This window comes from Streptomyces radiopugnans, from assembly GCF_900110735.1.
GTDB lineage: Bacteria > Actinomycetota > Actinomycetes > Streptomycetales > Streptomycetaceae > Streptomyces > Streptomyces radiopugnans.
In genome coordinates this window covers 390,708-440,945 of the sequence record NZ_FOET01000004.1, presented here as the reverse complement: position 1 = coordinate 440,945, position 50,238 = coordinate 390,708, and the positions used below count along the sequence as shown (strand labels likewise).

The window sequence follows — 50,238 nt, the reverse complement described above, 5'->3', positions numbered from 1 at the left end:
CGGGAGACGACCGGGTTGATAGGCCAGAGATGGAAGCCGGGTGACCGGTGGAGTTGACTGGTACTAATAGGCCGAGGGCTTGTCCGTAGATGTTCGCGTCCACTGTGTGGGTTCTGAGACCACGACCCGTCGTGCCGGCGGTTGCGTGTGTGTCATGGTGTTTCGGTGGTCACAGCGTAAGGGAAACGCCCGGTTACATTCCGAACCCGGAAGCTAAGCCTTTCAGCGCCGATGGTACTGCATGGGGGACCGTGTGGGAGAGTAGGACGCCGCCGAACGATTTGTGGAGAAAGCCCTGCCGGGTTTCCGGCAGGGCTTTCTCGCGTTCTGCCCCGCTCACGGGACCCTCTTCCCTCTCCGGCCTCGCGCTGCGGGTAAGGTCAGGAAGCATCGTTGGCACGGACTCACAGGAGGTCCCGGGTGGAGGCTCAGGAGACACGCGTCCAGACGGACCGTGTCCTCACCATCCCCAACATCCTCAGCATGGCGCGGCTCGTAGGAGTGCCGCTCTTCCTGTGGCTGATTCTCTGGCCGGAGTTCGGAGGTCCCAACGCCGACGGATGGGCGCTGCTCGTGCTCGCGTTCAGCGGCGTGAGCGACTACCTGGACGGCAAACTCGCCCGGCGCTGGAACCAGGTCAGCGGTCTCGGCCGCATCCTCGACCCGGCCGCCGACAGGCTGTACATCCTCTCCACCCTGGTCGGGCTGACGTGGCGTGGCATCCTCCCGCTCTGGCTCACAGGGTTGCTCCTGGCACGTGAGCTCATGCTGCTGGTCGCCGTCTGGGTCCTCGACCGCCACGGGTATGCGCCACCACAGGTCAACTTCCTGGGGAAAGCCGCCACCTTCAACCTGATGTACGCCTTCCCGCTGCTGCTGCTCAGTGACGGAAGCGGATGGCTTCCGTCACTGGCTGCTATTTTCGGATGGGCGTTCGCAGGCTGGGGTACAACCCTGTACTGGTGGGCAGGAATCCTCTATGTGGTTCAAGTCCGCCGGCTTGTCAAGGTGGACGCCGCAGCCGACTAGGCCCTGACTCTCGTCGGGGGCTGCGAGACCCGAGTGGCCCTTTTAACAGATTCATGGGTCTCTTCGGCCGGGCACAGTCGGCATGTATGTCGTCTCTTCAAGGAGGACGCTTCCGACATGAAGGCCGTCGTAATGGCCGGTGGCGAGGGCACCCGCCTTCGCCCGATGACCGCGAGTATGCCCAAGCCGCTGCTGCCAGTGGCCAACAGGCCCATCATGGAGCATGTGCTACGGCTGCTCAAGCGGCATGGTCTCACCGAGACCGTGGTGACCGTACAGTTCCTGGCCTCCCTGGTCAGGAACTATTTCGGTGACGGCGAGGAGCTCGGAATGGAGCTCACCTACGCCAACGAGGAAAAGCCTCTGGGTACCGCGGGCAGCGTGAAGAACGCAGAGGAAGCCCTCAAGGACGACTCCTTCCTCGTTATCTCCGGTGACGCTCTCACCGACTTCGACCTGACCGAACTCATCAATTTCCACCGAGAGCGCGGCGCGATGGTGACCGTGTGTCTCACGAGGGTGCCCAACCCGCTGGAGTTCGGCATCACCATCGTCGACGACGAAGGGAAGGTCGAGCGGTTCCTGGAGAAGCCCACCTGGGGCCAGGTCTTCTCCGACACCGTCAACACCGGCATTTACGTCATGGAGCCGGAGGTCTTCGACTACGTCGACCCCGACGTCCCCGTGGACTGGTCCGGTGATGTCTTCCCGCAGCTCATGAAGGAGGGCAAGCCGATCTACGGCTATGTCGCCGAGGGTTACTGGGAGGACGTCGGCACCCACGAGAGCTATGTGAAGGCGCAGGCCGACGTCCTCGAGGGGAAGGTCGACGTCGAGATCGACGGATTCGAGATCTCCCCGGGGGTCTGGATCGCGGAAGGCGCGGAGGTCCACCCCGACGCGGTACTGCGCGGACCGCTGTACGTGGGTGACTACGCGAAGGTGGAGGCCGGCGCCGAACTACGGGAGCACACGGTCATCGGCTCCAACGTTGTGGTCAAGAGCGGCGCGTTCCTGCACAAGGCCGTCGTTCACGACAATGTCTACATCGGTCCCCAGTCCAACCTCCGCGGCTGCGTCATCGGCAAGAACACCGACGTGATGAGAGCCGCCCGGATCGAGGACGGCGCGGTCATCGGTGACGAGTGTCTGGTGGGCGAGGAGTCCATCGTCCAGGGCAATGTCCGGGTCTATCCCTTCAAGACGGTCGAGGCCGGCGCCTTCGTCAACACGTCGGTGATCTGGGAGTCGCGAGGCCAGGCCCATCTGTTCGGCGCCCGCGGAGTCTCCGGCATCCTCAACGTGGAGATCACGCCCGAGCTGGCCGTGCGACTGGCGGGGGCGTACGCCACGACGCTGAAGAAGGGGTCGACGGTCACCACGGCCCGCGACCACTCCCGAGGCGCGCGCGCCCTGAAGCGCGCGGTGATCTCCGCCCTCCAGGCCAGCGCCATCGACGTGCGGGACCTGGAGAACGTCCCTCTGCCGGTGGCGCGGCAGCAGACCGCGAGAGGCAGCGCCGGCGGCATCATGATCCGCACGACGCCGGGCGTCCCCGACTCCGTCGACATCATGTTCTTCGACGAACGGGGCGCCGACCTCTCCCAGGCGGGGCAGCGCAAGCTGGACCGTGTCTACGCCCGCCAGGAGTACCGCAGGGCGTTCCCGGGAGAGATCGGAGACCTGAGCTTCCCGGCCAGCGTGTTCGACTCCTACACGGGGACGCTGTTGCGGGCGGTGGACACCAGCGGTGTCGCCGAGTCCGGTCTCAAGGTCGTCGTGGACGCCTCCAACGGAAGCGCCGGCCTGGTCCTGCCCAGCCTGCTCGGCCGCCTCGGCGTCGACTCGCTGACGATCAATCCGGGGCTGGACGAGTCGCGGCCGACGGAGACCGCGGACACCCGTCGTGCCGGGCTGGTGCGGCTGGGGGAGATCGTGGCGTCGGCCCGGGCGGCCTTCGGTATCCGCTTCGACCCCGTGGGCGAGAAGTTCTCCCTCGTGGACGAACGCGGCACGATCATCGAGGACCAGCGGGCGCTGCTGGTGATGCTCGACCTGATCGCCGCGGAGCGGCGCAGCGGGAAGGTCGCCCTGCCGGTGACCACGACCCGCATCGCCGAGCAGGTGGCCGCCTACCACGGCACCCAGGTGGAGTGGACCACGACCTCGCCGGACGATCTCACCAGGGTCGGGCGGGACGAGGCGACCGTCTTCGGCGGCGACGGCCGGGGCGGGTTCATCGTGCCCGAGTTCAGCAGTGTCTTCGACGGCACGGCGGCCTTCGTGCGCCTGCTCGGACTCGTGGCCCGTACCCAGCTCACCCTGAGCCAGATCGACGCCCGTATCCCGCAGGCCCACGTGTTGCGCCGCGACCTGGCCACCCCCTGGGCGGTCAAGGGCCTGGTCATGCGCCGGGTCGTCGAGGCCGCGGGGGAACGTTTCGTCGACACGACCGACGGCGTGCGCGTGGTGGAGTCCGACGGGCGCTGGGTCATGGTGCTGCCGGATCCGGCCGAGGCGGTCACCCATCTGTGGGCCGAGGGGCCTGACGACGCTTCCGCGCAGGCGCTGCTCGACGAGTGGTCGGCGGTGGTCGACAGCGCCGGACGCTGACGGCTCGACGGTTCCCCGGGGTGCCGAGGGCACCGGGGAACCGCGGTACCGTACCGCCGAACGGACGCGCTCCAGAGCTGTGGAGGCCCCGTTCGGCGGTACGGCCCTCGACGTGCGACGATGTGCGGCATGTCGCAGCAGCACCCCGTACGGAGCACCCCCTCACGGCCTGCGCGACCCGACGCCTCCATGTCGCTGCTCACCAATGTGATGGAGCACAGCCTCGACGACGGCTACGCGGAAGCGGCGGCCCGCCGCGGCGCCGAGGGCCGGTCCGGGCTGCCCCGCACACTGCGCGGGAAGCTCGTCCTGGCCGCCGGTCTCGTCCTGGCCGCGCTGGTGGTCACGCTGGGAGCCGCCCAGGCGCGTTTCGAGGCGCCCACGGAGGCGCGGGAGCGGCAGGAGCTGATCGACCGGATCGAGGACGGCAGCCGGGACGCCGACGGCCTGCAGGCCCGCGTGGACGGCCTCCGCGAGGAGGTCGCGGCTATGCAGCGCGAGGCGCTCCAGGAACACGGCGGCGACCGCGGTGAAGTGGTCGCGCTGCTGGCCGGTGCCGTGCCGGTCGAGGGGCCGGGGATCAGGCTCGTCGTCGACGACGCCGAGGACTCCGGGCCGGGCGAGGGCGGCGGACCGCGCCAGAGCACCGGCTTCGCCGACACCGGGCGGGTACGGGACAGGGACCTGCAGCGGGTCGTCAACGGGCTGTGGGAGTCGGGGGCGGAGGCGATCTCGGTCAACGGGCAGCGGCTGACGGCCCTGTCCGCCATCCGCGCCGCCGGCGACGCCATACTCGTCGACAACAAACCGCTGGTTCCGCCGTACACCCTGCTCGCGGTGGGCGACGGCGAGGAGCTGAGCGACGCCTTCCAGGACAGCAGCGACGGCCGGTACCTGGACGTGCTCCAGGACAACTACGGCATCCGCACCGGCATCTCCGTCCAGGACAGGGTGCGGCTGCCGGCCGCGCCCAGCCTCACCGTTCGTACGGCAGAGCCCGTGAAGACAGGAAAGGGCAGCACATCGTGATCGCCGTTCTGGGCCTCATCGTGGGAGTCGTGGCCGGACTCCTGGTCCGTCCCGTGGTGCCGACGGTCGTCGAGCCCTATCTGCCGATCGCCGTCGTGGCGGCGCTGGACGCGGTCTTCGGCGGACTGCGCGCGATGCTGGACGGCATCTTCGACGACAAGGTCTTCGTGGTGTCCTTCCTGTCGAACGTGGTGGTGGCGGCCCTGATCGTCTTCCTCGGTGACAAACTGGGCGTCGGCGCGCAGTTGTCGACGGGCGTCGTGGTGGTGCTGGGCATCCGTATCTTCTCCAATGCCGCCGCCATCCGGCGGCATGTGTTCCGGGCGTGAGTGAGCGATGAGCGACGACAGGACGACACCGCCGGGCAGGGGCCCGGAGGAGGAGCGGAACGGGGCCGCAGCGGTGCCGGAGGAGCCCGCCGGGCCCTCGGGGCCCGCTGCCCCGGCTGGCGAGAGGCCCTCTCCGGGCGGACGCGAACGGCTGATCCGCGGGCTGTGGCCACCGCGGGTGAACCGCAACCAACTCACCGTGGCACTGCTGCTGTTCGTCCTCGGGCTGGGACTCGCCATCCAGGTCCGCTCCACCAGCGAGAACAGCCCGCTGCGCGGTGCGCGGCAGGAGGACCTGGTGCGGATCCTCGACGAGCTCGACAGCCGCACCCAGCGGCTGGAGGAGGAGAGGGGGAAGCTGGAGAACCAGAAGTCCGAACTGGAGAACAGCTCGGACCAGGCGGAGGAGGCGCGCCGGCAGACCGAGGAGAGGGCACGGCAGTTGGGCGTGCTGGCGGGTACGGTCGCGGCCGAGGGGCCGGGTATCCGGATGACGGTGAACGACGCCGCGGGCACGGTCGAGGCGCACATGCTGCTGGACGCGATCCAGGAGCTGCGTGCCGCGGGTGCCGAGGCCATCGAGGTCAACGGAGTACGGGTGGTGACGAGCACCCACTTCACCGACAGCGGCGCCGGTATCAGGATCGACGGCCGCAAGGTGGCCTCGCCCTACCGTTTCGAGGTCATCGGCATGCCGCAGGATCTCGAGCCGGCGCTGAACATCCCGGGCGGTGTCGTCCAGTCCCTGGAGAAGGAGCAGGCCACCGTGTCCATAACCCGTTCAGAGAAGATCGTCGTGGATGCCTTGCGATCGGCGAAGCGGCCTGACTACGCTCAGTCGTCATCGCAGTGAGCCGACGCGTGAAGAAACCGGGGGTCGGCGCGCTTGCCGGCCTGCGGGTAAGGGAAACTGTCCGAAGGCCAGGGACGTTGTGAGGGCGTCCGGTTCGGCCACCGTGAGCATCGAGGGTCTGTCCTGCCCCACGGGCGGGTCTGTTTCGTGCGAGGGGAATCGCCCGTGAGTTTTCTTGGGAAGTTGTTCGGCAAGCGCCAGGACGCCGGTGACGGCGCCAGGCACCGTGCGCCGCGCGGCGGCGAGTCCGCCGCAGAGGGGGCGGAACGCCCGCTCTTCCGTGACGAGGTCGCACCCGGCGACAATTCGGGTGGTCACGGCCCTGTCTCTGTTGACCGGGGAGCGTCCGGCCGCATAGGTTCCGAGGCACCATCAGCCTCGAGTACGGGTGGAGGAGCTGACTTGCCGGTCTGTGCGAGGTGCGGGAACCGCGCCGCCGAGGCGAGCCGGTTCTGCTCCAACTGCGGAGCGCCGCTGCGTGGGGGCGCCGTACCCGAGCGTTCCTCGGAGACGACCTCCACCATCTCGATCTCGGGCATCGAGGCCTACGACGCCGAGATGACGGGGCAGACGGCCCTGCCGTCGCTGTCCCCCGAGGCACAGGCGGCCGTGGACGCGCTGCCGATGGGATCGGCGCTGCTGGTGGTGCGCCGGGGACCGAACTCCGGCAGCCGCTTCCTGCTGGACAGCGAGCTGACGACGGCGGGGCGCCACCCCGAGAGCGACATCTTCCTGGACGACGTGACCGTCTCCCGCCGCCATGTGGAGTTCCGGCGCGGCCCGGACGGCCGGTTCACCGTCGCCGACGTCGGCAGCCTCAACGGCACGTACGTCAACCGCGAGCGGATCGACTCGGTCGTGCTCAACAACGGTGACGAGGTCCAGATCGGGAAGTACCGGCTGGTCTTCTTCGCGAGCCAGCGCACCGTCTGACCCACCGCCCCGGGGGCGTCCATGCTGCAATCACGGTCCGGCGGTGCCCGCAGGGGCACCGCCGCCGCGAAGTCCGCTCCGATGAGCATCGGCGCCGTGCTCAACCTGCTGCGGGACGAGTTCCCCGAGGTGACCATCTCCAAGATCCGCTTCCTGGAGTCCGAGGGGCTGGTGGAGCCGCAGCGGACCCCGTCGGGGTACCGCAAGTTCACCGCGGCGGACGTGGAGCGCCTGAGCCGGGTGCTGCGTCTGCAGCGCGACCACTACCTGCCGCTGCGGGTCATCAAGGAGCAGCTCGACGCGCTCGACCGCGGCGAGGAGGTGGCTCTGCCCGGCCCGGCGAGGCCGCCCGAGGTCATCGACCCGTTCGACGCGCCGGAGGGAGACCGGGCTTCGGCCGCCCCGGCCCACCACGGCACGGACGGTCCCGCCGGCGCGGAGAGTCCCCGTGCGGCGCGGGTGGGGCGCGCGGAGCTCCTGGCCGCCGCGGAGGCGGAGGAGGAGCAGCTGGCGGAGTGGGAGTCGTACGGCCTGATCCGCCCCGGAGGGGACGGCGGGTACGACGCCGAGGCCGTCGCCATCGCCCGGATCGTCGCGGACCTGGGCCGGCACGGTCTGGAGCCGCGGCATCTGCGGGTGGTGAAGGCTTCCGCGGAGCGGGAGGCGGGGCTGGTCGAGCAGGTCGTGGCACCACTGCGGCGGCACCGCAATCCCCAGACCAGGGCGCACGCGGAGGCGACCGCACGGGAGCTGGCGACGCTGGCCGTACGGCTGCACGCGGCCCTGGTGCAGTCGGCGCTGAAGGCGCGGCTGCGCTGACTTCGCACCGGCGATGGGCAGGTCGCGGGGTGCCCGACTACCCAAAGGGGGCGCGCACGTCCTAGGGTTGCTGTGTGAACGAGCTCGACGTTGTGGGTGTCCGGGTCGAAATGCCCTCCAACCAGCCGATCGTTCTCCTGCGAGAGGTGGGAGGCGACCGGTACCTTCCCATCTGGATCGGTCCGGGGGAGGCGACAGCGATCGCCTTCGCCCAGCAGGGCATGACGCCTGCCCGCCCGCTGACCCATGACCTGTTCAAGGACGTTCTGGAGGCGGTCGGCCAGGAGCTCACCGCTGTGCGCATCACCGACCTCAGAGAGGGTGTCTTCTACGCCGAGCTGGTCTTCGCCAGCGGTGTGGAGGTGAGTGCCCGCCCGTCCGACGCCATAGCGCTGGCCCTGCGCACCGGGACGCCGATCTACGGCAGCGACGGTGTGCTGGACGACGCCGGGATCGCGATCCCGGACGAGCAGGAGGACGAGGTGGAGAAGTTCCGCGAGTTCCTCGACCAGATCTCCCCGGAGGACTTCGGCACCAGCAACCAGTGAGCGCCGTCGGCGCCAGGCCATTCCGGCACCCATTCCCGCGACGGGGACACGCGAAACCACTCCTTGGGTGATTATCACTCGGCGTGCCGAGTGTGGCGATCGTTGACGCACCCCGAGTGACTGCCTACCGTCGATTGGGCAGGTCCCGGGCATATCCGCGGGACGTGAAGGACGGAGGGTCGGCGTGAGCAGCACCGGCGACAGCAGGGCGGCGGGCGATCCGTATCCGTTGCGCGGATCCTCCATACGGCCTCCCGCCCGGTCCGCCCCCGCCGCGCAGGGCGCCGCCCCCGGGCTGATCGGCTACCGCGGCCCGACGGCGTGCGCGGCCGTGGGCATCACCTACCGGCAGCTGGACTACTGGGCCCGTACCGGTCTGGTCGAGCCCAGCGTCCGCCCGGCGTACGGCTCGGGCACCCAGCGGCTCTACAGCTTCCGCGACGTGGTCGTGCTGAAGATCGTCAAACGGCTCCTGGACGCCGGGGTGTCACTGCAGAACATCCGTGCCGCCGTGAAGCATCTGCGCTCGCGCGGGGTGGAGGACCTGGAGCGGATGACGCTCATGAGCGACGGCGCGACGGTCTACGAGTGCTCCTCGCCCGACGAGGTCGTCGATCTCCTCCAGGGCGGCCAGGGGGTCTTCGGGATCGCGGTCGGCGTGGTGTGGCGGGACGTCGAGGCCGCCCTGTCCCAGCTGCACGCCGAGCGGGTCGACACCGGGGAGACGATCGTCGGGGACAACCCGGCCGACGAGCTGGCACGCCGCCGCAACCGGGCGGGGTGACCCGGGCGCGGTGGCCGGGCCACCGCCGGCGCGGCCCGGCGGGGCACAGCCGGCGGGCGCCGCGGTCGCCCCTGTCAGTGGCGTAGGGCAGCATCACGGGTGTGAGAGGGACACCGACGGTCCTGCACCTGGACATGGACGCCTTCTACGCCGCCGTGGAGCAGGCGGCCAAGCCCAGTCTGCGCGGAAAGCCCGTGATCGTCGGTGGCCTCGGGCCGCGCGGTGTGGTCGCCACCGCCTCCTACGAGGCCCGCGTCTTCGGGGTGCACTCGGCGATGCCGATGGCCCAGGCCCGCCGGCTGTGCCCGAACGCCGCCTATCTCACCCCCCGTTTCGGGCTCTACCGCCGCGTCAGCGAAGTGGTGATGGGGCTGCTGCGCGAGCTGTCGCCGCTGGTGGAGCCGCTCAGCCTGGACGAGGCGTTCGTGGACCTCCAGGCGGGCGGGGCGGGAGGAGGGGCGGGGCGGTGGCCGGCCGGCGCCGCCCGTGCCGTCGGCGAACGGCTGCGCCGGGACATCCGTGCCGCCACCGGGCTCAGCGGCTCGGTGGGACTGGCCGGGTCCAAGATGCTCGCCAAGATCGCCTCGGAGCAGGCCAAGCCCGACGGGTTGGTGGTGATCCCGCCGGGCACCGAGCGGGCGCTGCTGGCGCCGATGCCGGTGCGCACGCTGCCCGGTGTCGGGCCCGCCACCGCCCAGACGCTGCGCAGGGCGGGGATAGCCACCGTCGGCGAGATCGCCGAGGCGGGGGAGGCGGAGCTGGTGCGGCTGCTGGGCCGGGCGCACGGCGGAGCGCTGTACGCGATGGCGCAGGGGATCGACGAGCGGCCGGTGGTCGCCGAGCGCGACGCCAAGTCGGTCTCGGTCGAGGACACCTTCGACACCGACCTCACCGACCGCGCCAGGATCCAGGCCGAGATCGCACGGCTGGCCGACCGCTGCGTCGCGCGGCTGCGGGCCGCGGGGCGCTCCGGGCGCACGGTGGTGGTCAAGGTCCGCAGCTACGACTTCTCCACGCTCACCCGCTCCGAGACGCTGCGCGGCCCGACCGACGACCCGGCGGTGGTGAGGGAGGCCGCGGCCCGGCTCGTCGAGGGCGTGGACACCACCGCCGGGGTGCGGTTGCTGGGGGTCGGGGTGAGCGGGCTGGCCGACTTCACCCAGGAGGACCTGTTCGCCCAGGCCGGCGCGGCCGGGCTGCCCGGCGCCCGGCCGCCGGAGCCCGCTCCGCCCCCGGCGGCGGGCAGAGCGGGCTCCGGGAGGGAAACGGAGGCGGTACGGCACTGGCTGCCCGGTCTGGACGTACGGCACACGCGGTACGGGCCGGGCTGGGTGCAGGGCAGTGGTCTGGGGCGGGTCACGGTGCGGTTCGAACGGCCCGGGTCGCCGCCGGGGCGGGTGCGCACCTTCGCGGTGGACGATCCGGAGCTCGAGCCCTCCGAGCCGCTCCCGCCGTGGGACGGTCAGGTCTCGGAACCCGCGATCCGTCCGAACGTCATGTCGTCGTCGGAGGCGGGCGCGCCGGCACCGGGCACGCCCAGCCCGTAGTGGCGGTAGAGCTGCAGTTCCTGCTCGGGGGAGAGGTGGCGGCCCACGCCGAAGTCCGGCGCCTCCTTCACCAGGGAGCGTTCGAAGGGCACCTTCAGCGTCCCCTCCACCACCTCGCTGGGCTCCAGCGGGACGAAGGCGTCGCGGCTGAAGAGCCCGGTGCGCACCGCCGCCCACTCGGGGACGCCGGTGGCGTCGTCGAGGTACACCTCGTCCACGGTCCCTATCTTCTGCCCGGCGCTGTCGAAAGCCTTGAGGCCTATCAGATTCCGCGGGTCGATGTCGGTCTGCACGGCGGTCCCTCCAACTCCTCGCACGAAGAGGCGCCTGCTCGCAAACAGTCGCCACAAACAACGAAACGGCACATTCGGCGCATCGGCCACCCGGGCAGGGCGGCGAGGGCCGGGGCCGGGCCGGTGCCGCCGGGCGCTGGTAGGCTCTGAAGTGGCTGTTGACCCCGAGCGGGAGAGTCCTCCGGTGACAGTGCCGGAGGCGCCGAAGGAGCAAATCCTCCCCGGAATCTCTCAGGCTCACGTACCGCGCGGGTGAGGTCACTCTGGAAAGCAGGGCGGGCCACGACGGACGAGGTGTACCTCGACGACGCAGCCCCTCCTCACCGACGGTGAAAACCGGGCCGCGAACGCGGGCCGGTGAAGCTCTCAGGTCGCGATGACAGAGGGGGAGGCCGTCCGGGCACCCGCGCCGCGGTGCCCCTCGCAGGTCGCGCAGACCAGGAGGCCTCCAGATGACAGCAGACCGCACTCCTCCCGCCACCTCCCTCGCGGAGCTGGAGCGGGGCACCCCCTTCGAGGAGCGGCACATCGGCCCCGACGCCGGTGAGCAGGCCAAGATGCTCGCGCAGGTCGGCTACGGATCGCTGGACGAGCTGGCCGCCGCCGCCGTACCCGAGGTGATCAAGAGCACCGAGGCGCTGGACCTGCCCGCCGCCCGCAGCGAGGCGGAGGTCCTGGCCGAGCTGCGCTCCCTGGCCGGGCGCAACCAGGCGCTGGACTCCATGATCGGCCTGGGTTACCACGGCACCTTCACTCCGCCGGTCATCCTGCGCAACGTCATGGAGAACCCCGCCTGGTACACGGCCTACACCCCGTACCAGCCGGAGATCTCGCAGGGGCGCCTGGAGGCGCTGCTGAACTTCCAGACCGTGGTCGCGGACCTGACCGGGCTGCCCACCTCCGGTGCCTCGCTGCTGGACGAGGGCACCGCGGCGGCAGAGGCCATGGCGCTGTCCCGGCGTGTCGGCAAGGTCAGGCAGGGCGTCTTCCTGGTCGACGCCGACTGCCTGCCGCAGACCATCGCCGTGATCGAGACCCGCGCCGAGCCCACCGGGGTGGAGGTCGTCGTCGCCGACCTGTCCGGCGGCATCCCCGCCGAGGTCGCCGAGCGCGGTGTCTTCGGCGTGCTGCTGCAGTACCCGGGCGCCTCCGGCGCCGTGCGCGACCTGCGCGGTGTGATCGAGGAGGCGCACGGGCTGGGCGCGGTCGTCACCGTCGCCGCCGATCTGCTAGCCCTCACCCTGCTGACCTCCCCCGGCGAGCTGGGCGCCGACATCGCGGTGGGGTCCAGCCAGCGCTTCGGCGTGCCGATGGGCTTCGGCGGGCCGCACGCCGGGTTCATGGCGGTGCGGGAGAAGTTCGCGCGCAGCCTGCCCGGCCGCCTGGTGGGTGTCTCGGTGGACGCCGACGGCGCCAGGGCCTACCGCCTGGCCCTGCAGACCCGGGAGCAGCACATCCGCCGGGAGAAGGCCACCAGCAACATCTGCACCGCCCAGGTGCTGCTCGCCGTGATGGCGGGGATGTACGCCGTCTACCACGGCCCCGACGGGCTGGCCGCCATCGCCCGCCGCACCCACCGCTACGCCGCCGTCCTCGCCCAGGGGCTGCGCGAGGGCGGGGTCGAGGTCGTCCACGACACGTTCTTCGACACCGTCACCGCACGGGTGCCCGGCCGGGCCGCCGAGGTCGTCGCCGCCGCCCGCGAGGCCGGGGTCAACCTGCGCCTGACCGACGCCGACCACGTCGGCATCGCCTGCGACGAGACCACCGGACGCGCGCAGCTCGCCGCCGTGTGGGGCGCCTTCGGCGTGGAGTCCGGGGCCGGGGACGCCGAGGCGCTGGACGAGGCCGCCGGAGAGGTGCTGCCCGCCTGCCTGCTGCGCACCGACGAGTACCTGACCCACCCGGTCTTCCACCGGCACCGCTCCGAGACGTCGATGCTGCGCTACCTGCGCCGCCTGGCCGACCGGGACTACGCGCTGGACCGCGGCATGATCCCGCTGGGCTCGTGCACCATGAAGCTCAACGCCACCACCGAGATGGAGCCGGTCACCTGGCCGGAGTTCGGCGGACTGCACCCCTTCGCGCCCGCCGAGCAGGCCGAGGGCTATCTGACGCTGATCAGCGAGCTGGAGGAGCGGCTGGCCGAGATCACCGGCTACGACAAGGTCTCCATCCAGCCCAACGCCGGCTCCCAGGGCGAGCTGGCGGGCCTGCTGGCGGTACGGGCGTACCACCGGGCGAACGGAGAGGCCGGCCGTACCGTCTGCCTGATCCCGTCCTCCGCGCACGGCACCAACGCCGCGAGCGCCGTGATGGCCGGGATGAGGGTCGTCGTCGTCAGGACCGGCGAGAACGGCGACGTGGACGTCGAGGACCTGCGGGCCAAGATCGACGAGCACCGCGAGGAGCTGGCGGTGCTGATGGTCACCTACCCCTCCACCCACGGTGTGTTCGAGGAGCACATCACCGACATCTGCGCGGCCGTGCACGAGGCCGGCGGCCAGGTCTACGTGGACGGGGCCAACCTCAACGCGCTGGTGGGCCTGGCCAAGCCGGGGAAGTTCGGCGCGGACGTCTCCCACCTGAACCTGCACAAGACCTTCTGCATCCCGCACGGCGGCGGCGGTCCGGGCGTCGGGCCGGTGGCCGTCCGCTCCCACCTCGCGCCGTACCTGCCCAACCACCCGCTCCAGCCCGCCGCCGGCCCCGAGACGGGTGTGGGGCCGATCTCGGCGGCGCCCTGGGGGTCGGCGGGCATCCTGCCGATCTCGTGGGCGTACGCGCGGCTGATGGGCGCCGAGGGGCTGCGCCGCGCCACCCAGGTGGCCGTGCTCGGCGCCAACTACGTCGCCAAGCGGCTGGAGCCGCACTACCCGGTGCTCTACACCGGCCCGGGCGGTCTGGTGGCCCACGAGTGCATCATCGACGTCCGCCCGCTGACCAAGGCCACCGGCGTCAGCATCGACGACGTGGCCAAGCGGCTGATCGACTACGGCTTCCACGCCCCGACGATGTCCTTCCCCGTGGCGGGGACGCTGATGATCGAGCCCACCGAGAGCGAGGACCTGGCGGAGCTGGACCGCTTCTGCGACGCGATGATCGCGATCCGGGCCGAGATCGAGAAGGTCGCCTCGGGGGAGTGGGACGCGCAGGACAACCCGCTGCGCAACGCCCCGCACACCGCCGCGCACCTCGCCGGTGCGTGGGAGCACCCGTACGGGCGCGAGGAGGCGGCGTTCCCGGCCGGCGTCGTGGCCGCCGACAAGTACTGGCCGCCGGTGCGGCGCATCGACGGCGCCTACGGCGACCGCAACCTGGTCTGCTCCTGCCCCCCGATGGACGAGTACGACGGCTGAGCCGCGCCCGGCCGGTGCCGGGCGCCGGCAAGGGACGGGTCCCCGCCCGCGCGGGCGGGGACCCGTCCCCCGTGCTGCGGCCGTGTTGCGGCGCGGCGCCCGCCCGCCGTCAGGCGGCGGTCGTGACGTGCTCGGCGCCGAGCGGCCGGTGCGGCGCGACGACCTGCCCGTCGGGCAGCAGTTCGCCGGTGTCCTCGAAGAGCAGGACGCCGTTGCACAGCAGGCTCCAGCCCTGCTCCGGGTGGTGCGCCACGAGATGGGCGGCCTCCCGGTCGGCGGAGTCGGCTGACGGGCAGGGGGGTTGGTGCTGACACATGGTGGAGTTCTTTCGCTGCGATGTGGTGGTGCTGCGGTTGGATGCGTGGTTCATGACCGCCCCCGTGTCTTCTCGGTCGATCCCCCCAGTGTTGTCCCGCGGCCGGGATTCCGCAGGGATTTCGCCGCGGCTCTCCTCAGGTTCTGATGACGCGCTCTCCCGGGAGGCGGTTGCCCGGCCCAGAATCATCCGTTCGGGTGATGTCGGAGTCATGGGCGGCCAGTCATTCGAGAGGGCGTAAGCGACGGTGGTGCCCCGAGACCGGACGGTCTCGGGGCACCACCGTCGCTTACGCCCGTCGCCGGGCCGCGCCGTCGCGGATCAGACGGGCGTGCCCAGCAGGGGCGGGGGCACCAGCCGCCGGGTCAGCAGCGGCAGCAGGCCGTCGACGCGGTGCGGCCGGTGCGCCGCGATCCCGGGCGGGGCCGGGGCGAGCGGCACCAGCAGATCGGCCGGGGCGGGCGAGCCGTCGGCGGCGTCGGCCTCCGTGTCGGCGTGCAGCCACAACGTCAGCATGTACAGCTCCGGCACCGACAGCAGACGGGGCTGGTACGCCACCGGCAGCGTCTCCGCGCGGCGCAGGGCGGTCTCGGCGGAGGCGACGAACGGCCCCTCGCAGAAGTGGGAGAACGTCCAGCCGTCCGCCGTGAGCATCGCGTCGGCTGCGCCCGCCACGCCGTGTACGTCCCGCAGCAGGAAGCGCCAGCCGGTCAGCCTGGTGCGGGGCGGCCCGGCGGATGCGGTGATCCCGTCCAGCACGTGGAGCGGCAGGGAGAGGTCCGGGCGCACCGAGCCCGCCCGGGCCCGGAGACCGGGAGGGGTGGCGTCGCCTCGGAGGCCGGCGGGAGAACCGAGGGCCGCGTGCACACTGCGCAGAGCGGGTGCCGGGGCCGGTTGGACACGCAGGGGCATGGTGGGTCGCCTCTCAATCGGAGACACGGTGGTGCTCAGCTGCTGGCGCGGACGGCGCTGTCGGCGTACGGAAGGGCCGCGAAGAAGGCCGGAAATGAGGGAGACGGCGGATGCGCGCCCGTCATCGGGTCGCGTCTCAGCCGCTTTCGTGGAGTTTATACGAAGGTTGTTCAGCCGGTGTTTCGGCTAGCTGTCCCGCATGTTACCGGCAAGAGGTCATCCGGACATTTCTCGGCGGCGTTTCATCTGCGATTCCTCGGATGGCCGGCCGCTGACCTGGAAAGCGGCTGACTATGCGGTCGTCCGTATCTTTTCGCTATTCCCTGCGGGCGGGGTCAGCAGGGGCCGATGTCAACAGGCGGATGCCGGCGAACCGGCGGCGGCGACGTATCCCCGAGGTATGACACGGGAATGTGCCCCGTGAAAGCCTGGGTCCAGCTTACCGGACCCTCACTGTCGCACGGGGCGTTATCTCTCGCATCCGCGGGGCATCATCCGGTCACGGCTCACTCGAGGAGGGACGCATCGATGGGCGAGAAGGTCGAGGCCAGCGGGTTCGCCCTGTCCGACCGCCAGCGGTACCGGGACAAGCTCCAGCGGTGCCTCCAGGGGCTGCGGCGGCTGCTGGACGAGCAGCGCTTCGACCGCCCCCGCGATCTCATGGGACTGGAGATCGAGCTGAACCTCGCGGACGCCGAGGGGATGCCCCGGATGATGAACACGCAGGTACTGGAACGCATTGCGAGCCGGGATTTCCAGACGGAATTGGGGCAGTTCAATCTCGAGGTGAACATCCTTCCGCACCGGCTGTCCGGACGGGTGCTGGACCAGCTCGCCGAGGAGCTGCGCACCGGTCTGGCCTATGCCGACCGCAAAGCCGCCGAGGTCGACGCGCGCATTGTGATGATCGGCATTCTGCCGACGCTCACGGGAGACGACCTGGTATCGGCGAACCTCACCGCCGCGGACCGCTACACCCTGCTGAACGACCAGATCATGGCCACCCGGGGCGAGGAGGTCGTCCTGGACATCGAGGGCGTGGAACACCTGAGGTACGCCTCGTCCTCCATCGCCCCGGAGGCCGCCTGCACCTCCGTGCAGCTCCATCTGCAGGTCACCCCCGGCCGCTTCGCCGACGTGTGGAACGCCGCCCAGGCCGTCTCGGCCGTGCAGGTCGCCGTGGGCGCCAACTCGCCCTTCCTCTTCGGCCGCGAGCTGTGGCGGGAGTCCCGCCCCCCGCTCTTCCTCCAGGCCACCGACACCAGGCAGCCGGAGCTGATCGCCCAGGGGGTGCGGCCGCGGACCTGGTTCGGCGAGCGGTGGATCTCCTCGGCCTACGAGCTGTTCGAGGAGAACAGCCGCTACTTCCCGCCGCTGCTGCCCATCTGCGAGGACGAGGAACCGCTGGAGGTGCTGGACGCCGGAGGCACCCCCTCGCTGGCCGAGATGACACTGCTCAACGGCACCGTCTACCGCTGGAACCGGCCCGTGTACGGCGTCGCCGACGGGGTGCCGCACCTGCGCGTGGAGAACCGGGTGCTGCCCGCCGGCCCCACCGTCACCGACGTACTGGCCAACACCGCCCTCTACTACGGCCTGGTGCGCGCACTGGCCGACGACCCGCGCCCGGTGTGGAACCGGATGCCGTTCTCCGCCGCCGCCGAGAACTTCGACGCCGCCTGCCGCCACGGCATGGACGCCCGGCTGTGGTGGCCCCGCCCCGGCCGCGGCGGGGAGCTGTCGGCCGTGCCGGTGGACCGGCTGGTGCTGGAGGAGCTGCTGCCGATGGCCGCCCGGGGCCTGGACGTCTGGGGCATCGAGCCCGGTGACCGGGACCGCTATCTGTCGGTCGTCGAGGAGCGCTGCCGCCGCCGGGTCAACGGGGCGTCCTGGCAGGCCGACGCCTACCACCGGGCCCTGGAGGGCGGACTGGACCGGGAGAAGGCGCTGGCGGCGACGGTGCGGCGCTACTGCGAGCTGGTGCGAACCGGGGAGCCGGTGCACGGCTGGCCGGCCGGCCCGTAGGCCGCGGCGGCCCGGAAGCGCTTCCGGGCCGCCGCGCCCCACGCCCCCGAGCCCCGCCTCTCCCGCCCTTCGCCGGGCCCGCCGCCGGAGGACGGGAGCGGTGGGGCAAGCTGTGTCGTTCCATGTCCGGGGACGGACGAACGGCACAGCGGGAGGCGGAGTGCGAGCGGGCGTGCGCGACGAGGAACACGGACCGGGGCGCGGACGGGGACCGGAACCGGGAGGCGGAGACGGTACGCCGGGCAGGCGGGTGCTGGGCCGCGAGACGCTGCTCGTGCTGGCGCTGTCGCTCGGCGCGAGCGCCCTGTCGGCGCTCATCAGCTTCATCGGGTCGCTGACCCGGCCCGGCGGCCTGAAGGACCAGGCGGCCCGGCTCAACGGCTCGTACGCCCCCGACCGGCCCTGGCTGGACCTGGCCTGGCAGCTGTTCGGCATCGCCACCGCCCTGGTACCGGTCCTGCTCGTCGCCCACCTCCTGACGCGCGAGGGGCCGGAGAAGCCGGGAAGCGGCGCCGGAAGCGGGCCGGGGCTGGGCAGGATCGGCTTCGACCTGCGCCGCCCCTGGTCCGACCTGGGCCGGGGCGCGGTGGTCGCGGCCGGGATCGGGGGCAGCGGTCTGCTGCTCTACCTGGGAGCGCGGGCGAGCGGTTTCAACCTCACGGTGGTGCCCGAATCGCTGCCGGACGTGTGGTGGAAGATCCCGGTGCTGATCGCCTCGGCGATCCAGAACTCCGTGGTGGAGGAGGTCATCGTCGTCGGCTACCTGCTGCGCAGGCTCGGCCAGTTGGGCTGGAGCCCGGTGGCGGCGCTGGCGGCCAGCTCGCTGCTGCGCGGGTCGTACCACCTCTACCAGGGGATCGGCGGGTTCGTCGGCAACGTGGTGATGGGGGTGATCTTCGTGTGGCTGTACCGGCGGTGGGGGCGGGTCGGCCCGCTGGTCGCCGCGCACGCCCTGATCGACATCGTGGCGTTCGTCGGGTACGCGCTGCTGGCGGGCCGGGTGGACTGGCTGCCCACGGGCTGACGGCCGCCCACGGCCCGCCCCGTCCGGTGGTACGGCGACGAGCGCGCCGGCTCACGGCCCGGCGAGCAGCTCCCCGTCGATGACGGTCACGGCCTCCCCCGTCAGCAGGGTGCGGTCGCCGCGCAGGGTGGTGCGCACCAGGCCGGTGCGGGCCGACGCCTGGAGACCGGTGAGGCGGTCGCGTCCCAGCCGGCCCGACCACAGGGGCGCGAGCGCGGTGTGGGCGCTGCCGGTGACCGGATCCTCGTCGACGCCGACGGCCGGGCCGAAGAAGCGCGACACGTAGTCGTACGCCCCGCCCTCGTCCGAGGCCCGCGCGGTGACGATGACGCCCCGGTGGCTCAGCCGCGCCACGGCGGCCAGGTCGGGGGCCAGGGTGCGCACGGTCTTCTCGTCGGCCACCTCGACCAGCAGGTCGCCGACGTTGGGCCCGGTGTCGTGGGCGGAGAGCACATCGGCGCCCAGGGCCGCGCGGACGTCCTCGCCCACGGGGATCTCGGTGAGCGGAGCGGTGGGGAAGTCCAGGGTGATCGAGCCGTCGGCGGACGCCTCGGCGGTGAGGATGCCGCTGCGGGTGGCGAACCGGACGGTGCCGGCCGCCGCGCCGGTGGAGCGCAGCACATGGGCGGTGGCGAGCGTGGCGTGGCCGCAGAGGTTGACCTCGGTGACGGGGGTGAACCAGCGCAGTGCCCAGTCGGCCTCGGGGCTCTCGGGCAGTGGGCGGGCGTAGGCGGTCTCGGAGAGATTGACCTCGGCGGCGAGCCGCTGGAGCCGGTCGTCACCGGGGAACGGCCCGGAGTCCAGGAGCACGACGGCGGCGGGGTTGCCCGCGAAGGGCCGGCCGGTGAAGGCGTCGACGATACGAATCCTCATGATCGGCAGCCTAGAAGGCCCGGACGGCACCGGCCACGGCCGACGGCGGTCGGGTGGTCCGCCGGTACCCGGTTGCCGGGCGGTCCGGGAGACCTCCGGAGACGGCTGCGAGGACTGACCGGGCGAGGGGCGGGCACGCGCCAGGACGCGGCGCGCGGCGGTGCGGCACCACGGTGCCGGGCGGCCGCGCGCCTATCCTGGCCGACGCCCCGCGCCACGCCGGAGACCGCCGCCGTCCGCCCGCAGCCGCGCCGCGCGTACGGACGGACGGCGCCGGACGGACGGCGGCCGGCCGGACCCGTACCCGTACCGCGTCCCACCAGGAGGCCACCGCATGGACCGCGACACCGCGACGGCGGACGCACAGGCCGCGGACACGCGCACCGGGAAGGCTCCCCCGGCCGACGTGCTGCGCCGGATCCCCCGTACGGACGTGGTGCTTTCCGACCCCCGGTTGACCGAGGCCGCCCGGCGCCTGGGGCGCGCCCTGGTGAAGTCCGCGGTCGTCCGGGCCCTGGAGCGAGCCCGGAGCGGTGAGATCCCCCCGGAGTCCGTCGCCGACGCCGCGGCCGGATCGCTGCCTCCGACGGCCGGGGGACTGCGCCCGGTGGTCAACGCCACCGGCGTGCTGCTCCACACCAACCTGGGCCGGGCCCCGCTGTCGCCGGCCGCCAGGGAGGCGGTGGACGCCGCCTGCGGCCCCACCGACGTGGAACTCGACCTGGCCACCGGCGCCCGCTCCCGGCGCGGCGCCTCCGCCCTGGACGCCCTGCGCGAGGCGGTGCCGCACGCCGAGGCCGCCCACGTGGTCAACAACGGCGCCGCCGCCCTCGTCCTGGCCGCGACCGCGCTCGCGGCGGGGAAGGAGATCGTCGTCAGCCGGGGCGAGATGGTCGAGATCGGCGACGGCTTCCGCCTGCCCGACCTGCTGGTGTCCACCGGCGCCCGGCTGCGCGAGGTCGGCACCACCAACCGCACCCGCGCCGAGGACTACGCGGCGGCGATCGGCCCCGACACCGGTTTCGTGCTGAAGGTGCACCCCTCCAACTTCCGCATCACCGGATTCACCCGATCGGCCTCCGTCGCCGAACTGGCCCGGCTCTGCCCTCCCGGCGTCCCCGTCGTCGCCGACATCGGCTCCGGGCTGCTGCGCCCCGAACCGGTGCTTCCGGACGAGCCGGACGCCTCCGGCTGGCTGCGCGCGGGCGCGTCCCTGGTCACCGCCAGCGGCGACAAACTGCTCGGCGGCCCGCAGTGCGGCCTGCTCCTGGGCCGGGCCGGCCTGGTGCGGCGCCTGGCCCGCCACCCGCTGGCCCGCGCGCTGCGGGTGGACAAGCTGACGCTGGCGGCGCTGGAGGCCACGGTGCGAGGCCCCGCCACCCCCGTCCGCACCATGCTCCACGCCGACCCCGGGGACCTGCGGGCACGCGCCGACCGCCTCGCCGCCGAACTGCGCGGCGCGGACGTCGACGCCCGAGCCGTGGACAGCGAGGCCGCCGTCGGCGGGGGAGGGGCGCCCGGCGTCACCCTGCCCAGCGCGGCGGTGGCGCTGCCCGAGGAGTACGCCGGGCCCCTGCGGCTGGGCGAGCCCGCCGTCCTGGGGCGGGTGGAGGGCGGGCGCTGCCTGGTCGACCTGCGCACCGTCCCGCCGGAGCGGGACGCGGATGTGGCGGAGGCCGTACGGCGGGCGGCCAAGACCGCCGCGAACGGCCGGGGAGAGGGGTGAGCGGGGACGTGCACGTCATCGCCACCGCCGGCCACGTCGACCACGGCAAGTCGACCCTCGTACGCGCGCTGACCGGCATGGAGCCCGACCGCTGGGAGGAGGAGCGCCGCCGCGGCCTCACCCTCGACCTGGGCTTCGTGTGGACCTCCCTGCCCGGCGCCGGACAGGTCGCCTTCGTCGACGTGCCCGGCCACGAGAAACTGGTCGGCAACATGCTGGCCGGAGTCGGGCCGGTGCCCGCCGTCCTGATCGCCGTCGCCGCCGACCAGGGCTGGCAGCCGCAGTCCGAGGAGCACCTCGCCGTCCTGGACGCGCTGCGGGTGCGGCACGGCGTACTCGCCGTCACCCGCGCCGATCTCGCCGACCCCGGCCCGGTCCGCGACGACGCGCTCGCCAGGATCGCCGAGACCTCACTGGGCAAGGTCGAGGCCGTGCCCGTCAGCGCCGTCACCGGCGCGGGACTGGACGAGCTGCGCGCCGCCCTGGTCCGGCTGACCGCCGCGCTGCCCGAGCCCGACCGGGCCGCCGACGTACGCCTGTGGGTGGACCGCTCCTTCACCGTGCGCGGCCGCGGCACCGTGGTGACCGGCACCCTCGCCGCGGGCACGATCCGCACCGGCGACCGCCTCGCCCTCGCCTCCGACGGCCGGGCGGTGGTCCGTGTACGCGGACTGCAGTCCCTCAAGGAGGACCGCGAGGAGGTGGGCGCGGCCGCCCGCGTCGCGGTCAACGTGCACGGCGCCGGGGCCGACGCGCTGCGGCGCGGCGAGGCCCTGCTCACCCCGGGCCGCTGGCTCGCCACCGGCCTGCTGGACGTACGGCTGCACGGCGACCCGGCGGCCGAACTGCCCCGGCACCTGGTGCTGCACGCCGGCTCCGCCGCCGTCCCCGCCGCCGTACGGCCGCTGGGGACGGAGACCGCCCGCCTGACCCTGGAGCGCCCGCTGCCGCTGCGGGTGGGCGACGCGGCGCTGCTGCGGGACCCCGGAAGGCACCGGATCCCCGCCGGGATCACCGTGCTCGACGTCCGCCCGCCCCGGCTGGAGCGGCGCGGCGCGGGGCGGGCCAGGGCCCGCGAGCTGGAGACGGCCACCGGCGCACCCGACGGCGCGGCCCAGGTGCGGCGCCGGGGGCTGGTACGGGGCGCCGAACTGCTGGCGATGGGGGTGCGCCCCCCGTACGGACCCGTCGCCGGGGACTGGCTCGCCGACCCCGGCCACTGGGCCGGACTGCGGCGCGCGCTGGTGCGGGCGGTGGAGGAGCACGCGGCCCGGCAGCCGATGGACCCGGGGCTGCCCGCCGAGGCCGCCCGCCGTGCCCTCGGCCTGCCCGAACGCGCCCTCGTCCGGGCCCTGGTGGACGCCGCGCCCCGGCCGCCCCTGGAGTACCGCGACGGCCGGATCTACGGCAGCGCCGCAAGCCCCCGGTTGCCGCCCCGGGTGCGCAAGGCGGTGGACGCCGTGCGCGCCGAGCTGGGCACCGCACCCTTCCGCGCCCCGGAGGCGCACCGGCTGGCGGAACTCGGCCTCACCCCCGACGCGGTCGCCGCCGCCGTCGCCGCGGGCGAGCTGCTCCGGGTCGGCGACGGGATCGTGCTGCTGCCGGGCGCCGACACCCGGGCCGCCGGACTGCTGGCCCGGCTGGAGCAGCCCTTCACCACCAGCGAGGCGCGCCGCGCCCTGGACACCACGCGCCGGGTCGTGATCCCCCTGCTGGAGCACCTGGACGCACGCGGTCTGACGGTCCGCCTGGACAACACCCGGCGGCGCTGCGGACCTCCGGCCGGCCGGGCGGCCGGCGCACCGGGCGGCTGACGCACCGGGCGGCGGCACCCGGTGCGCCGGCGGGAGAGGAGCGGAACGCACCGTCCCGCCGGCCGCACCGGCCCACTACGCTCCCTGCGCGAAGCATCAGTGCGAGGAGGGGGCTTGCCGATGTCCGACCACCAGCCCGACCACCAGCCCGGCGACCGGTCCGACCACCGGCCGGGCGACGCCATCGGCGGAAGAACCGGTACGCGTGCGCGCGGGCTCATCAACGACGGCGACCCCCGTGTCGTGGCGGTCGAACGGCAGCTGGGCCCGGAACTGGTCGAGCCGCTCCCCCCGGAGCGGCTGCGCTACCTCGCGGCCCTGGCCGTCGCGGTGTGCGACGAGCACGGCGACCGCGGCCGGTCCGCACGGCGCGGGGAGCGCACCGGGCTCGGGGAACGCACCCGTCCGGCCCACTCGGAGCGCAGCCGTGCCACCCGTGCGCTCGCGGGCGTCCTGGCGGGGGTGATCCTGCTCCTGCTGCTGGTCCTGGCCGTCTCGGTGGTCGCCGCGGTGGCAGCCGCCGTCCTCGCCCTGTGGCGGGCCGTGCTGTGAACCCGGGCCGCGGCTGCCCCGAACGGGCCCGGGAAGTGGTGGGAGGACAGGGCAGGGGCGAGGCTGGGGAGGGCGATCCGACCCCGGAGAGGTGATCCTCATGCCCATGCCCCCGATCGACCGCGGCGACCTGGGACTGCTCGTCCTCAGAGCGGGCACGGGCGGTGTCCTGTTCGCGCACGGCACCCAGAAGCTCTTCGGCTGGTTCGGCGGGCACGGCCTGGAGGGCACCCGGGAGGCGATGGAGTACATGGGCTTCACTCCCGGCAGGACCAGCGCGCTCGCCGCCGGACTGGCCGAGGCCGGCGGCGGCGTGCTGCTGGCCCTGGGCCTGGCCACGCCGGCCGCGGGAGCGGCGGTCGCGGGGACCATGACGGGTGCGGTGTCGGTCCACGCCCCGGCGGGCTTCTTCGTCACCGAGGGCGGCTACGAGTACCCGGCCTTCCTGGGGTTCGTCGCCACCTGCCTGAGCGTCACCGGCCCGGGGCGCCACTCGCTGGATCACGCGCTGGGCCACCGCCTCAACCGCCCCTGGGTGATGGCGGCCGCCTTCGCGGCGAGCACCGCGGCGGCCGCCGTCGTCCTGCGCCGCCGGGCGGGCGCGCTCGGCAGCGGACCGGAGCAGGCGACGCCTCCCGGCGCCGGCGCCCTGCCGGACTGACGGCGCCGCAGCCGCTCCCGGGCGGGCGTCCGGCACAGGACACGGAGAGCCGGTGTCAGTGGCATGGGGGATGCCCGGTGTCCGTACCGCCGGGAGGGAAGCCCTTCCGATGGCGAGCCATGTGGGCGGCCGCCGCCGTACGCCCGGCTCGCCGGGCAGGGCGTTCCCCGGGGCGGAGATCGTCGACGTGACCTCCCGGCGAAGGAGCCGTGGGTGCGGCTGAGCCCCTTCTTCCCGCACGGCGGCATACCGGCGCCCTTCGCGGACGGCCTGACGGGCCGGTCGGTGGAGGGCGTCTGGCAGGCGCTCGAGGTCTTCCGCGACACCGACGCCGACCTGCCGAGGCTCGGCATCGCGACGATGCGCGGGCTGAAGCGGACGGTGCGGCGGTACGGGCCGGTGCAGGGGCACCGCACGGGTCCGTCGGGGGAGCCGGCTGCTCCGGCCGTCCCGCTCCCCCACGCGGCACTTCCGCGCTCCTACATCGGGGGACGCCGGCCGAGCGAGGAGGAACCACCGGGCGAGGAGGCGGGGCCGACCGCTGGACCGGAACCGGGGGAGAGCACACGGACGCGGTGAGCGGCGGCGGGCCGCCGGCCCGGTGGGCGGCCGGCGGAGGCGGATGGGAATCGAACCCACCTGCCCGAGATCCTCGGGCACCTCGGTTTTGAAGACCGGGAGGGCCACCAGGCACCCTTACGCCTCCGTGCCGCCGGGGCACTCGTGCCCTGACGTGGATCATCCAAACGCCGGGGCCCGGAGGGAGTCAATCTCCTCCTCCGGCGTTTCGGCCGGTGGCGGCGGGGCAGTCGGTGCCGCGACGCCCGGCACGGGCCGGTGAGAGGGGACCGCGATGTACACCCGGAACGAGACGGACGGCCACCGGGACAGCGGTGCGGCGGACGCGCCCGTACGGCTGACCCGGTACGCGCACGGCGGCGGCTGCGCCTGCAAGATCCCGCCCGGCGAACTCGAGGACGCCGTGGCCGGGCTGACGGGGATCCGGCCCGCGGCCGAGCCCGCCGGCGAACTGCTGGTCGGGCTGGACACCGGCGACGACGCGGCCGCCGTACGCCTGCCCGGGCCGGAGGGCGGGCCCGCCGTCGTCGCCACCGCCGACTTCTTCACCCCCGTGGTGGACGACCCCTACCACTGGGGGCGCATCGCCGCCGCCAACGCGCTGTCGGACGTGTACGCCATGGGCGGCCGTCCCCTGGTGGCGGTCAACCTGCTGGGCTGGCCGCGCGGGAAGCTGCCGTTCGAGCTGGCGCGGGAGGTGCTCAGAGGCGGGCTGGAGGTCGCCGGGCAGGCGGGATGCCACGTCGGCGGCGGTCACAGCGTCGACGACGTCGAGCCCAAGTACGGCATGGCCGTCACCGGGATCGCCGACCCGGACAGGCTGCTGCGCAACGACACCGGGCGGCCGGGGGTGCCGCTGTCGCTGACCAAGCCGCTGGGCCTGGGCGTGCTCAACAACCGGCACAAGGCCACCGGCGAGTTCTTCGTGCACGCGGTGGAGACCATGGCGGCCCTCAACCGGGACGCCGCGGAGGCGGCCCTGGCGGCGGGAGCGCGGTGCGCCACGGACGTCACCGGTTTCGGGCTGCTGGGCCACCTGTACAAGATGGCGCGTGCCTCGGGGGTGACCGCCGTGGTGGACTCATCGGCCGTCCCCTACCTGGACGGAGCACGGGAGGCGGTCCGCGACGGCTACGTCAGCGGCGGCACCCGCCGCAACCTCGACTGGGTCGCCCCGCACACCGACTTCGGCTCCGCGGACGAGCACACCCGGCTGCTGCTGGCCGACGCCCAGACCTCCGGCGGTCTGCTGGTGGCGGGGGAGGTCCCCGGTGCGCCCGTGATCGGCGAGCTGACCGCGGCCGGCGAGCACGCGCTGGTGATCCGCTGACGGGAAGCCGCCGAAGCACGGCCGGACCGGGCGCGGGCGGCACGCAGCGCACGTGCCGCCCGCGCCCGTGGCGGGCCGTCACATGTCCCGGCCCGTGTGCTCGGTGATCCCCGACCGCACCCGGTACTCGCGCACCAGGTCCAGGAGCTCCGGCCCGCGCGGCCGCCGACCCGGCCGGATGTCGCACGCCAGCGCCTTGGTCTCCTGGATGTGCACGTTCGGGTCCAGCGACACGTGGAGCAGCTCGTTGGCCGAGTCCCCGCGCGAGTAGCCGTTGGAGCCCCAGTGGTAGGGGAGTCCGACCTGGTGCAGGGTCCGGCCCTGCACGGTGATCGGCGACATCCGGTCGGTCACCATCACCCGGGCCTCGATCGCGGCACGGGCGCTGACCACCGTGGCCCAGCCCATGTGCTCCAGTCCCCGTTCGGCCGCCAGTTCCGGCGAGACCTCGCAGAAGAACTCCGGCTGGAGTTCGGACAGGTACGGCTGCCACCGCGACATGCCGCCCGCGGTGTGGTGCTCGGTGAGCCGGTAGGTGGTCGCCACGTACGGGAACACCTCCGAGCCCGGCTCCGCGCCGCTGGGCTGGTACCGGTTGACCGGGTGCGGCTTCCCCAGCACCCTGACCGGGTTGCGCTGCTGGCGGTAGAGCGGGTTGGTGAACGGCGTCTCCTGCGGTTCGTAGTGCGCCGGCAGCGGTCCGTCGAGCAGGCCGGTCGGCACGTACAGCCAGGCCTTGCCGTCGGCCTGCATGACGAAGGCGTCGGTGCCCGACAGGGCGTCAGGACCCTCGGCGCTTTCGGCCGGCACGTGGTCCGGGCGCCGCTTCTTCGGGAAGTCCGGGACGTCGTGCCCGGTCCACTGCCCCTTCTCCTCGTCCCACCACACCAGCGCCTTGCGCTCGCTCCACGGCCTGCCGCCGGGGTCCGCCGACGCCCGGTTGTAGAGGATCCGGCGGTTGGCGGGCCAGGCCCAGCCCCACTCCGGGGCCACCCAGTTCTGCTGCTCTCCCGGTTTGCGGCGCGCCGCCTGGTTGACGCCGTCGGCGTAGACGCCGCAGTAGATCCAGCAGCCGCACGCCGTCGAGCCGTCGCCCTTGAGCTGGGTGTAGGAGGACAGCGGCCCGCCCTCGGCGTCGAAGCCGTTGATCTCGGCGAGGACGGCCTCGGCCTCCGGTTCGGCGCTGTCGCCGTGGACCGGGTAGTCCCAGGTCAGGTCCAGCACCGGACGGTCCCTCTCGTCGGTGGAACCGGCCAGCTTCTTCCGGATGATCCGCCCGAGGTGGTACATGAACCACAGGTCGCTGCGCGCGTCCCCGGACGGCTCCACCGCCTTGTGGCGCCACTGGAGCATGCGCTGTGTGTTGGTGAAGCTGCCGTCCTTCTCGGTGTGCGAGGCCGCCGGCAGGAAGAACACCTCGGTGCGGATGTCCTCGGTGCGCAACTCGCCCGACTCGATCTCGGGGCCGTCCTTCCACCAGGTGGCGCTCTCGATCAGGGAGAGGTCACGCACCACCAGCCAGTCCAGGTTCGCCATGCCCAGGCGCTGCATCCGGCCGTTGGCGGAGCCGACCGAGGGGTTCTCGCCCATCAGGAAGTAGCCCTTGCAGACCCCGTCCATCTGGTTCTGCACGGTGGTGTAGGTGTCGTGCGAGCCGGTCAGGCGCGGCAGGTAGTCGAAGCAGAAGTCGTTCTCCTCCGTGGCGGCCTCTCCCCAGTACGCCTTGAGCAGGCTCACCAGGTAGTCGCGCATGTTGCCCCAGTAGCCCCGCTTGCCCGCCTCGGCGTCGACGAACGTGTCGAGGTCGGTGCCGGTGTGGGCGTGCGGCATGGGGATGTAGCCGGGCAGCAGGTTGAACAGCGTCGGGATGTCGGTCGATCCCTGGATCGAGGCGTGCCCGCGCAGGGCGAGGATTCCGCCGCCCGGGCGCCCGATGTTGCCCAGCAGGGTCTGGAGGATCGCCGCGGTCCGGATGTACTGCACGCCGACCGTGTGCTGGGTCCAGCCGACGGCGTAGGCGAGCGCCGTGGTGCGGTCCCGGCCGGAGTTCTCGGTGATCAGCTCGCAGACCTCCAGGAACGTGTCGCGCGGTACGCCGCAGACCTCCTCGACCAGCTCCGGCGTGTACCGGGCGAAGTGCCGTTTGAGTACCTGGAAGACGCAGCGCGGGTCGCTGAGCGTCTCGTCCCGCCGGGGCTTCCCCCTGCCCAGGTCGGCGCCGCCGGAGCCGTGGGACTCGCCGCGGGCCTCCCCGGAGAGCTCGTCGACGCTCTCGTCGGAGGACGCCTCGTGCTCTCCGCCGGTGTCCGGGTAGCTCTGCTCACGGTGACCCGAGGCCGCCTGCGCCTGCATCCCCTCGTACTGCCAGGTGCTCGCGTCGTACGTGCGGTGCTCCGCGTTCAGCCCGGAGAAGACGCCGTCGAGGTCCTCGGTGTCGCGGAAGTCCTCGCGCAGGATCACCGGCGCGTTGGTGTACGCCAGCAGGTAGTCGCGGAAGTACTTCTCCTCGCTCAGGACGTGGTTGACGATCGCGCCGAGGAACGCGATGTCACTGCCCGCGCGCAGCGGCACGTGCACGTCGGCCAGCGCGCTGGTGCGGGTGAACCGCGGATCGACGTGGATCACCTTCGCGCCCCGGGCCTTGGCCTCCATCACCCACTGGAACCCGACCGGGTGGCACTCGGCCATGTTCGAGCCCTGGATGACGATGCAGTCCGAGTTCTGCAGGTCCTGCTGGAAGGTGGTCGCGCCGCCGCGGCCGAACGAGGTCCCCAGACTGGGGACCGTGGAGGAGTGTCAAATGCGTGCCTGGTTCTCGATCTGCACGGCGCCCAGCGCCGTGAACAGCTTCTTGATCAGGTAGTTCTCCTCGTTGTCGAGCGTGGCGCCGCCCAGGCTCGCGAAGCCCATCGTGCGCCGCACCCGCCTGCCGCCGTGCTCCTCCTCCCAGCCCGACCGGCGCGACTCGATCACCCGGTCGGCGATCATGTCCATCGCCGTGTCCAGGTCCAGCCGCTCCCACTCGGTGCCGTGCGGGCGCCGGTACAGGACGTGCTGGGCGCGGGCGGAGCCGGTGGTCAGCTGGAGGCTGGCCGCGCCCTTGGGGCACAGGCGTCCCCGCGAGACCGGTGAGTCGGGGTCGCCCTCGATCTGGGTGACCTTCCCGCCCTCGACGTAGACGTTCTGACCGCAGCCGACCGCGCAGTAGGGGCAGACGGACTTCACCACCCTGTCGGCGGTCTCCACCCGCGGTGTCAGGTTCGCGGTGTACTCGCTCCGGGCCGCGGCACCGCGGCCCAGCGGATCGTCACCGGTGAGCTGCCGGTAGACCGGCCAGGAGTTGATCCAGGTTCGGATGCCCACGACTGCCGTCCTCGCTGAACTCGTGCCACTGGTCCTGGGAGCGACCGCCCGTGCCGCCCCCCGCCGGGGGCGGCACGGACCACCCTGTCACCGGTTTTCCGGGGTACCCGGGGCCGCGCCCGCCAAACCGGCCGAACCGGCGTTCACACCACCGGTCCACCGTCCTCGCCGCCCCCGCCGTCCGTTCCGCCGGTACCGCCCGATCCGCCGCCGGAAGTCTCGCGGCGGCGCTCCCGGGACCGGGCCCGCAGCCGTTCGCGCTGGGGCAGGACCGTGTACTTGGGATCCTCCGCGGAGGCCACGCCCGCCGTGAAGACGCCGAACCGCAGGGCCGCCGAACCGGCCAGCAGGGCCGCGCCCGAGAGGGCCGCGGCCGTCCGGCTGCGCCGCCCGGCCAGCAGCCCGGCGGCCGCACCGGCCGCGGTGAGGGCCTTCGAGACGCGCATCAGGGCGCCGGGCCTGCCCCGCTCCAGCGGCTCGGCGGCCAGGCCCATACGGCGGGTCATCACGGCGGTGGCGCCCAGTTCGAGCGCGGCCCCGAAGACGGCGGCGCGGCGAGCCGGGCCGGCCTGCTCCACGGGAGCGGCGAGCATGCCCAGCCCGGCCGCCGCGGCGACCCCCGAACCGGTGAAGGCGAACGGCAGTTCGCGGTAGCCCTCGTGCCACGACGGCACGGCCGTGTCGGCGATCAGCACGGCCGTGTAGGAGGCGACGGCCGGGCCCAGCACCGCCGCGCCGGCGGTGGCCGCGGCACCGGAGCGCCGGAAGAGGCCGGTCACCTCGGTGACGGCGGACACCCCGGCGAGCGGGCCGTAGGCGGCCAGGAGCCAGGAACCCATGCTCATGGGCGAGGTGGGCTTGGCGACCCGCAGCATGTTGTAGAAGCGCCCGGGACGGCCCAGATCGTGGATCAGCGCCACCGTGGAGGCGGAGATGGCCCCCAGCGCCCCGATCTTCGCCGACCTGGCCAGGGCGCGGCGCCCGGTGGCGTGCGCCCCGGCGGCCAGCAGCGAGGAGCCCCCGGCCAGCCCGCCCAGGAAGAGGTAGCCCGCGATGTCGAGGGTCTTCCAGGTCGGCCGGTTGAGGATCGGCAGGCCGTAGTACGAGGTGAACTCGGCCTCGGGCACGACCGGCCGCTCCCCGCGCCCGCGCCTGCGGCGGTGCCGGCCGCCGCCCTGGCCGATCGCGGCCGTCCGGCCGGGGCGCTCGCCGTCGGTCTCCGCGCCTCCGGGGCCCTCGGGGGCGTTCGGTCCGCCGGCCCCGGCCTCCGGCACATTCGGCTCCGGGGCGCTCACCGGCGCCTCCCCGCGAAGCAGGCGGCCACCCCGGCGGCCATCGCCGCCGCCGCCACCGCCGCGTGCCGCCACATCGACGGCAGGTCACGGGTGGTCACCACCGGGTCGGGCGGCAGGCCGTAGGTCTCCGGTTCGTCCAGCAGCAGGAAGAAGGCGCCGTCGCCGCCGACGCCGTCGTCGGGGTCCTCGCCGTACAGCCGGGCGTCGGGCACGCCGGCGGCGTGCAGTTGCGCGACCCGGGCGGCGGCCCGCTCCCGCAGCTCGTCCAGCGGGCCGAACTGGATGGAGTCGGTGGGGCACGCCTTGGCGCAGGCCGGCTCCATCCCCGCGCCCAGCCGGTCGTAGCACAGGGTGCACTTCCAGGCGCGGCCGTCGCCCTCGCGCTGGTCGATCACCCCGTAGGGGCAGGCCGGGACGCAGTAGCCGCAGCCGTTGCAGATGTCCTCCTGGACGACGACGGTGCCGAACTCGGTGCGGAACAGCGAGCCCGTGGGGCACACGTCCAGGCAGGCCGCGTGGGTGCAGTGCTTGCACACGTCCGAGGCCATCAGCCAGCGCAGTTCGGCGCGCCCGTCGGGTGCGAGCGGGGAGATCTCGCCGGCGGGGGCGCCCGGCTCGGCCCCCGCCGGGGCGCCCGGATCGGGGACCGTGGCGCCCAGGCGCCCCGCGGCGGCGAAGACGTCGAAGTCGCCCATGCCCTCCGTGCCGCCGGCACCGCCCACGGGGCCGTGCGCCACACCGGGCTCCTGGCTCCCCAGTGGTTTGCGCTGCTCGATGAAGGCCACATGCCTCCAGGTGGAGGCGCTCAGCCCCTGGGAGTTGTCGTAGGACATGCCGGTCAGCTCCAGGCCGTCCTCGGGCACGGCGTTCCACTCCTTGCACGCCACCTCGCACGCCTTGCATCCGATGCAGATCGAGGTGTCGGTGAAGAAGCCCACACGCTGCGGGTGGTCGCGGTGGCCCGCGGCACCCGCCACGTCCGGCTGCGCGCCGTGGAGCAGGCCCCCCGTGGTGGACGGCCCGGTGTCCCCGGTCTGTGCGGCGGTGTCGGTCATGGGGCCGCTGTCTCCCTTCCGGTGCACCCGTCGGCGGCTGTGCTGTCCACGGGTCCCCGGAAGACGGCCGGGCGAAACGGGACCGTCCGTTCCTCCGCCCGGAGAAGGAGGCCGCGGGCCGGGCACCCCGACCCCGGGGGGACGCGCGAATGGGCCTCGGCGCGGATGCCCGGGCGCCGGCGGGGTGATGGGGTGGGGAGCGTGCACAGTCATACGTCCCGCCCGGCCCCGGCCGGCCGGAGACCGGAGGTCTGCGCCGCGCTCGGCCCGGGGCCGGCGGCGGCGCTGTCGAGCGCGCGCCGCCGTGCCGGGCGGGCCGGAGACCGGCATGTCGACACCGCCCATCTGCTGCACGGCCTGGTCGAGTCGGACCAGGCCGTACGCGAGGCCCTGGGCGGTACGGCGCGCCTGACGCGGGTCCTCGGCTATCTGGCGCAGCGCAGCATCGGCTACGGGCTGCGCTGGCAGCGGGCGGTGGAGGGCGCGGCGGGTGAGGCCGGGGCCGAGCCGGCCGCCGCCCCGGGCGGTGCCCCCGGCTGCTCCCCGGCCGCGGCGGCGGCCCTGGAGGGCGCGCTCCGGCGGGCGCGGGCGCGGGGCGGCGTACGGGTGGAGGGCACGGACCTGCTGGACGCGCTGCTGGCCGATCCATGCTGCCGGGCGGTGGAGGTGCTGCGCCGCGCGGGTGCCGTCCCCGGCCCCGCCCCTGTCTCCGCGGCCTCCGCCTGTGCACCCGCCTGTGCCTCCGCCTCCGATCCCGTGGGAGCGGCTGCGCGGATCGCCGGGGTGCGCCCCCTGCGGATCTGTCAGGGACGCAGCCGCTGACACTCCTGTCGGGTACTGCCATGATGGGCCGGTGCATGCCCCGACATCCCCGTCCGCTCCTTCGAGGACGAGCACCGGCCTCACCCTCGCCCTCGTCTCCGCCGTCGCCTTCGGCGGCTCCGGTCCGGCGGCCAAGCCGCTGATCAACGCCGGCCTCGACCCCCTGCACGTCACCTGGCTCAGAGTCGCGGGCGCCGCCGTGGTGCTGCTGCCGCTGGCCTGGCGCCACCGGGACCTGCTGCGGCGGCGCCCGGCGCTGCTGGCCGGGTTCGGGCTGCTGGCCGTCGCGGGCGTGCAGGCGTGCTACTTCGCGGCCATCTCCCGCATCCCGGTGGGAGTCGCCCTGCTGGTGGAGTACCTCGCGCCCGCGCTGGTACTGGGCTGGGTGCGCTTCGTCCAGCGCCGCCCGGTGAGCCGGGCGGCGGGCGCCGGGGTGGTGCTCGCGGTCGGCGGCCTGGCGTGCGTGGTGGAGATCTGGGCCGGGCTCGGCTTCGACGTCTGGGGGCTGCTGCTGGCGCTGGGAGCCGCCTGCTGCCAGGTCGGGTACTTCGTCCTGTCCGACCACGGGACCGGCGACTCGGGGAAGGGCGGGGCGCCCGACCCCCTGGGGGTCATCGCCTACGGGCTGCTCGTCGGCGCGCTGGTGCTCACCGCCGTCGCCCGGCCCTGGCGGATGGAGTGGTCGGTGCTGGGCGGGCGGGCCGAACTGGCGGGCGTCTGGTCGTCCGGCGCCGGCGTCCAGGTGCCCGCGGCCGTACTGCTGGGCTGGATCGTGCTGGTGGCCACCGTGGCCGCCTATCTGACCGGGGTGGTGTCGGTGCGCAGGCTCTCGCCGCAGGTGGCGGGGGTGGTGGCCTGTCTGGAGGCGGTGGTGGCCACCGTGCTGGCCTGGGTGCTGCTGGACGAGCGGCTGTCGGCGGTCCAGCTGTTCGGCGGTGCGGTGGTGCTGGCGGGCGCGTTCATCGCGCAGCGCGCCACTCCCGCGGCGCCGTCCGCCGCACCGGTCGCGGAGGGCGGCGCGGCCCCGGCCGCGCGGCGGACGGCGGAGGGGGCCGCCGACGGGGCCCCGGGTGAGGGAGGGCACGCGGGGGAGCGGTTGTCGCGGGACGTGCCCGCACCGTAGGGTGCGGGCATGCATTCGACCGTGCTGCCCCCGCCCGCCGTCTAGGGCGGGCCGCCGAGGAGTACCGCGCCGGGGCGTCAGCGCCGCCGCGCAGGTCATCGCTGCCCGCGTACGGGACCACATGACAGCTTCCCGACGTACGCGGAGAACTCACACGTGTCGAAACCCACTTCTGCTCTGTCCGCCGCCGTGCCCACCGGCGGAAGCGGTGATTCCGCAAACGGTTCCGCGCCCGCCGACGGCCTGTCCGTCGGGCGCGGACTGCTCTACCTGACCGTCGCCGGAGTCGCCTGGGGCACCGCCGGAGCCGCGGCCGCCCTGCTGTACCGCGCCAGCGACCTGGGGCCGATCGCCCTGTCCTTCTGGCGCTACGTCGGTGGGATCGCCCTGCTGCTGGCGTTCCTCCCCCTGCGCCGCACCGCCCGCACCGGCCGCTCCGGTCGCGCGGCTCCGGTCGCGCCCGAGCCGCGGCGCCGCCGGGTGGGGCGGATCGTGGCCACCGGGCTGGGCCTGACGCTCTTCCAGACCGCCTACTTCGCCGCGGTCCAGGCCACCGGACTCGCCGTCGGCACGGTCGTCACCCTCGGCGCCGGTCCCGTGCTGATCGCGCTCGGCGCCCGGCTGACGATGGGCGAGCGGCTGGGGCGCGGCGGTCTGGCGGCCGTGGCCGGCGCGCTGGCCGGCCTGACGGTGCTGTGCCTGGGGGGCGACGCGGCGACGGTGCGGCCGCTGGGCGTCGGCCTCGCGCTGCTGTCCGCCTCCGGCTACGCCGCCATCACCCTGCTGACCCGGTGGATGGGCCGCAACGGTGGGGGCGGCGACCCGTACTCCACCACCACCTGGGCGTTCGGCGTCGGCGCGGTGTGCCTGCTGCCGCTGGGGCTGGCCGAGGGGCTGCTGCCGCACACCGCGGAGGACCCGCTGCGGGTGCTGCTCCTGCTGGCGTACACCGCCGCCGTGCCCACGGCGCTGGCGTACGCGCTGTACTTCGCGGGGGCGGCGGTCGTACGGTCGGCGACCGCCTCGGTGATCATGCTCATCGAGCCGGTGAGCGCGGCCGTGATCGCCGTCGTGCTGCTGGGCGAGCGGCTGACCGCGGCGACCGTCGTGGGCACCGCGCTGCTGCTCGCCGCCGTGACGGGGCTGGCGATCGCCGAGGCGCGGCTGGCCACCGGTGCGCGCCGCACGGCGGCCGCGGGCGCGGGCGTCGGGGGGACCGGAGGCGTCGGGGGCGGAGCCGGGGCGTGAGAGCGGGAGCGTGAAAGACGGGGCGGGCGCGGACGGTCCCTCCGCCCGCGCCCGCCCGCCGGCCCGTTCCCCGGCCTGTCCGTCAGAGCGCGGTGAGCGCGGTGAGGTAGCCGGGCACGGCGGCGCCCGGAGCCATGTCCTCGGCCGGCACGGGAGCGCCGTAGGCCCTCCGCACCGGCACCACACCGCTCCAGTGGGGGAGGGAGAGGTCCTCCGGCTCGTCGTTCGGGCCGCCGGTGCGGACCTTCGCCGAGACCTCCTCGAGATCCAGGGCTATGACGGCGGTGGCGGCCAGTTCCCGCGCGTCCGCCGGACGCGAGTCGGCCGAGCGCCCGGGGACGGCCTGGTCGACGATGGCGTCGAGGGCGGTGGCCCGCTCGGCCGGGTCCTGCACCGGGTGCGCGGTGCCGTGCACCACCACCGAGCGGTAGTTGACCGAGTGGTGGAAGGCGGAGCGGGCCAGCACCAGCCCGTCCAGATGCGTCACCGTCAGGCAGACGGGCAGCCCCGCCTCGGAGGAGCCCGCCGCCCGCAGCGGCCGGGAACCGGTGGAACCGTGGACGTACAGGCGCTCGCCGACCCGGGCGTAGAGCGTCGGCAGGACGACCGGTGCGCCGTCGCGGACGAAGCCGAGGTGGCACAGGCAGCCGTCGTCGAGGATCGCGTGCACCAGGTCGCGGTCGTACGCCGCGCGCTTGCGGCCACGGGTGGGAACGGTGCGCTCGGTCGGGGCGTACGCGCCCCCGGGGGCGGTGGTGGACATGGTTCTCGACTCCCTCTGATGCGTTGGCGGCCGGGCTCGCCGACTTGCTCCCTCTTATTGCACTAGTGCATACTGTGCTTTGTGCTAGGAGGATATCGGATCGAAGGGCGGCGCGCCGCCGAAATCGCCGCCAGCGTGGAGCAAGGGGTCGGCTCGGGGGAGTTGGAGCCGGGGCGGTCGCTGCCCCCCATGCGGGAACTGGCGGCGGAGTTGGGCGTGAACCCCAACACGGTCGCCGCCGCCTACCGCACCCTGCGCGAGCGCGGGGTGATCGAGACGGCCGGACGGCGCGGCAGCCGGGTGCGCCCGCGCCCGGCCACCACCGCCCGCGAGGCGATCGGCGTCGAGGCGCCCGAGGGTGCGCGCGACATCTCCACGGGCAACCCGGACCCGGCGCTCCTGCCCTCGCTGGACGCCGCGCTCGCCGCCGCCGCACGGCGCCACGAGCGGCACCCGACGCTCTACGGCGCCCCGGGGCTCACCGACGACCTGGTCCGGCTGGCGCGGACGGCCTTCGACGCGGACACGGTGCCACCGGGCCCCGTCGCCGCCGCCTCCGGATCGCTGGACGCCATCGAACGGGTGCTGGCGGCCCATCTGAAACCCGGCGACGCGGTCGCCGTGGAGGACCCCGGATGGGGGAGCCTGCTGGACCTCGTCCCGGCGCTGGGCCTGCGGACGCTCCCGGTGGCCCTGGACGACGACGGCCCGCTGCCTCAGGCGGTCGAACGGGCGCTGCGGCAGGGCGCGCGGGCCCTGGTCGTCACCGACCGGGCCCAGAACCCGACCGGCGCCGCGGTCTCCGCGCCGCGCGCCCGCGAACTGCGCCGCGTCCTGGCCGGACACCCCCGGGTGCTGCTGATCGAGGACGACCACGGACACGGCATCGTCGATCTGCCCCTGCATCCGCTGGCGGGCGAGGGCGGCCCGACCGACCACTGGGCGCTGGTGCGCTCCACCGCCAAGGCGTACGGTCCCGACCTGCGGCTGGCCGTGCTGACCGGCGACGCCGTCACCGTCGACCGGGTGCGCGGACGGCAGCGGCTGGGGCCCGGCTGGGTCAGCCATCTGCTCCAGCACACCGTCACCGCCCTGTGGGAGAGCCGGGCGATCGACCCCGCCGAGGTGGCCGGCTCCTACGGACGCCGCCGCACCGCGCTGATCGAGGCGCTGGCCGCGCGCGGTGTGGAGGCGCACGGACGCAGCGGGATGAACGTGTGGGTGCCGGTGCCCGACGAGACCGGCGCGGTCGCCCGGCTGCTGCGGGCCGGCTGGGCCGTCGCCCCCGGGGCCCGCTTCCGGATCGACTCACCGCCCGGAGTCCGGCTGACCGTCTCGGCCCTGTCCGAGGACGAGGCCGGGCCGGTCGCCGACGCGGTGGCGGCGGCGATCCGGCCCGGCGAGGCGCGGCGGTACGGTTGAACCGTACCGCCTGTCACGGCCGCGCGCTCCGCGTCCGGCTCTGTGTGAGGGCGGCGCCGACGAGCACGATCAGCGCGCCGACTGGGGTGCTCCAGGCCAGGTGCTCGTCCAGCAGCGCCACTCCGGCGGCCGTGGCGATCACGGGGATGAAGTACGTCACCAAAGTGGCCGTGGTCGGCCCCACCTCCGCCACCAGCCCGTACTGCAGCAGGAAGGCGACCCCGGTGCCCAGCGCGCCCAGCGCCGCGACCGCCAGCAGCGGACCGACGGGGAACGAGGCCGGGAAGGAGGTGAACAAAGGCGTGACCAGCGCCAGTTGGAGAGTGCCGAGCAGAAGCTGGGAGCCGGCCATCGCCACGTTGGAACCCTCGGCGCCCGACAGCGTACGGCGCACGTACACCCAGCCGACCGCGTAGCTGAGCGCGGCGAGCAGCGCCATGGCCGTGCCGACGGGATCCTGCCCGCCGAAGCCCTGCCAGGCGCCGAGCACGGTCAGGACGCCCGCGAAACCGATGCCGAGCCCGGCGACCCGGCGCCTGGTGGGCCGGTCGTCGGAGAGGGCGACCAGGGAGAGCAGCATGCCCCACAGCGGGGTGGTGGCGTTGCAGATGCCCGCCAGGGTGGAGGAGATGGTCAGCTCTGCGTAGGAGAAGAGGGTGAACGGCAGGGCGTTCAGCAGGAACGCCGCGACCGCCAGATGCCCCCAGGTGCGCAGGCCCCGCGGCAGCCGTTCGCGCCGCGCCAGCAGCACCGCGCCCAGGACGGCCGTGCCGAACACCAGGCGTCCGAGGGTGACCTGGAGCGGGGCGAAGCCGTGGGTGCCGACCTTGATCAGCAGGAAGCTGAAGCCCCAGATCAGGCTGAGGGCGGCGAAGCGGACGCGCCAGTCGACCGAGGCCGGGCGACGGGCTGCCGAAGGGGCCGGGACGGTCGGGGCGGTCGGGACGGCGGGCGGACCCGTGGGACCGGAGGGGTCGGGAACCGGCACGGCACCGACGCGGGCGGAGGCGGACATGCGTCAACGATCGCGCCTTCAACGATTAAGGGCAAGCGAGAAATCCTGGAGTGAACCCCTTAGCATCGCTTACATGTTGAATCTGGACCGGCTGCGCATCCTCCACGCCGTCGCCCGCCACGGCTCGGTGAGCGGCGCTGCCGAGGGACTGCACGTCACCACCTCGGCCGTCTCCCAGCAGATGGCCAAACTGGAGCGCGAGACCGGTCAGCAGCTGCTCGCCAGGAACGGCCGCGGCGTCCGGCTCACCGACGCCGGCCGCCTGCTCGCCGAGCACGCCCGGCGCGTCCTGTCCCAACTCGAGCTCGCCGAGGCCGAACTGGAGGCGCACCGCGGCCGGGCCGTCGGCGAACTGCTGCTCGGCGCCTTCCCCACCGCCGCCCGGGGGCTGTTCCCCGCCGCCCTGGCCGCACTGCGCGCCGACCACCCCCGGCTACGGGCCCGGATGCGCGAGATGGAGCCCGAGGAGTCGGTGCGTGCACTGGTGCGCGGGGACATCGACCTCGCGGTCGTCCTGGACTGGCACAACCGCCCCCTGTCCCTGCCCGGCGGGCTGGCCAAGGAGCCGCTCCTGGACGACCCGGCCGATGTGGCGATGCCCGCCGGCCACCCCCGCGCCGGAGCCGAGTCGGTGGAGCTGGCGGACTTCGCGGACGACGAGTGGATCTCCTGGCCCGGAGGCGAGTTCTGCCACGACTGGCTGCTGTTCACCCTGCGCGGCCAGGGCATCGAGCCCAGGCTGTGCCACACGGCCGGGGAGCACCACACCCAGCTCGCCCTGGTCGGCGCCGGGCTCGGGGTCGCCGTCGCCCCCCGCCTCGGCCGCGGACCGCTGCCGGAGGGGGTGGCCGTCGCCCCCGTCCGGCATCCGATGAAGCGGCACGTCTACGCGGTCTGGCGGGAGGACGCCGACCGCAGGCCGTCCATCCGGGCGGCGGTGGAGGCGCTGCGTACGGCCGCGGACGGCATCGGCGCCTGACGCGGGGCCGCCCGCTCAGGCGTCCTCCCGGAACCGCCGTCCGGGCCCGGACGCGGATCCGAACCCGAGCGCGTCGCGCAGGAAGCCGAGCTCGAAACCGAGCAGCCGTTCGGCGGTCGTCCCGTCGCCGCCGCCGTGCCCCGCGCCGGACAGCGGCAGCACCGAGTGCTCGCGCCCTGCGGCCAGCAGCGCCGCGGACAGCCGCAACGTGTGCGCGAAGGCCACGTTGTCGTCGGTGGTGCCGTGCACCAGCAGCAGCGGGCGGCGCAGCCGGTGGGCGTCGCGCAGCAGCGAGGAGCGATCGTAGTTCTCCGGCTCCCGATCCGGATGGCCCAGGTAGCGCTCCTTCCAGTGCGTGTCGTACAGCCGCTGGTCGGTGGGGGCCGCTCCGGCGACCGCGGCGTGGAAGACCTCCGGACGGCGCAGCACGGCCGCGGCGGCGAGGGTGCCCCCGAAGGACCAGCCGCGGATCGCCACCCGGCCCGGGTCCAGGTACGGACGCTCGGCCACCGCCGCGCGCAGGGCGTCGATCTGGTCCTCCAGCACGGGGGTGAGCTGGTCGCCGCGGACCTCCTTCTCCCACGCCGGCCCCCGCCCCGGGGTGCCGCGCCCGTCGGTGACCAGTACGGCGAAGCCCTGCTCGGCGAACCACTGGGCCACGCACGCCCACCACGTCCGGGCTCGCACCACCAGCCGCATCCCCGGCCCGGAGTAGGGGCTGAGCAGGACGGGCAGTGGGCGGGCGTCCGGCGCCCGCGGGTCGTACCCCGAGGGCAGGAACAGCGCGCTGCGCAGCCGCCGGTCGCCGTGCACGAGGAAGAGGGGACGGGGTGTCACGACGGGCTCCTCGGCCAGGGAGGCGATCCCTCCCACCACCGTCCCGCCGCGCCGGACGGTGACCGTGTGCCCGTCCGGGGCCAGGCTGTCGAGTACCAGGGTGCCGCCGGCCGCGGCGGCCGAGTGCACCCCGGGCCCGTCGCTGACGCGGCGGCAGTCCGACCCCGGCCCCACGGCCCACACATGCTCCCCGGCCGGGTCCTCGCACCCGGTGAACAGCACCTCCTCGCCCTCCGTGCCCAGCACTCCGGTGACCTGGAGACCCGCCGGGGTGAGGGTGTCGCCGACGCGCAGCCGCCGGGTGCCGGCCGACTCCTCGGCCCTCACCAGCAGACCCGATCCGGTGCGGCACGGCGCGCCCGGCACCAGCTCCACCCAGTGCCGGTCGCGCTGCTCGTGCAGGACGTGGGTGGCGCCCGTGGCCGGATCGACCGCCAGGACCCGCAGCACGCGCTGGTCGCGGCTCTGCACGGTGACCAGCGGGCCGTGGGCGTCCCAGTCGGCGGCCACCACGTACTCGAAGGCCGCGCGGTCCCAGACGACCTCGGTGCGGCCGCCGTCGAGGGAGAGCAGATGCAGGGAGACGTCGGCGTTGGGCGTGCCCGCGGCCGGATAGGCCATGGGACGCGGCGGGAGTTCGGGACGCGCCGGGTCGCAGACCCACCGCCTCCGCACCGCCGAGGTGTCCACCCGGGCCGCCAGCAGGGCCCGGCCGTCGGGCGCCCACCAGTGGCCGCGCAGCCGCCCCATCGACTCGGCCGACACATGGTCGGTCAGCCCGTACGTCACCTGAGGGCCCTCGGGGGCGGCCAGACACCGGTCGCCGCCGTCGCCGAAGCCGACGACGTGCAGCGCGCCGCCGGTGACGTAGGCGATCAGTTCCCCGTCCGGGGAGGGCCGGGGATCCACCACGGGGCCGGCCGCCGGCACCGGGAACGGCGCGCCGCCGCCGGTGTCCACCGCCCACAGCGCGCCGCCGAGCGCGTACACCGCGCGCCGCAGCTCCCTGTCGGCCGCGTACGCCACCACGCCCGTGGACCGCTCGCGGGCCCGTTCGCGCCGCGTCCGCTCCTCGGGCGGGACCGGGCGCGCGCCGTCGTCCGCGCCGTGCGGGGCGGCCAGCAACCGCTCCTCGCCGTCCTCCCACGACCACAGCCGCCCGACGGGGTCGTCCCCGCCCCCGGTGCGGACGAACAGCACCCGCGCACCGTCCGGCGACACCGCGGGCTGCCGGGGGACGCCGAGCGAGAAGCGGCGGGTGCGGGCGAACTGCCGCGGGAAGCCGGAGGCGTTCACGGGGGAACTCCTTAGTACGGGTGACCGGGAGGAGTGCGGACGCCCCGGCAAACGGGAGTGCTCGCGGGGAGGGACGGAGACGGGGAGGGCCCGTCCGGAGCCGGACCGCGGCAGGGGCCCGGCACGGACGCCGCGCCGCCGGGGCCGCCCGGAGGGCGGCCGCGGTGCGCGGCATCCTAGCGTCCTTCCCGGTCGCCCCGGCGGCTCAGGCGAGGGGAGCGGGGGAGACGTACCGCACCGTGTTCTCGAAGGCCACGCCGTGGCTCTTCACGTCGATGGCGATCCGGTCCCCGTCGGCGATGCGGAACCCGTCGTGGAAACTGGCCTCGTCGGCGCCCAGGAGCACGTAGTTGACCAGGCCGGGCCGCCGCACCGCGGGGAACGAGAACAGGTGCTCCACCATGTCCCGCACCCGGAAGTACAGGGCGTCGCCGCCGCAGTCGAAGTTCCCCTCCCAGGCGGCCGCACCGTCCCGCTCGATGGTGACCCGGCCGGTCACCGACTGCGGCGGCTCCCCCAGGAACAGCCAGGGCGCCATGGCGGTGTCGCACAGCTTGCAGTACGGGTTGTAACCGGGGTCCTTGCGGTGCAGGCCGATGTCGCACAGATCGTTGCCGAAGGTGTAGCCCGCGTAGTGCGGGGTGCCGTCGGCGTCGTTGACGTAGACGAGGGCCACCTCGGGCTCCTCGATGAGGGCGACCGGGTTCGCGGGCACGTTCAGCGCCTCGCCCGGCAGCCGCACCCAGTCGCCGAAGCCCTTGAAGAACCACTTGGGCGGCGTGAAGTCCCCGCCCTCCGGAGCGCTCTGCCCGCCCCACTTCTTCTTGTGCGTGCCCATGAAGCCGCTCAGCAGCGCGTTCCCGGTGGCCGTCGGCAGCAGCGGGGGCAGCAGCCGCACCTCCGGGTCGTCGGCGGCGACGGTCACCTCCTCGGCGCCCTCGGCGACGGCGGCCCTGACAGCCGCCTCCGAGCCGTCGGTGGCGACGAAGGCCGCCGCCAGCCGCCCGTCGGCCACCCGGTACAGGGTCTGCTGCGTGCCGGCCTCGGGCCGCCCGAAGCCGACGTGGCGCTCTCCTCTGTAGGTGGCCTCGAAGACGGTGGGGAGGGGCGTGGCAAGGGACATGGGATGGGTCCTCCTGGGACTGGTGGTGGTCAGGACTGGGGTGAGAGGGCGCCGGTGGCCGTGCGCACGAGGTCGGACAGGGCTTCGCCGACCTGCTCGACCGCTCCCCGGATCCACGGCAGTTCGAGCGGTTCCGCCGCGGTGAGGGCGGCTGTGCGCTGCTCGTCGGTGTCGCCGTAGAGACGGCTCGTGGCGGCCCGGATCCGCAGGGCGCTCCCGGGCTCCCCGAACGCGCTCGCCGGAAGGACCCCGACGCCGTGGCGTTCGCTGAGGAACCGGGCCAGCCCGTCGCCGTCGTGCACGCCGTGGACGCGGGCCAGGCGGTCCCGGACCGGCTCGAAGTCCGGGTACAGGTAGCAGGTGGCACGCACCGGGGCGAGGGCGGCCCCGGCCGCGGTGAAGCGGTCGGCGACCGCGCGCACCACCGTCTCGTGCAGCCTGCGGCCGGCCGCGACGTACTCCGTGATCTCCGGCGGCTCGCCGAACGCGTACGCGGCCGCGGTCTGCACGGGCGCCGGAGGGCTGGACCAGATCTGGCTGGCGACGGAGACGAGGCGGGTGTGCAGGGCGCGTCCGATGTCGCTGTCGGGGAGCCGGGCCACGCCGGTGCGCCAGCCGCCGACGGCCAGGCTCTTGGTGAGTCCCGTGGTGATGACGGTGCGCTCGGCGGCGTGCAGGGCCGGCGACTCGGCGGGCGCCGAGGTGTCGTAGACGAGATCACGGTAGATCTCGTCGGACACGACGACCAGATCGAGTTCCCGGGCCGCCGCCGCCAGGCGCCGTACCGTGCCGGGCGAGGCGACGGTGCCGGTCGGGTTGTCCGGCACCGTCACCACCACGGACCGGGGGTCCCGCCCGGCGGCGCGCGCTTCGGCGACCGCCGCGCGCAGCCGGTCCGGATCGGGCACCCCGCCCTGCCCGGGCACGATCGGCACGGGGATGGGGCGGGCCCCCGCCAGCCGGGCCTGCGCCGCGTAGCTCACCCAGCTCGGCACGGGCACCACCACGTCGCCTCCGAGGGCGAGCAGCAGCGCGAACAGCAGCGGTTTGCTCCCCGGACCGGCCACGATCAGTCCGGGGTCGATACCGAGACCGCGCCGCCCCCAGTACCCGGCGACGGCGGCACGCAGCGCGTGACCGCCGGCCACGGGGCCGTACGCGCTCTCGCCCGCCGCGGCGGCGAGCCGCTCCCGCAGGGCGGGGTGCACGGTCAGGCCGATCTCTCCGCTGGCCATGGACAGAACCTTTTCCCCGGCGCGGCGTCTGCGGGCCAGAGCCTCGTCGGCGGCGAGGGTCGCCGACATGGAGACCGGTGTCGATTCGCGCATAACAGACTCCAGGGTGAGGGGCTCGGAAGGGTCGGGGACGGCCTCCCCGGGGCTCCGGAAGCCGTTCAGCCGGCCGCCGGGGCGTACCGCCGCCGCAGCTCCGCCTTGCGGACCTTGCCGGTCAGGGTCTTGGGGAGGGCGGGCAGCAGCTCCACGCGGTCCGGCAGGAAGCGGGGATCGTGGCCCGCGTTCCCGAGGTGGGTGCGGATCTCGTCGAGCGAGGGCCCCGTCCCGCCGCGTGGGACCACCACGGCGCAGATCGCCGTCCCGCCGCCGTCCGCCGCGGACGGCAGGCCCACCAGAGCCGCCTCCACGGCCTTCGGATGGCTGCCGATGACGGCCTCCAGCTCCGTCATGGGCGCCACGAGGCCGTCGCGGACGATCGCGTCGCGGGCACGGCCGACGATGCGGATGCCGCCGCGGCCGTCGTCCCGCGCGAGGTCTCCCGTGTCGAACCAGCCGTCCGCGCCGAACTCCGCCGCGAACGCCTCCTCGCGCCTGTAGTAGCCGAGGGCCAGGGATGCCCCGCGTACCCTGAGCCGGCCCACGAGGTCGCGCTCGCCGTCGAAACCGGCCGGGTCGATGCGCGTCTGCATGGCGTCGATGGCGCGCCCGTTGCTGTGCGCGGCCCAGTCCGCCGGGTCCTCGGGCCGGGTCATGGTCACCGGGCCGTTCTCGGACATGCCCCACAGCGAGTAGGTGCGTGCGCCGAGGGCCTCGTGGACCGCGTCGGCCAGCTCCGCGAGAACCGGGGCGGAGCCGATGACCACGTGCCGCAGCGTGCTCGTGTCGCGCTTCTCGACCCGCTGCGAGGCGGCCACGTCGGCCAGCGTGGCGGGCGGCCCGTACAGGAGCGTGGCCCCGTAGCGCTCCACCAGGTCCAGGAGTGCGGCGTTGTCGCGCATGTCCTGGAAGGAGACGGTGCCACCGAGCATCACGCCCGCGAGGATGCCCTGGGCGAAGCCCGAGTAGTGCACGAGCGGCGTGGACACGGCGGCGACCCAGGAACCGTCGAGCCCGAAGGCGTCGACGTAGCCGCGTACGGCCGAGTGGACCGTGTTCTGGCTGTGCAGCACACCCTTGGACTCGCCGGTGGTCCCGGAGGTGAACAGGACCACGAAGGGCTCGTCGGCCGTGAGCGCCAGGCCGTCCAGCCGGGTGCCCCGGTGCTGCTCCCGGGCGGTGGCGACGAAGTGGTCGTGGAAGGGGAGGGCCCCCTCGGGGGCCTGCCCGTCCACCACCAGGACGTGCTCCAGGGCGGGGAGTTCGTCCTTGAGCGCGGTGACGACGCGCGCCAGGGGCGTGCCGGACCAGTCCGGAAGCGTGACGCACACCCGGGCGCCCGTGAGGCCGAGGCGGTGGCGCAGCTCCTCCTCCGGGCAGACCGGCGAGATCGGGCAGACGACGGCGCCGACGCGCATGCAGGCGAACATCAGCGGCACCATCTCCCACCGGTTGGGGAGCTGGACGGCGACGAAGTCACCGCGCCGCACGCCGAGTTCGAGCAGGGCCATGGCGAATCGGTCGGTCAGCCGAGCCAGTTCGGCGTAGTCGAGGGTGTCGGTCCGGGACTCGGTGATGCGACGGCCCGCGATGGCGAGTTTGCGCGGGCGCTCGCGCGCGTGGCGGTGCAGGTCGTCGAGGAACGTCTCGTCCCGCCACCAGCCGCGGCGCCTGTACTCGGCCGCACGCTCCTCGGGCGGTGCGGCCTCCGGACGGGGGAGCGCGGTCGCGGCCTTCGTGGTCGCCGTGCTCATCGGCGTTCCTTCCCGCGGGCGGCGAGCAGCTCCGGCAGCGGGTCCCCGGCACGCGAGGCGGCGATCTCCAGGAGGTCCAGGGTGTTGCGGCGCACCCGGTCGCCGACCCAGTCGAAGACCCACGCCTTGCGCTCGTCCGCCGGCAGGTCGAAGGGAACGACCCGGGTCACGGCCAGGGCGGCCGATGCGGCTCCGCCGATGTTGGCGATCACCCCGGGGACCAGGGTGGCGCCCGACGCCGCCAGCTTCTCCTTCGCCTCCGGACTGGAGGCGATGTTGGCGCCCTCGACGATCAGGCCGGCGCGCAGCCGGTGCACGTTCTCGGAGTTGATCGCATGCTTCTGCGCCGCCAGGATCAGCAGGTCGGCGTCGATGTCGAGCCAGGCGTCCGGCCGGTTGGAGACGGTGACGTGCTGCGGCAGACGGGACCGGTCGATCCGCCCGAACTCGTCGGTCACCGCCATCAGATCGGCCACCGGCAGCCGGTCCGCGCTGATGGTGCCCTGCACGTCGGCGACGCCCACGACGATGTGCCCGCGCTCCTCCAGGAACCGTGCGACCGCCCGGCCCACGGCACCGAAGCCCTGCACCACGACCCGGGCCGCCTCCTTGCGGCCGCTCGCCCCCAGGGCGGTGACCGCGGCGACCCCGACGCCGTGCCCGGTGCAGTCGATCAGCGGCTCGTAGTAGGTGCGCCAGTCGATCGGCATGTCCGGGGCGCCCAGCCGGTAGCGCGGGTCGTAACCGGCCTCGTCGAAGAAGACGGCCCGGTCGGCGGGGGTGACGCCCATGTCGATGCCGAGGTGGATACCGCCGTGCAGCAGCGGCTTGACGGTGCGGCCGAAGGTGCGGAAGGTCTGCTCGCGGTCACCGCCCTCGGAGACGATGCCGGCCTTGGCGCCGCCGATGGGCAGACCGGCGAGCGTGAACTTCTGCGTCATGTCGCGGGCGAGGTCCGCCACCTCCTCCTCGGTGACGCCCGCGGTCATCCGCGTGCCGCCCATCGCCAGGCCGTTGTAGAGCGTGTCGACGACCACCCAGCCCTTGATGTCGCCGCCGCTGCCGTTCAGATGCGCGGTGAACGCGGGCTTCGGAGGGTTCTGCTCGTCACTCATCCCCAAGTCCTTCGGTAGGTAGGTGTGTACGGCCGGTGAGGGCGCCCGTGCTCGGGCGCGGGTGCCCTCACCGGTAAAGCTGTGCAAAGCCCCGCAGGATCTCCAGCCCGTCGCTGCGGAACTCCAGATGGGCCTGCGAGCCGAGGATCCGGCCGTCGTCGGAGCGCAGGAACTCCACGGGAGCGTGCTCGGAGCGGCCGATGGAGCGGAAGCCCTCGGGGGCCTCCCGGAGGTAGAGGGTGTGGCGGTGGAAGACCGTCACCGTCGGCTTCACATAGGTGAAGAGCGGCTCCTCCTTGTCGACCTGCACCTCGTAGCCGCCGACCCGCTGGGGGCCCTCGGCGAGCCGGCCGCCCGCCGCGACGGCGAGGATCTGCATCCCGCCGCAGATGCCGAAGACCGGGACGTCGGCGCTCATGACGAGGTCGACGAGCGGCTTGTAGTAGCCGAGGTCGTAGGCGCGGACCTTGGTGCCGCTCAGGACGATCGCCTGGTAGCGGCCGTCGAGCCGGGCCGGTACGGATGCCGCGTCGACCGCCTCGGTGTCCGAGCCCAGTTCCTCGAAGCGTCTGCGGAGCTGCTTCAGGGACAGTGTTCCGTTGTTGACGACGAGTACACGGGATCGAGTCACGTGCGCGCTCCTCACGCTCGGGTGATGACGGTGCCGCTGTCGGCGTTGAGCAGGCCGGTGACGGGCGCACTTCCGATGACGACCCGCTCCACGCCCCGGTCCAGCGCCTCGCCCGCGGCACGCAGCTTCTTCCGCATGCCGCCGGTGGCGCCCTTGTCGCGGAACCTGGCCGCGGCCTCCGCGCCGATCCGGCGCACGGGCTCTCCGTCGATCAGCAGGTGCGCGACATCGGTGACGAGGACCAGGTCGGTGGCACCGGTGGCGCCGGCGATGGCGGCTGCGGCCCTGTCGGCGTCGGTGTTCACCTCCCGGCCCGCCGCGTTCCGGGCCAGCGGGGTGACGAGGCGGGCGTGGCCGGGGCGCAGGTCCCCCAGCGGCGCCGTGTCCACTCCGGTGATCGGGCCGACGAGGTTCTCCATCTCGACGAGCTGCTTGTCCCGCCACCACCAGCGCTCGCCCTCGCCCGCCTCGACCAGGCCGTCACTGCCGAGCAGCCGCTCCGCGGTGACACCGCGCGACGCCAGCCGCCCGATGACCTCCTCGCCCAGCTTGGCGCTGACGGTCTTGATGTCCTCGATGACCTCGGGCGTGGTCCAGCGGCTCTGGTTGCCGTACCGGTCGCGCAGGATCGCCGACGGCTCGCTGTAGCGCGGGCTCAGCCGCTTCAGCGGCTTGGACCAGCCGTGCACGAGGATCAGCGGGGTGTTCTCCCCGTGCCGGGCCAGATCGTCCCACCAGGTGCCGTCGAGGTCGTCCAGGCAACTGCCGCCCAGCTTCACCACGGTCGGCCGCACGGCCGGCCCCCGGGTCTCCCGTGTCCGGCTCATGCGGGCATCACCGGCTGCATCGTCAGGCCCGTCTCCTCGGGCAGTCCGAACCGCTTGTTCGCGGCCTGCACGGCCTGGCCCGCGGCGCCCTTGACGAGATTGTCGAGGGCGGCGAGGACGACGATGCGGCCACCGGCCCCGTCGTCCTCGTCCCGCATGACCGTCACGTCGCAGAAGTTGGAGCCCAGGACGGCCTGCGGGTCGGGCACCGGGATCAGCGTCTCCGCGTGCCGCCGCACACGCACGAAGCGGTGTTCCTTGTAGAAGCGGACGTACGCCCGCTGCAGCTCGCGCTGGTCGACGGTCTCGTCCGTGAACACGTACGAGCTGGCGAGCAGGCCGCGCACGTGCGAGACGCCGTACGCGGACATGCTCAGGGAACCGACGGAACCGGGCTTGTTCCGCTCCAGGAAGTCGCGGACCTCGGCGGCGTGCCGGTGACCGGTCGGGGCGTACGGGGCGATGGCACCGTTGCGCAGGGGGTGCAGGTCGGCGGTGCGCAGCTGGAGGCCGCCGCCGCTGGAGCCGCTCTTGCCGTCCACCACCACGGTCTTCAGATCCATGCCGAGGCCCATGGTGAGCGGGGCGAGACCGAGCGTGATCGCGGTGGCGTAGCAGCCGGGCAGTGAGATCAGGGCGGCGTCCGCCATCTGGTCGCCGACCAGTTCGGGCACGCCGTACACGAAGCGGTCGGCGAGGTCGGTGCGCCGCTTCGCCTTCGGGTACCAGCGGTCGTGCAGCTCCGGTGTGCGGATGCGGAAGGCGCCGCTGAGATCGACGACGGCCGCGGTCCGGTCGGCGAGCAGCGCGGCCAGTTCGGCCGAGACCGGCGCCGGAGTGGCCAGGAAGACGACGTCGGCCCGGTCGGCGGTCTCCTCGGTGACGGGCTCCACCGTCAGGCCCAGGTCGAGGCGCAGACCCGGGTGCAGCTCGGCCGGACGCCGGCCGACGTGGGAGGAGCCGCCGAGGAAGGTCAGCTCCATGTCGGGGTGCTGGGTGATCAGTCTGATCAGTTCACCGCCGGCGAGCCCGGAGGCGCCGACGACTCCTGCACGGATCATGAGAGCATCTCCTGGACGTGGCGGCCGATGGCCGATGGGATGTCCGCCTCGGTCGTCGAGGCCACCGCCCGGAAACCGGGAGCGTGGTTGACCTCGTTGACGGCGTAGCCGTCGGGGGTGCGGAAGAGGTCGATCCCGTAGATCCCGGCACCGAGTTCGGCCACCACGGTGTCGACGATCTTCAGGACGTCGGGGTCGTGGGCGACGGCGCGGCTGTTGTTGCCGAGCGCCGCGTTGTTGCGCCAGTCGGTGCCGCCGCTTTCGAACTCGGCGGCACCGACCAGCTCGCGGCCGACGACGAGGCAGCGCACCGAGGCGCCGCCGTCCAGGTACGGCTCCACCAGGCAGGCCTGCTCGAAGGCGTGCCCGAGGTCCTCGACGTAGTCGTAGACGGACTGGGCGGTGTCGGTGTGCCGGATCAGCGTGACCCGTTTGCCCATACCGCCGTAGACCGGCTTGAGGACCAGCGGGACGTCCATCTCCTCGAGCGCCCTGGTGAAGTCCTTGCGGGACAGCACGAGCCGGAAGTCCGGCACGGGAACGCCCGCGGCGCGCAGCACGGTGCGCAGGACCGCCTTGTTCTCGCAGGCGTTGATCGCCCTGGCGGTGTTGAGGACGGGCACCCCGGCCGCCTCGGCGAGCGTGGCGATCAGGCCGCCGCGGGTGTAGCTGCGGCTGCGCACCAGCAGTGCCTCGTAGTCGGCCACGGAAGGGCCGTCCGGGTGACCGAGGCACAGGGACTCGTCGTTGACCCAGTCGATGCTCAGGCCGGAGTGCGGGGCGGCGTCGATCAGCCGGCGTTCCTCCCAGCCGACCCGGTCCGCGATGATCGCGACTCTCCTGGGCATGTCACTGGCCCCAGTCGCGGAGCTGCACCTCGACCATCTGCAGGGAGAGCCTGCCCTCCTGTACCTCTTCGACGCGCAGCGTGAGCATGCACTCGGGGCAGGAGAGCGTCTCGCCCTGGACGATCGGGGGGACGGTCAGGTCGGTCTCGCACTCGGGGCAGGTGCCGGTGAAGGTCGCGGTGGGCATGACTCAGCTCCGTATGTCGTCGTGGGATCGGTCGGGTTCGGTGGAATTCGCCGGAACGGGCCGGAGGTTCAGGCGGCCTGGAAGTCGATGGCGGCCTTGCGGATCGCGTCCCGGTCCATGAGCGGGCCTCCGTCGCGCTCCTGCCGCTCGGTGAGCCACGGCGTGAAGGCGTCGACGTCGACGAGGACGCCCGAG

General features: G+C 73.7%; 44 protein-coding genes, 1 tRNA gene, 2 rRNA genes and 1 riboswitch (1 of these 48 cut by a window edge). Of the genes, 26 read left to right on the top strand and 21 right to left on the bottom strand.

The genetic code is table 11. The features are described 5' to 3' along the window. The 12 genes from BMY40_RS12230 to BMY40_RS12175 form a co-directional block, all read left to right on the top strand. Positions 1–87: ribosomal RNA gene (locus tag BMY40_RS12230) — 23S ribosomal RNA — on the top strand; the annotation flags it as partial. Between the two features lie 74 nt (positions 88–161). Continuing rightward, positions 162–278: ribosomal RNA gene (gene rrf / locus BMY40_RS12225) — 5S ribosomal RNA — on the top strand. A 142-nt stretch (positions 279–420) separates the two neighbouring features. Then, complete coding sequence (gene clsA, locus BMY40_RS12220) at positions 421–1,029, top strand: cardiolipin synthase ClsA (protein ID WP_093658551.1); 609 nt, start codon at positions 421–423, stop codon at positions 1,027–1,029. Between the two features lie 117 nt (positions 1,030–1,146). After that, on the top strand, positions 1,147–3,642 hold the full coding sequence (locus tag BMY40_RS12215; RefSeq protein WP_093658549.1) for a mannose-1-phosphate guanyltransferase: 2,496 nt from the start codon (positions 1,147–1,149) through the stop codon (positions 3,640–3,642). 120 nt (positions 3,643–3,762) lie between these two features. Continuing rightward, positions 3,763–4,671 carry a DUF881 domain-containing protein gene (locus tag BMY40_RS12210; protein WP_177213973.1) on the top strand — a complete coding sequence of 303 codons (909 nt, stop codon included), beginning with the start codon at positions 3,763–3,765 and terminating at the stop codon, positions 4,669–4,671. Then, positions 4,668–5,000 carry a small basic family protein gene (locus BMY40_RS12205; RefSeq protein WP_093658545.1) on the top strand — a complete coding sequence of 111 codons (333 nt, stop codon included), beginning with the start codon at positions 4,668–4,670 and terminating at the stop codon, positions 4,998–5,000. Before BMY40_RS12210 ends, BMY40_RS12205 begins: the two co-directional genes overlap by 4 nt. A gap of 7 nt (positions 5,001–5,007) precedes the next feature. Then, on the top strand, positions 5,008–5,853 hold the full coding sequence (locus BMY40_RS12200) for a DUF881 domain-containing protein (protein ID WP_093658543.1): 846 nt from the start codon (positions 5,008–5,010) through the stop codon (positions 5,851–5,853). A gap of 123 nt (positions 5,854–5,976) precedes the next feature. Next, positions 5,977–6,786, top strand: a complete 810-nt coding sequence (locus BMY40_RS28575) for a double zinc ribbon and FHA domain-containing protein (RefSeq protein WP_245770037.1) — start codon at positions 5,977–5,979, stop codon at positions 6,784–6,786. A 21-nt stretch (positions 6,787–6,807) separates the two neighbouring features. Beyond that, positions 6,808–7,605, top strand: coding sequence for a transcriptional regulator FtsR (gene ftsR, locus BMY40_RS12190; RefSeq protein ID WP_093658539.1), 798 nt, complete (start codon positions 6,808–6,810; stop codon positions 7,603–7,605). A gap of 74 nt (positions 7,606–7,679) precedes the next feature. Further along, a complete protein-coding gene (locus tag BMY40_RS12185; RefSeq protein WP_093658537.1) occupies positions 7,680–8,153 on the top strand; it encodes a bifunctional nuclease family protein in 474 nt (157 codons plus the stop codon). A gap of 184 nt (positions 8,154–8,337) precedes the next feature. After that, positions 8,338–8,937 carry a MerR family transcriptional regulator gene (locus BMY40_RS12180; RefSeq protein WP_093658535.1) on the top strand — a complete coding sequence of 200 codons (600 nt, stop codon included), beginning with the start codon at positions 8,338–8,340 and terminating at the stop codon, positions 8,935–8,937. Positions 8,938–9,038: 101 nt separating this feature from the next. After that, positions 9,039–10,484 carry a DNA polymerase IV gene (locus tag BMY40_RS12175; protein ID WP_093658533.1) on the top strand — a complete coding sequence of 482 codons (1,446 nt, stop codon included), beginning with the start codon at positions 9,039–9,041 and terminating at the stop codon, positions 10,482–10,484. On the opposite strand, the gene BMY40_RS12170 is transcribed toward BMY40_RS12175, so the two are convergent. Beyond that, positions 10,400–10,777 carry a PRC-barrel domain-containing protein gene (locus BMY40_RS12170; protein WP_093658531.1) on the bottom strand — a complete coding sequence of 126 codons (378 nt, stop codon included), beginning with the start codon at positions 10,775–10,777 and terminating at the stop codon, positions 10,400–10,402. The two genes, BMY40_RS12175 and BMY40_RS12170, sit on opposite strands and share 85 nt — an antisense overlap. Positions 10,778–10,936: 159 nt before the next feature. Further along, positions 10,937–11,034: riboswitch (glycine riboswitch) on the top strand. Between the two features lie 195 nt (positions 11,035–11,229). Between BMY40_RS12170 and gcvP the strand changes: the two genes are divergently transcribed. Continuing rightward, positions 11,230–14,136: an aminomethyl-transferring glycine dehydrogenase gene (gene gcvP, locus BMY40_RS12165; protein ID WP_093658529.1), complete on the top strand. Its 2,907-nt coding sequence runs from the start codon at positions 11,230–11,232 to the stop codon at positions 14,134–14,136. 109 nt (positions 14,137–14,245) lie between these two features. Here gcvP and BMY40_RS12160 read toward each other — a convergent pair whose 3' ends face one another. Both BMY40_RS12160 and BMY40_RS12155 read right to left on the bottom strand, forming a co-directional pair. After that, on the bottom strand, positions 14,246–14,452 hold the full coding sequence (locus BMY40_RS12160; RefSeq protein ID WP_177213972.1) for a DUF5999 family protein: 207 nt from the start codon (positions 14,450–14,452) through the stop codon (positions 14,246–14,248). 321 nt (positions 14,453–14,773) lie between these two features. Beyond that, positions 14,774–15,364 carry a hypothetical protein gene (locus BMY40_RS12155; RefSeq protein WP_093658525.1) on the bottom strand — a complete coding sequence of 197 codons (591 nt, stop codon included), beginning with the start codon at positions 15,362–15,364 and terminating at the stop codon, positions 14,774–14,776. Between the two features lie 528 nt (positions 15,365–15,892). Between BMY40_RS12155 and BMY40_RS12150 the strand changes: the two genes are divergently transcribed. Both BMY40_RS12150 and BMY40_RS12145 read left to right on the top strand, forming a co-directional pair. Continuing rightward, entirely contained in the window at positions 15,893–17,389 is a 1,497-nt protein-coding gene (locus tag BMY40_RS12150; protein WP_093658523.1) for a glutamate-cysteine ligase family protein, read from the top strand. A 172-nt stretch (positions 17,390–17,561) separates the two neighbouring features. Next, positions 17,562–18,413: a CPBP family intramembrane glutamic endopeptidase gene (locus tag BMY40_RS12145; RefSeq protein ID WP_093658521.1), complete on the top strand. Its 852-nt coding sequence runs from the start codon at positions 17,562–17,564 to the stop codon at positions 18,411–18,413. A 51-nt stretch (positions 18,414–18,464) separates the two neighbouring features. Here the strand turns inward: BMY40_RS12145 and BMY40_RS12140 are convergent, their stop codons facing one another. Beyond that, positions 18,465–19,286 carry a PhzF family phenazine biosynthesis protein gene (locus BMY40_RS12140; protein WP_093658519.1) on the bottom strand — a complete coding sequence of 274 codons (822 nt, stop codon included), beginning with the start codon at positions 19,284–19,286 and terminating at the stop codon, positions 18,465–18,467. Positions 19,287–19,620: 334 nt separating this feature from the next. On the opposite strand from BMY40_RS12140, the gene selA reads away from it, so the two are divergent. From selA to BMY40_RS12115, 5 genes are all read left to right on the top strand, one after another. Beyond that, complete coding sequence (gene selA, locus BMY40_RS12135; protein WP_093658517.1) at positions 19,621–21,012, top strand: L-seryl-tRNA(Sec) selenium transferase; 1,392 nt, start codon at positions 19,621–19,623, stop codon at positions 21,010–21,012. Positions 21,013–21,020: 8 nt separating this feature from the next. Then, positions 21,021–22,826, top strand: coding sequence for a selenocysteine-specific translation elongation factor (selB, locus tag BMY40_RS12130; RefSeq protein WP_093658640.1), 1,806 nt, complete (start codon positions 21,021–21,023; stop codon positions 22,824–22,826). A 120-nt stretch (positions 22,827–22,946) separates the two neighbouring features. Beyond that, positions 22,947–23,378, top strand: a complete 432-nt coding sequence (locus BMY40_RS12125; protein WP_093658515.1) for a hypothetical protein — start codon at positions 22,947–22,949, stop codon at positions 23,376–23,378. Positions 23,379–23,484: 106 nt separating this feature from the next. Next, positions 23,485–24,039 carry a DoxX family protein gene (locus BMY40_RS12120; RefSeq protein ID WP_093658638.1) on the top strand — a complete coding sequence of 185 codons (555 nt, stop codon included), beginning with the start codon at positions 23,485–23,487 and terminating at the stop codon, positions 24,037–24,039. 213 nt (positions 24,040–24,252) lie between these two features. Beyond that, positions 24,253–24,618: a DUF6939 family protein gene (locus tag BMY40_RS12115; protein WP_218158270.1), complete on the top strand. Its 366-nt coding sequence runs from the start codon at positions 24,253–24,255 to the stop codon at positions 24,616–24,618. A gap of 34 nt (positions 24,619–24,652) precedes the next feature. Here the strand turns inward: BMY40_RS12115 and BMY40_RS12110 are convergent. Beyond that, positions 24,653–24,745 (bottom strand) — tRNA-Sec (locus BMY40_RS12110). Positions 24,746–24,892: 147 nt separating this feature from the next. Between BMY40_RS12110 and selD the strand changes: the two genes are divergently transcribed. Further along, a complete protein-coding gene (selD, locus tag BMY40_RS12105) occupies positions 24,893–25,948 on the top strand; it encodes a selenide, water dikinase SelD (RefSeq protein ID WP_093658513.1) in 1,056 nt (351 codons plus the stop codon). Positions 25,949–26,026: 78 nt separating this feature from the next. On the opposite strand, the gene fdh is transcribed toward selD, so the two are convergent. The 3 genes from fdh to BMY40_RS12085 form a co-directional block, all read right to left on the bottom strand. Next, on the bottom strand, positions 26,027–29,311 hold the full coding sequence (fdh, locus tag BMY40_RS12100) for a formate dehydrogenase (protein ID WP_245770029.1): 3,285 nt from the start codon (positions 29,309–29,311) through the stop codon (positions 26,027–26,029). Between the two features lie 143 nt (positions 29,312–29,454). Continuing rightward, positions 29,455–30,495, bottom strand: a complete 1,041-nt coding sequence (gene nrfD, locus BMY40_RS12090; RefSeq protein WP_093658636.1) for an NrfD/PsrC family molybdoenzyme membrane anchor subunit — start codon at positions 30,493–30,495, stop codon at positions 29,455–29,457. A 107-nt stretch (positions 30,496–30,602) separates the two neighbouring features. Beyond that, complete coding sequence (locus tag BMY40_RS12085; protein WP_093658507.1) at positions 30,603–31,661, bottom strand: 4Fe-4S dicluster domain-containing protein; 1,059 nt, start codon at positions 31,659–31,661, stop codon at positions 30,603–30,605. 201 nt (positions 31,662–31,862) lie between these two features. On the opposite strand from BMY40_RS12085, the gene BMY40_RS12080 reads away from it, so the two are divergent. The 3 genes from BMY40_RS12080 to BMY40_RS12070 all read left to right on the top strand — a co-directional run bounded on the left by BMY40_RS12080 (position 31,863) and on the right by BMY40_RS12070 (position 34,854). Continuing rightward, positions 31,863–32,483, top strand: a complete 621-nt coding sequence (locus tag BMY40_RS12080) for a hypothetical protein (protein ID WP_093658505.1) — start codon at positions 31,863–31,865, stop codon at positions 32,481–32,483. A gap of 31 nt (positions 32,484–32,514) precedes the next feature. Next, positions 32,515–33,606 (top strand): EamA family transporter, encoded by a 1,092-nt coding sequence (locus BMY40_RS12075; protein ID WP_093658503.1) that lies wholly within the window; start codon positions 32,515–32,517, stop codon positions 33,604–33,606. Between the two features lie 189 nt (positions 33,607–33,795). Further along, a complete protein-coding gene (locus BMY40_RS12070) occupies positions 33,796–34,854 on the top strand; it encodes a DMT family transporter (protein WP_093658501.1) in 1,059 nt (352 codons plus the stop codon). An 82-nt stretch (positions 34,855–34,936) separates the two neighbouring features. On the opposite strand, the gene BMY40_RS12065 is transcribed toward BMY40_RS12070, so the two are convergent. Further along, positions 34,937–35,617 carry a pyridoxamine 5'-phosphate oxidase family protein gene (locus tag BMY40_RS12065; protein WP_093658499.1) on the bottom strand — a complete coding sequence of 227 codons (681 nt, stop codon included), beginning with the start codon at positions 35,615–35,617 and terminating at the stop codon, positions 34,937–34,939. Between the two features lie 81 nt (positions 35,618–35,698). Here BMY40_RS12065 and BMY40_RS12060 point away from each other — a divergent pair, with 81 nt between their 5' ends. Further along, complete coding sequence (locus BMY40_RS12060; protein ID WP_093658497.1) at positions 35,699–37,039, top strand: aminotransferase class I/II-fold pyridoxal phosphate-dependent enzyme; 1,341 nt, start codon at positions 35,699–35,701, stop codon at positions 37,037–37,039. A gap of 13 nt (positions 37,040–37,052) precedes the next feature. On the opposite strand, the gene BMY40_RS12055 is transcribed toward BMY40_RS12060, so the two are convergent. Next, positions 37,053–38,054: a DMT family transporter gene (locus BMY40_RS12055; RefSeq protein WP_093658495.1), complete on the bottom strand. Its 1,002-nt coding sequence runs from the start codon at positions 38,052–38,054 to the stop codon at positions 37,053–37,055. 73 nt (positions 38,055–38,127) lie between these two features. On the opposite strand from BMY40_RS12055, the gene BMY40_RS12050 reads away from it, so the two are divergent. Beyond that, a complete protein-coding gene (locus BMY40_RS12050; protein WP_093658493.1) occupies positions 38,128–39,033 on the top strand; it encodes a LysR family transcriptional regulator in 906 nt (301 codons plus the stop codon). Between the two features lie 15 nt (positions 39,034–39,048). On the opposite strand, the gene BMY40_RS12045 is transcribed toward BMY40_RS12050, so the two are convergent. From BMY40_RS12045 to BMY40_RS11995, 11 genes are all read right to left on the bottom strand, one after another. Then, entirely contained in the window at positions 39,049–41,166 is a 2,118-nt protein-coding gene (locus BMY40_RS12045) for a prolyl oligopeptidase family serine peptidase (RefSeq protein WP_093658491.1), read from the bottom strand. Between the two features lie 205 nt (positions 41,167–41,371). Then, on the bottom strand, positions 41,372–42,289 hold the full coding sequence (locus BMY40_RS12040; protein WP_093658489.1) for a fumarylacetoacetate (FAA) hydrolase: 918 nt from the start codon (positions 42,287–42,289) through the stop codon (positions 41,372–41,374). 29 nt (positions 42,290–42,318) lie between these two features. Further along, on the bottom strand, positions 42,319–43,617 hold the full coding sequence (locus BMY40_RS12035; RefSeq protein ID WP_093658487.1) for a pyridoxal phosphate-dependent aminotransferase: 1,299 nt from the start codon (positions 43,615–43,617) through the stop codon (positions 42,319–42,321). A gap of 65 nt (positions 43,618–43,682) precedes the next feature. Beyond that, positions 43,683–45,374 (bottom strand): AMP-binding protein, encoded by a 1,692-nt coding sequence (locus tag BMY40_RS12030; protein WP_093658485.1) that lies wholly within the window; start codon positions 45,372–45,374, stop codon positions 43,683–43,685. Continuing rightward, positions 45,371–46,489, bottom strand: a complete 1,119-nt coding sequence (locus BMY40_RS12025; RefSeq protein ID WP_093658483.1) for a Glu/Leu/Phe/Val dehydrogenase dimerization domain-containing protein — start codon at positions 46,487–46,489, stop codon at positions 45,371–45,373. The genes BMY40_RS12030 and BMY40_RS12025 overlap by 4 nt, the downstream gene beginning before the upstream one ends. Before the next feature lie 67 nt (positions 46,490–46,556). Then, positions 46,557–47,120 carry a type 1 glutamine amidotransferase gene (locus tag BMY40_RS12020; protein ID WP_093658481.1) on the bottom strand — a complete coding sequence of 188 codons (564 nt, stop codon included), beginning with the start codon at positions 47,118–47,120 and terminating at the stop codon, positions 46,557–46,559. An 11-nt stretch (positions 47,121–47,131) separates the two neighbouring features. Beyond that, positions 47,132–47,947: an amino acid kinase family protein gene (locus BMY40_RS12015; protein ID WP_093658479.1), complete on the bottom strand. Its 816-nt coding sequence runs from the start codon at positions 47,945–47,947 to the stop codon at positions 47,132–47,134. After that, positions 47,944–49,008, bottom strand: coding sequence for an N-acetyl-gamma-glutamyl-phosphate reductase (argC, locus tag BMY40_RS12010; protein ID WP_093658477.1), 1,065 nt, complete (start codon positions 49,006–49,008; stop codon positions 47,944–47,946). The genes BMY40_RS12015 and argC overlap by 4 nt, the downstream gene beginning before the upstream one ends. Continuing rightward, positions 49,005–49,856 (bottom strand): ATP-grasp domain-containing protein, encoded by an 852-nt coding sequence (locus BMY40_RS12005; protein ID WP_093658475.1) that lies wholly within the window; start codon positions 49,854–49,856, stop codon positions 49,005–49,007. The genes argC and BMY40_RS12005 overlap by 4 nt, the downstream gene beginning before the upstream one ends. Position 49,857: 1 nt before the next feature. Continuing rightward, positions 49,858–50,043 carry a lysine biosynthesis protein LysW gene (locus BMY40_RS12000; protein ID WP_093658473.1) on the bottom strand — a complete coding sequence of 62 codons (186 nt, stop codon included), beginning with the start codon at positions 50,041–50,043 and terminating at the stop codon, positions 49,858–49,860. A 68-nt stretch (positions 50,044–50,111) separates the two neighbouring features. Further along, positions 50,112–50,238, bottom strand: the 3' end of a protein-coding gene (locus tag BMY40_RS11995; protein ID WP_093658471.1) for a LeuA family protein. It continues 1,025 nt past the right edge of the window; only the last 127 of its 1,152 coding nucleotides appear in the window; the start codon falls outside the window, past its right edge; it ends in the stop codon at positions 50,112–50,114.

Excerpts from the sequence above, each read along its gene's own strand:
- BMY40_RS12085 (WP_093658507.1), bottom strand. The coding sequence starts at position 31,661 with ATGACCGACACCGCCGCACAGACCGGGGACACCGGGCCGTCCACCACG.
- BMY40_RS12040 (WP_093658489.1), bottom strand. The coding sequence starts at position 42,289 with ATGTCCCTTGCCACGCCCCTCCCCACCGTCTTCGAGGCCACCTACAGA.
- BMY40_RS12125 (WP_093658515.1), top strand. The coding sequence starts at position 22,947 with ATGTCCGACCACCAGCCCGACCACCAGCCCGGCGACCGGTCCGACCAC.
- BMY40_RS12065 (WP_093658499.1), bottom strand. The coding sequence starts at position 35,617 with ATGTCCACCACCGCCCCCGGGGGCGCGTACGCCCCGACCGAGCGCACC.
- BMY40_RS12140 (WP_093658519.1), bottom strand. The coding sequence starts at position 19,286 with ATGAGGATTCGTATCGTCGACGCCTTCACCGGCCGGCCCTTCGCGGGC.
- BMY40_RS12035 (WP_093658487.1), bottom strand. The coding sequence starts at position 43,617 with ATGCGCGAATCGACACCGGTCTCCATGTCGGCGACCCTCGCCGCCGAC.
- BMY40_RS12030 (WP_093658485.1), bottom strand. The coding sequence starts at position 45,374 with ATGAGCACGGCGACCACGAAGGCCGCGACCGCGCTCCCCCGTCCGGAG.
- BMY40_RS12215 (WP_093658549.1), top strand. The coding sequence starts at position 1,147 with ATGAAGGCCGTCGTAATGGCCGGTGGCGAGGGCACCCGCCTTCGCCCG.
- ftsR (WP_093658539.1), top strand. The coding sequence starts at position 6,808 with ATGCTGCAATCACGGTCCGGCGGTGCCCGCAGGGGCACCGCCGCCGCG.
- selA (WP_093658517.1), top strand. The coding sequence starts at position 19,621 with ATGGACCGCGACACCGCGACGGCGGACGCACAGGCCGCGGACACGCGC.
- BMY40_RS12005 (WP_093658475.1), bottom strand. The coding sequence starts at position 49,856 with ATGCCCAGGAGAGTCGCGATCATCGCGGACCGGGTCGGCTGGGAGGAA.
- BMY40_RS12025 (WP_093658483.1), bottom strand. The coding sequence starts at position 46,489 with ATGAGTGACGAGCAGAACCCTCCGAAGCCCGCGTTCACCGCGCATCTG.
- BMY40_RS12155 (WP_093658525.1), bottom strand. The coding sequence starts at position 15,364 with ATGCCCCTGCGTGTCCAACCGGCCCCGGCACCCGCTCTGCGCAGTGTG.
- gcvP (WP_093658529.1), top strand. The coding sequence starts at position 11,230 with ATGACAGCAGACCGCACTCCTCCCGCCACCTCCCTCGCGGAGCTGGAG.
- BMY40_RS12015 (WP_093658479.1), bottom strand. The coding sequence starts at position 47,947 with ATGAGCCGGACACGGGAGACCCGGGGGCCGGCCGTGCGGCCGACCGTG.
- selD (WP_093658513.1), top strand. The coding sequence starts at position 24,893 with ATGTACACCCGGAACGAGACGGACGGCCACCGGGACAGCGGTGCGGCG.
- BMY40_RS12200 (WP_093658543.1), top strand. The coding sequence starts at position 5,008 with ATGAGCGACGACAGGACGACACCGCCGGGCAGGGGCCCGGAGGAGGAG.
- BMY40_RS12050 (WP_093658493.1), top strand. The coding sequence starts at position 38,128 with ATGTTGAATCTGGACCGGCTGCGCATCCTCCACGCCGTCGCCCGCCAC.
- argC (WP_093658477.1), bottom strand. The coding sequence starts at position 49,008 with ATGATCCGTGCAGGAGTCGTCGGCGCCTCCGGGCTCGCCGGCGGTGAA.
- BMY40_RS12160 (WP_177213972.1), bottom strand. The coding sequence starts at position 14,452 with ATGTGTCAGCACCAACCCCCCTGCCCGTCAGCCGACTCCGCCGACCGG.
- BMY40_RS12055 (WP_093658495.1), bottom strand. The coding sequence starts at position 38,054 with ATGTCCGCCTCCGCCCGCGTCGGTGCCGTGCCGGTTCCCGACCCCTCC.
- BMY40_RS12000 (WP_093658473.1), bottom strand. The coding sequence starts at position 50,043 with ATGCCCACCGCGACCTTCACCGGCACCTGCCCCGAGTGCGAGACCGAC.
- BMY40_RS12210 (WP_177213973.1), top strand. The coding sequence starts at position 3,763 with ATGTGCGGCATGTCGCAGCAGCACCCCGTACGGAGCACCCCCTCACGG.
- BMY40_RS12120 (WP_093658638.1), top strand. The coding sequence starts at position 23,485 with ATGCCCCCGATCGACCGCGGCGACCTGGGACTGCTCGTCCTCAGAGCG.
- BMY40_RS12150 (WP_093658523.1), top strand. The coding sequence starts at position 15,893 with ATGGGCGAGAAGGTCGAGGCCAGCGGGTTCGCCCTGTCCGACCGCCAG.